Source organism: Amycolatopsis sp. NPDC031561 (assembly GCF_055580625.1).
In genome coordinates this window covers 1-56,800 of sequence record NZ_JBVILA010000004.1, presented here as the reverse complement: position 1 = coordinate 56,800, position 56,800 = coordinate 1, and the positions used below count along the sequence as shown (strand labels likewise).

At 69.2% G+C, this 56,800-nt stretch carries 48 protein-coding genes and 5 pseudogenes (1 of these 53 cut by a window edge); 17 read left to right on the top strand and 36 right to left on the bottom strand.

Going from position 1 to position 56,800, the window contains the following annotated elements:
- The 12 genes from ACZ5IK_RS11830 to ACZ5IK_RS11775 all read right to left on the bottom strand — a co-directional run.
- Positions 1-24: the 5' portion of a hypothetical protein gene (locus ACZ5IK_RS11830; RefSeq protein ID WP_465487697.1), read on the bottom strand. Its footprint begins 465 nt before the window's first position; only the first 24 of its 489 coding nucleotides appear in the window; the start codon lies at positions 22-24; its stop codon lies beyond the left edge, outside the window.
- Entirely contained in the window at positions 24-1,259 is a 1,236-nt protein-coding gene (locus ACZ5IK_RS11825) for an MCE family protein (protein ID WP_168214265.1), read from the bottom strand. Before ACZ5IK_RS11825 ends, ACZ5IK_RS11830 begins: the two co-directional genes overlap by 1 nt.
- Positions 1,256-2,467 (bottom strand): MCE family protein, encoded by a 1,212-nt coding sequence (locus ACZ5IK_RS11820; protein ID WP_465487696.1) that lies wholly within the window; start codon positions 2,465-2,467, stop codon positions 1,256-1,258. The genes ACZ5IK_RS11825 and ACZ5IK_RS11820 overlap by 4 nt, the downstream gene beginning before the upstream one ends.
- The gene (locus ACZ5IK_RS11815) at positions 2,464-3,654 is read right to left on the bottom strand and encodes an MCE family protein (protein WP_465487695.1); all 1,191 of its coding nucleotides are present in this window, start codon (positions 3,652-3,654) and stop codon (positions 2,464-2,466) included. The genes ACZ5IK_RS11820 and ACZ5IK_RS11815 overlap by 4 nt, the downstream gene beginning before the upstream one ends.
- A complete protein-coding gene (locus ACZ5IK_RS11810; protein WP_465487694.1) occupies positions 3,651-4,682 on the bottom strand; it encodes an MCE family protein in 1,032 nt (343 codons plus the stop codon). The genes ACZ5IK_RS11815 and ACZ5IK_RS11810 overlap by 4 nt, the downstream gene beginning before the upstream one ends.
- Positions 4,679-5,716 (bottom strand): MCE family protein, encoded by a 1,038-nt coding sequence (locus ACZ5IK_RS11805; protein ID WP_465487693.1) that lies wholly within the window; start codon positions 5,714-5,716, stop codon positions 4,679-4,681. Before ACZ5IK_RS11805 ends, ACZ5IK_RS11810 begins: the two co-directional genes overlap by 4 nt.
- Positions 5,713-7,029, bottom strand: coding sequence for an MCE family protein (locus ACZ5IK_RS11800; protein ID WP_465487692.1), 1,317 nt, complete (start codon positions 7,027-7,029; stop codon positions 5,713-5,715). The genes ACZ5IK_RS11805 and ACZ5IK_RS11800 overlap by 4 nt, the downstream gene beginning before the upstream one ends.
- A complete protein-coding gene (locus tag ACZ5IK_RS11795; RefSeq protein WP_101606439.1) occupies positions 7,026-7,874 on the bottom strand; it encodes an MlaE family ABC transporter permease in 849 nt (282 codons plus the stop codon). The genes ACZ5IK_RS11800 and ACZ5IK_RS11795 overlap by 4 nt, the downstream gene beginning before the upstream one ends.
- A gap of 1 nt (position 7,875) precedes the next feature.
- Positions 7,876-8,634 carry an MlaE family ABC transporter permease gene (locus ACZ5IK_RS11790; RefSeq protein ID WP_101606438.1) on the bottom strand — a complete coding sequence of 253 codons (759 nt, stop codon included), beginning with the start codon at positions 8,632-8,634 and terminating at the stop codon, positions 7,876-7,878.
- 118 nt (positions 8,635-8,752) lie between these two features.
- A complete protein-coding gene (locus tag ACZ5IK_RS11785; protein WP_465487691.1) occupies positions 8,753-9,514 on the bottom strand; it encodes a glucose 1-dehydrogenase in 762 nt (253 codons plus the stop codon).
- A gap of 16 nt (positions 9,515-9,530) precedes the next feature.
- Complete coding sequence (locus ACZ5IK_RS11780) at positions 9,531-10,415, bottom strand: 3-oxoacyl-ACP reductase (RefSeq protein ID WP_465487690.1); 885 nt, start codon at positions 10,413-10,415, stop codon at positions 9,531-9,533.
- 71 nt (positions 10,416-10,486) lie between these two features.
- A complete protein-coding gene (locus ACZ5IK_RS11775) occupies positions 10,487-10,678 on the bottom strand; it encodes a ferredoxin (protein ID WP_410602207.1) in 192 nt (63 codons plus the stop codon).
- A gap of 102 nt (positions 10,679-10,780) precedes the next feature.
- On the opposite strand from ACZ5IK_RS11775, the gene ACZ5IK_RS11770 reads away from it, so the two are divergent.
- From ACZ5IK_RS11770 to ACZ5IK_RS11750, 5 genes are all read left to right on the top strand, one after another.
- Positions 10,781-11,962: an acyl-CoA dehydrogenase family protein gene (locus ACZ5IK_RS11770; protein WP_465487689.1), complete on the top strand. Its 1,182-nt coding sequence runs from the start codon at positions 10,781-10,783 to the stop codon at positions 11,960-11,962.
- Positions 11,963-11,971: 9 nt separating this feature from the next.
- A complete protein-coding gene (locus ACZ5IK_RS11765) occupies positions 11,972-13,045 on the top strand; it encodes an acyl-CoA dehydrogenase family protein (protein ID WP_465487688.1) in 1,074 nt (357 codons plus the stop codon).
- Positions 13,042-14,553: a long-chain-fatty-acid--CoA ligase gene (locus ACZ5IK_RS11760; protein WP_465487687.1), complete on the top strand. Its 1,512-nt coding sequence runs from the start codon at positions 13,042-13,044 to the stop codon at positions 14,551-14,553. Before ACZ5IK_RS11765 ends, ACZ5IK_RS11760 begins: the two co-directional genes overlap by 4 nt.
- Positions 14,554-14,701: 148 nt before the next feature.
- Positions 14,702-15,880 carry an alpha/beta hydrolase family protein gene (locus tag ACZ5IK_RS11755; RefSeq protein ID WP_465487686.1) on the top strand — a complete coding sequence of 393 codons (1,179 nt, stop codon included), beginning with the start codon at positions 14,702-14,704 and terminating at the stop codon, positions 15,878-15,880.
- The gene (locus ACZ5IK_RS11750) at positions 15,822-16,247 is read left to right on the top strand and encodes an SgcJ/EcaC family oxidoreductase (RefSeq protein WP_465487685.1); all 426 of its coding nucleotides are present in this window, start codon (positions 15,822-15,824) and stop codon (positions 16,245-16,247) included. The genes ACZ5IK_RS11755 and ACZ5IK_RS11750 overlap by 59 nt, the downstream gene beginning before the upstream one ends.
- 28 nt (positions 16,248-16,275) lie before the next feature.
- Here ACZ5IK_RS11750 and ACZ5IK_RS11745 read toward each other — a convergent pair whose 3' ends face one another.
- From ACZ5IK_RS11745 to ACZ5IK_RS11735, 3 genes are read right to left on the bottom strand one after another with little or no spacing between them, the layout of a single operon-like run.
- Positions 16,276-18,981: a bifunctional acetate--CoA ligase family protein/GNAT family N-acetyltransferase gene (locus tag ACZ5IK_RS11745; RefSeq protein WP_465487684.1), complete on the bottom strand. Its 2,706-nt coding sequence runs from the start codon at positions 18,979-18,981 to the stop codon at positions 16,276-16,278.
- 1 nt (position 18,982) lies between these two features.
- On the bottom strand, positions 18,983-20,155 hold the full coding sequence (locus ACZ5IK_RS11740; protein WP_465487683.1) for an acetoin utilization protein AcuC: 1,173 nt from the start codon (positions 20,153-20,155) through the stop codon (positions 18,983-18,985).
- A gap of 57 nt (positions 20,156-20,212) precedes the next feature.
- Positions 20,213-21,061: a sulfurtransferase gene (locus ACZ5IK_RS11735; protein WP_465487682.1), complete on the bottom strand. Its 849-nt coding sequence runs from the start codon at positions 21,059-21,061 to the stop codon at positions 20,213-20,215.
- 108 nt (positions 21,062-21,169) lie between these two features.
- Between ACZ5IK_RS11735 and ACZ5IK_RS11730 the strand changes: the two genes are divergently transcribed.
- From ACZ5IK_RS11730 to galE, 3 genes are all read left to right on the top strand, one after another.
- Complete coding sequence (locus ACZ5IK_RS11730) at positions 21,170-21,889, top strand: metal-dependent transcriptional regulator (protein WP_101606427.1); 720 nt, start codon at positions 21,170-21,172, stop codon at positions 21,887-21,889.
- Positions 21,886-23,076, top strand: coding sequence for a galactokinase (gene galK / locus ACZ5IK_RS11725; RefSeq protein ID WP_465487681.1), 1,191 nt, complete (start codon positions 21,886-21,888; stop codon positions 23,074-23,076). Before ACZ5IK_RS11730 ends, galK begins: the two co-directional genes overlap by 4 nt.
- 139 nt (positions 23,077-23,215) lie before the next feature.
- On the top strand, positions 23,216-24,175 hold the full coding sequence (gene galE, locus ACZ5IK_RS11720) for a UDP-glucose 4-epimerase GalE (protein ID WP_101613042.1): 960 nt from the start codon (positions 23,216-23,218) through the stop codon (positions 24,173-24,175).
- On the opposite strand, the gene ACZ5IK_RS11715 is transcribed toward galE, so the two are convergent.
- The 3 genes from ACZ5IK_RS11715 to ACZ5IK_RS11705 all read right to left on the bottom strand — a co-directional run bounded on the left by ACZ5IK_RS11715 (position 24,144) and on the right by ACZ5IK_RS11705 (position 28,180).
- Positions 24,144-25,208 (bottom strand): DUF4192 domain-containing protein, encoded by a 1,065-nt coding sequence (locus tag ACZ5IK_RS11715; RefSeq protein ID WP_465487680.1) that lies wholly within the window; start codon positions 25,206-25,208, stop codon positions 24,144-24,146. The two genes, galE and ACZ5IK_RS11715, sit on opposite strands and share 32 nt — an antisense overlap.
- Before the next feature lie 148 nt (positions 25,209-25,356).
- Entirely contained in the window at positions 25,357-26,211 is an 855-nt protein-coding gene (locus tag ACZ5IK_RS11710; protein ID WP_465487679.1) for a M23 family metallopeptidase, read from the bottom strand.
- Between the two features lie 157 nt (positions 26,212-26,368).
- Positions 26,369-28,180 carry a Xaa-Pro dipeptidyl-peptidase gene (locus ACZ5IK_RS11705; protein WP_465487678.1) on the bottom strand — a complete coding sequence of 604 codons (1,812 nt, stop codon included), beginning with the start codon at positions 28,178-28,180 and terminating at the stop codon, positions 26,369-26,371.
- 82 nt (positions 28,181-28,262) lie between these two features.
- Here ACZ5IK_RS11705 and ACZ5IK_RS11700 point away from each other — a divergent pair, with 82 nt between their 5' ends.
- Entirely contained in the window at positions 28,263-29,834 is a 1,572-nt protein-coding gene (locus tag ACZ5IK_RS11700) for a DUF4139 domain-containing protein (protein WP_465487677.1), read from the top strand.
- Positions 29,835-29,869: 35 nt separating this feature from the next.
- On the opposite strand, the gene ACZ5IK_RS11695 is transcribed toward ACZ5IK_RS11700, so the two are convergent.
- Positions 29,870-32,530 (bottom strand): winged helix-turn-helix domain-containing protein, encoded by a 2,661-nt coding sequence (locus ACZ5IK_RS11695; RefSeq protein WP_465487676.1) that lies wholly within the window; start codon positions 32,528-32,530, stop codon positions 29,870-29,872.
- A gap of 543 nt (positions 32,531-33,073) precedes the next feature.
- On the opposite strand from ACZ5IK_RS11695, the pseudogene ACZ5IK_RS11690 reads away from it, so the two are divergent.
- Positions 33,074-33,640, top strand: a pseudogene (locus tag ACZ5IK_RS11690) (GAP family protein); the annotation flags it as partial.
- Here ACZ5IK_RS11690 and ACZ5IK_RS11685 read toward each other — a convergent pair.
- The 3 genes from ACZ5IK_RS11685 to ACZ5IK_RS11675 are packed head-to-tail and all read right to left on the bottom strand — an operon-like array spanning position 33,583 to position 35,731.
- Positions 33,583-34,758, bottom strand: a complete 1,176-nt coding sequence (locus ACZ5IK_RS11685) for an AI-2E family transporter (protein ID WP_465487675.1) — start codon at positions 34,756-34,758, stop codon at positions 33,583-33,585. The pseudogene ACZ5IK_RS11690 and the gene ACZ5IK_RS11685 sit on opposite strands and share 58 nt — an antisense overlap.
- Positions 34,755-35,201, bottom strand: a complete 447-nt coding sequence (locus ACZ5IK_RS11680) for a DUF7144 family membrane protein (RefSeq protein ID WP_465487674.1) — start codon at positions 35,199-35,201, stop codon at positions 34,755-34,757. The genes ACZ5IK_RS11685 and ACZ5IK_RS11680 overlap by 4 nt, the downstream gene beginning before the upstream one ends.
- Entirely contained in the window at positions 35,198-35,731 is a 534-nt protein-coding gene (locus tag ACZ5IK_RS11675; RefSeq protein ID WP_465487673.1) for a DUF1269 domain-containing protein, read from the bottom strand. The genes ACZ5IK_RS11680 and ACZ5IK_RS11675 overlap by 4 nt, the downstream gene beginning before the upstream one ends.
- 185 nt (positions 35,732-35,916) lie before the next feature.
- Here ACZ5IK_RS11675 and ACZ5IK_RS11670 point away from each other — a divergent pair, with 185 nt between their 5' ends.
- A complete protein-coding gene (locus ACZ5IK_RS11670) occupies positions 35,917-37,725 on the top strand; it encodes a glycoside hydrolase family 15 protein (protein WP_465487672.1) in 1,809 nt (602 codons plus the stop codon).
- A 54-nt stretch (positions 37,726-37,779) separates the two neighbouring features.
- Here ACZ5IK_RS11670 and ACZ5IK_RS11665 read toward each other — a convergent pair whose 3' ends face one another.
- From ACZ5IK_RS11665 to ACZ5IK_RS11655, 3 genes are read right to left on the bottom strand one after another with little or no spacing between them, the layout of a single operon-like run.
- Positions 37,780-38,211 (bottom strand): CBS domain-containing protein, encoded by a 432-nt coding sequence (locus ACZ5IK_RS11665; protein ID WP_465487671.1) that lies wholly within the window; start codon positions 38,209-38,211, stop codon positions 37,780-37,782.
- A 47-nt stretch (positions 38,212-38,258) separates the two neighbouring features.
- A complete protein-coding gene (locus ACZ5IK_RS11660) occupies positions 38,259-38,741 on the bottom strand; it encodes a hypothetical protein (protein ID WP_465487670.1) in 483 nt (160 codons plus the stop codon).
- The gene (locus ACZ5IK_RS11655) at positions 38,738-39,670 is read right to left on the bottom strand and encodes a neutral zinc metallopeptidase (protein ID WP_465487669.1); all 933 of its coding nucleotides are present in this window, start codon (positions 39,668-39,670) and stop codon (positions 38,738-38,740) included. The genes ACZ5IK_RS11660 and ACZ5IK_RS11655 overlap by 4 nt, the downstream gene beginning before the upstream one ends.
- Before the next feature lie 117 nt (positions 39,671-39,787).
- Here ACZ5IK_RS11655 and ACZ5IK_RS11650 point away from each other — a divergent pair, with 117 nt between their 5' ends.
- Positions 39,788-41,794: a prolyl oligopeptidase family serine peptidase gene (locus ACZ5IK_RS11650; protein ID WP_465487668.1), complete on the top strand. Its 2,007-nt coding sequence runs from the start codon at positions 39,788-39,790 to the stop codon at positions 41,792-41,794.
- Between the two features lie 63 nt (positions 41,795-41,857).
- Here the strand turns inward: ACZ5IK_RS11650 and ACZ5IK_RS11645 are convergent, their stop codons facing one another.
- Together ACZ5IK_RS11645 and ACZ5IK_RS11640 are read right to left on the bottom strand one after the other, a co-directional pair.
- The gene (locus ACZ5IK_RS11645; protein ID WP_465487667.1) at positions 41,858-42,172 is read right to left on the bottom strand and encodes a DMT family transporter; all 315 of its coding nucleotides are present in this window, start codon (positions 42,170-42,172) and stop codon (positions 41,858-41,860) included.
- Positions 42,172-42,828, bottom strand: a complete 657-nt coding sequence (locus ACZ5IK_RS11640; protein WP_465487666.1) for an FMN-dependent NADH-azoreductase — start codon at positions 42,826-42,828, stop codon at positions 42,172-42,174. Before ACZ5IK_RS11640 ends, ACZ5IK_RS11645 begins: the two co-directional genes overlap by 1 nt.
- Positions 42,829-42,920: 92 nt before the next feature.
- Here ACZ5IK_RS11640 and ACZ5IK_RS11635 point away from each other — a divergent pair, with 92 nt between their 5' ends.
- Entirely contained in the window at positions 42,921-43,508 is a 588-nt protein-coding gene (locus tag ACZ5IK_RS11635; protein ID WP_465487665.1) for a TetR/AcrR family transcriptional regulator, read from the top strand.
- Here ACZ5IK_RS11635 and ACZ5IK_RS11630 read toward each other — a convergent pair whose 3' ends face one another.
- The gene (locus ACZ5IK_RS11630) at positions 43,509-43,904 is read right to left on the bottom strand and encodes an SRPBCC domain-containing protein (protein WP_465487664.1); all 396 of its coding nucleotides are present in this window, start codon (positions 43,902-43,904) and stop codon (positions 43,509-43,511) included.
- Between the two features lie 55 nt (positions 43,905-43,959).
- Between ACZ5IK_RS11630 and ACZ5IK_RS11625 the strand changes: the two genes are divergently transcribed.
- The 3 genes from ACZ5IK_RS11625 to ACZ5IK_RS11615 are packed head-to-tail and all read left to right on the top strand — an operon-like array spanning position 43,960 to position 46,014.
- Positions 43,960-44,559, top strand: a complete 600-nt coding sequence (locus ACZ5IK_RS11625; protein WP_465487663.1) for a CGNR zinc finger domain-containing protein — start codon at positions 43,960-43,962, stop codon at positions 44,557-44,559.
- A gap of 18 nt (positions 44,560-44,577) precedes the next feature.
- Entirely contained in the window at positions 44,578-45,618 is a 1,041-nt protein-coding gene (locus tag ACZ5IK_RS11620) for a DUF2293 domain-containing protein (protein ID WP_465487662.1), read from the top strand.
- A gap of 39 nt (positions 45,619-45,657) precedes the next feature.
- A complete protein-coding gene (locus ACZ5IK_RS11615; protein ID WP_101606405.1) occupies positions 45,658-46,014 on the top strand; it encodes a DoxX family protein in 357 nt (118 codons plus the stop codon).
- Here the strand turns inward: ACZ5IK_RS11615 and ACZ5IK_RS11610 are convergent.
- From ACZ5IK_RS11610 to ACZ5IK_RS11585, 6 genes and pseudogenes are all read right to left on the bottom strand, one after another.
- Complete coding sequence (locus ACZ5IK_RS11610; RefSeq protein ID WP_465487661.1) at positions 46,002-46,532, bottom strand: hypothetical protein; 531 nt, start codon at positions 46,530-46,532, stop codon at positions 46,002-46,004. The genes ACZ5IK_RS11615 and ACZ5IK_RS11610 overlap by 13 nt on opposite strands.
- Before the next feature lie 80 nt (positions 46,533-46,612).
- A pseudogene (locus ACZ5IK_RS11605) lies at positions 46,613-47,770 on the bottom strand (TSCPD domain-containing protein); the annotation flags it as partial.
- Between the two features lie 3 nt (positions 47,771-47,773).
- Positions 47,774-48,211, bottom strand: a pseudogene (locus tag ACZ5IK_RS11600) (LAGLIDADG family homing endonuclease); the annotation flags it as partial.
- A gap of 729 nt (positions 48,212-48,940) precedes the next feature.
- Positions 48,941-52,858 (bottom strand): annotated as a pseudogene (locus tag ACZ5IK_RS11595) (LAGLIDADG family homing endonuclease); the annotation flags it as partial.
- A 33-nt stretch (positions 52,859-52,891) separates the two neighbouring features.
- A complete protein-coding gene (nrdR, locus tag ACZ5IK_RS11590) occupies positions 52,892-53,380 on the bottom strand; it encodes a transcriptional regulator NrdR (protein ID WP_414937321.1) in 489 nt (162 codons plus the stop codon).
- Positions 53,381-53,679: 299 nt separating this feature from the next.
- Positions 53,680-54,174: a LysM peptidoglycan-binding domain-containing protein gene (locus ACZ5IK_RS11585; RefSeq protein ID WP_465487660.1), complete on the bottom strand. Its 495-nt coding sequence runs from the start codon at positions 54,172-54,174 to the stop codon at positions 53,680-53,682.
- A gap of 322 nt (positions 54,175-54,496) precedes the next feature.
- On the opposite strand from ACZ5IK_RS11585, the gene lexA reads away from it, so the two are divergent.
- The gene (lexA, locus tag ACZ5IK_RS11580; protein ID WP_101606403.1) at positions 54,497-55,213 is read left to right on the top strand and encodes a transcriptional repressor LexA; all 717 of its coding nucleotides are present in this window, start codon (positions 54,497-54,499) and stop codon (positions 55,211-55,213) included.
- Between the two features lie 117 nt (positions 55,214-55,330).
- Here lexA and ACZ5IK_RS11575 read toward each other — a convergent pair whose 3' ends face one another.
- Positions 55,331-56,344 carry a hypothetical protein gene (locus ACZ5IK_RS11575; protein ID WP_465487659.1) on the bottom strand — a complete coding sequence of 338 codons (1,014 nt, stop codon included), beginning with the start codon at positions 56,342-56,344 and terminating at the stop codon, positions 55,331-55,333.
- Between the two features lie 190 nt (positions 56,345-56,534).
- Positions 56,535-56,800: pseudogene (locus ACZ5IK_RS11570) on the bottom strand (IS481 family transposase); the annotation flags it as partial.

Sequence of the window (56,800 nt, the reverse complement as noted above, 5' to 3'; positions counted from 1 at the left end):
GACGGTGAGGGCACGGGTGGGCATCACTTGCCGCCCAGCAGCGCGCCCAGTCCGCCCGGACCGGAGCCGCTGAGCAGGCTCAGCACGCCGGGCAGCTGCGCGGATTCCGCCGCCTGAGGGGTCTGTTTCGGCCGCTCCGGTACCGCGGGCGGCTTCCCGGCATAGGGGGCGTTCTGTGAGCCTCGCACGCCTGTGGGGCTCCCCGGCGGCTCGGCGCAGTACGCCTGGGTGTTCACCGGCGCTTCGGTGGTGTCGTTGGCAGGACGCTGTTTCGTGCCCTCGTAGCCCTTCGTGCACGAGACCGGGTCGAAGAAGTTGAACACGACGCCGAGGTGACCCGTGCCGTCCGGCGACGTCGACCGCGAGAACGCCGAGATGATCGGGTACGCGACGAGGAGTTCCTCGATCGCGTCGGTGCGGGCGGAGGTGATCTGGGCGGTGGTGAGCGTGTTCGCGAACAGCACCCCGAGGTCGGTCCCCGAAACCGCCAGCACGTCGCTGATCTGGCGGCTCAGCTTGGGCGCTTCGTCGATCACGCGCCGCAGATCCGGGTCGGACGTCTTGAGCTGCGCGGCGATCGTCTTGAGCCCGCTGGAGAACTTCGTGATGTTGTCGCCCTGGCGCCGCTGGGTGTCCAGCACCGTCCGCGAGTTGGCCAGCAGGCCCTGGGTGTCGGGCAGGTATTGCGTCGCCGTCGCGGTGAGGGAACCGGTGCTGTCCAGCAGTTGCCGCAGATCCGGGCCGGCGTCGGCGAACGCCTCGTAGGTCTCGTCGACGACGGTCTTGAGCGATTCGGGCTTCACGCTCGACACCAGTTTGTCCAAATTGGACAACACGGTGTCCGGCGCGAGCGGGATCGACGTCTTGTCCCGCTTGATGACCGACCCCTGCGCGAGGTACGGCCCGTTTTCGTGCATGGGCAGCAGATCGACGTACTGCTCCCCCACCGCCGACCGGTTCGCGACCGCGGCCTTCGTGTCCGCGGGGATCTTCGGCGCCCCCGAATCGATGTCGAGGCCGAGGTCGATGCCGTGCTCGGTGAGGGTCATCGAGGCGACCTTGCCGACCGCGACGCCGCGATAGGAGACCTCGGCGTTGACGAAGATCCCGCCGGAGTCCACGAGCTGCGCGGTGACGAGATAGCCGCGGGTGCCGAACAGCCGGTCCAGCCCGGCGTACTTGCCGCCCGCGTAGACGACCGACACCACCGCGATGACGACGAACACCGCGAGCTGGATCTTGGTCTTGCGCGTGATCACCGGCCACCTCCCAGGATCGGCCCGAGGAGCCCGCCGAGCACGCCGCCCAGCACGTCCCCTTGCGGTGCCTGAGGAGCTTGCGGCAGATCGCCGGTGGGCAGCGGCAGCACGGGCGGCGCGGCGCCGTTGTTGAACGGGATCGCGCCGGGGGTTCCGGTGCCCTGGGTCCCCGGCAGCTGGATGATCGGCTGCGACGAGTTGTTCATGTTCTCGAGGAAGGTGTCCAGGTTCAGGTCGATCTTGGCTTCCACGTTTGCGTAGTCGCCCTTGATCACGTTGCCCGCGTAGTCCGGGAACGGGTACGTGAGCAGGATCCGCAGCGCGGTCGGGAGGTCCTGGCCCGCCTCGGTCAGCTTCTTCAGCGTCGGCTGCAACGCGCGGAGGTTCGCCACCAGCTGATCACCGCTGGCCTTGATCGTGTCGGTCGCGACCCCGGACAGCGTGTTCAGCGACCGCAGCATGCCGACGAGCTGATCCCGTTGTTCGGTCACGACCTTGAGCCCCGGCGAAAGATTGTCGAGCGCGTTCGTGAGGTTCTGCGTCTGGCCGACCAGGGTCTTGGACAGCTTGTCGAGGCCGTCGATGGCCCGCAGGATCTCGCCCTTGTGCCCGTCGAGTTCGGTGGCCAGCGTGTCCACCCGGGACAGCAGCGCGCGGACCTCGGCCTCGTTGCCGGTGAGCGCTTCGTTGAGCTCGTGGCTGATCTTCTGGATCTGCTCGACCCCGCCGCCGTTGAGCAGCAGGGAAAGCGCGCCGAGGACCTCTTCGACCTCGGGGTTGCGGTTCGTGCGGTCCAGCGGGATCTTCGCGCCCTCGGCGAGGGCGCCTTCGGGTTTGACACCGGACGCCGCGTGCAGATCGACGAACTTCTCCCCCAGCAGGCTCGACTGCCGGAGTTCGGCACGCGCGTTCGCGGGGAGCGCGATGTCGCCGTTGACGACCATGCTCACCCACGCCGAGCGGGTGTCCGGCGCGAGATCGATCTTCTCGACCCTGCCGACCGGGACGTCGTTGACCTTCACGCTCGCCTGCGGAACGAGGTCGAGGACGTCGGAGAACTGCGCGGAGAGCCGGTACGGATGGTCACCGAGGTCGGCGCCACCCGGCAGCGGGGTGTTGTACAGCCCCGAGAAACCGCCGTCACCGCAGCCGGCCAGCACCAGGACGCCCGCCATCACCCCCGCGATCTTCTGCCGTTGCCGCCTCATTTCGGGAGCCCCTTGCTCATGACGTCGATCAGCGGGAGCGGCAGCGGCGGCAGTTCACCGCTCTGCAGCGAGGCCAAGACCTGCGGGACGGACGGGAGTTTCAGCGTGCCGTCGAGGATCGGCGCGAGCTGCTTGCAGATGCCGCCGAGCGCGTCCGGGATCGGCTTGGGCGTGCTCGCGCTGATCAGGCGGCAGACGGTCAGGATCGGCGGATGCGTCAGTTCGTTCAGGTTGTCCCGCACCGCGATCGTGCCGGACGCCGCGTCGTAGGAGTTGATGAAGTTGGTCGCCCCGGTCGGCGCGATGTCGATCACCTCGGCGAGCGAGGCCCGCTGGTCCACGAGCACCTTCGTCAGCCCGGCCAGTTTGTCCACATTGGACGAGAGCAGGTCCTTGTTCTCCGCGACGAACTTCTCGACGTCGCCCATCGCCGTCGCCAGTGAGTTCAGCGCGGCGCCGACGTCGGCGGAGTCCGCGGCCAGGAACCCGCTCACGTCGGCGGCCCGGCGGTAGAACTCGTCGAGCTGCTTGTCGCTGTCGGCGAGCGCGCCGGTGAAGGAGTTCAAGTTCTGCACCGTGGTGAACAGATCGCCCTTGGACCCGTCCAGCGTCTTGGCCAGTTCGGACAGCCTCGTCACCGTCGTGTTGAGGTTCTTCCCGTTGCCGTCGAGGTTCGCCGCGGCGGTGTCGAGCACGTCGGACAGCGCGCCGTTCTTGTTGGCGCCGTTGGGTCCCAGGCTCGTCGAGAGTTTGTCGAGGCTCGTGTAGAGGTCGTCGAGTTCGGCCGGTGTCGCCGTCTTCTCCTTGGCGATCACCGTGTCCGTGGCCATTTCGGGGCCGCTCTCGTACGCCGGGGTCAGCTGGACGTACCGGTCGCTCACCAGGCTCGGCGAGACGACGACGGCTCCCGCGTCGGCCGGGATCGGGGTGCCGTCGTCGATCCGCATGTCGACCCGGACCGCTTCGCCCTGCGGCGTCACACCGGTGATCTCGCCGACCTTCACCCCGAGCACCCGGACCGACGATCCCGCGTAGAGCCCGACGGTCTTCCCGAAGTAGGCGCTGATCCTGGTCCCGCCGGGCTCCTTGAACACCAGCCACAGACCGGCCGTCACGATCAGGACGAGGACACAGACGAACGCGACCCAGGTGTAGAGCGTGCGCCCGGTGCGGGTGTGGATGGTCATCGTCCGCCCACCCCCTGGTTCGGCGCCGCGATCGGCGGGGTGCAGCCCTCCGGGTTGACCTGGAACGCGCCCGCGATGATCGTCGGCGGCAACAGCCCGCACAGATAGCCCTCGAACCAGCGCCCGTTTCCGGTCGCGTTGGCGCCGACGCGCGCGAACGGCGCCATCAGCGCGAGGCTGCGGTTGAGGTTGTCCTGGTTGCGCTGCAGGATGTCGGTGACCTTCCCGAGTTTCTCCAGCGTCGGCTTCAACTGCTGCCGGTTGTCGGCGACGAGACCGGACAGCTGGGCGGAAACCTGTTGCGTGCCCTTGAGCAACGTACTGATCGCGTCCTTCCGGTTCTGCAGTTCGGCGAGCAGGAGGTTGCCGTCGTCGAGGATCCGCTTCAGCTGGGCGTTGCGATCGGACAGCGTCTTGGACACCTTGCTCGTGTTGGCCAGCAACGTCTTCAGGTCACCGTCGCGGGAGGAAACCGTCTTGGACAGGGAGGAAAGCCCGCCCAGCGCGTCTTTCAGGTACTGCGGGCTGTCCTTGAGCGCGTCGGAGAGGACGGTGAAACTCGATGCCAGCTGGGCGGTGTCGATCTCGCCGACCGTGCCCGAGAGCTGCTGAAACGCGTCCTGGAGCTCGAACGGCGTCCGCGTGCGGTCGAGCCCGATGGTGGCGTTCGGATCCTGGCTCGCCTTGCCCTTCGGTGTCAGCGCGAGGAACTTTTCGCCCAGCAGTGTCTTGATCTCGATCGACGCCGACGTCGCGTCGCCGACCCTGGCGTCCTTGACCCGGAACTTCACCAGCACCTTCTTGCCCGCCAGTTCCACCGAGCTGACCTGGCCGACCTTGACCCCGGCGATCTGGACCTCGTTGTCCGGCGCCAATCCGGCCGATTCGCCGAAGTACGCCGAGTACGTCGTCCCGCTGCCGAACAACGGGATCCGGTCGGAGAAGTACGTCGTCGCCGTGATCAGCACGATCAGGATGAGCGTCACCGCCCCGACCGCTGCCTGGTTTCGTTGCTTCAGCGGCTTCACGGCCCGCACCTCTCCGGTCGCTGCGTGCCGGGCAGCGGCGTGATCGGCAGTTCGATGTTGAGCGACTTGATGCCGATGCTGCCGGAGATCCCGCACAGGTAGTAGTTGAACCAGCTGCCGTAGCTCAGCGTCCTGGTGAACTTCTGCAGGTTGCCCGGCAGCACCTGGAGCAGATGGTCGAGCAGTTGTTCTGAGTCGCCGAGGTTCTGTGACAGGGCCCCGAGCTGGACGACGTCGTCCTTGAGCGCGGGCCGGGCGTCGGCGAGCAGGCCCGTCGTGGCGACGGTGAGGTCGCCCAGTGCGGTGACCGCGTCCCCGATCGGCTGCCGCTGTTCGGCGAGCCCGGTGACCAGCCGCTGGGTCTGGTCGATCAGCTCGCCCAGCTGGGGCGAGCGCTTCTCGACCGTGCCGAGCACCGTGTTGAGGTTCGCGATGACGTCACCGATGATCTTGTCCTTGCCCGCGATGGCCGACGTGACCGACGCGGTGTGCGCGAGCAGGCTGGTGATCGTGCCACCCTCGCCCTGGAAGACCTGGATGATCTCGTAGGAGAGCTTGTTGACGTCCTCGGGGTTCAGCGCGCGGAAGAGCGGTTTGAACCCGTTGAAGAGCACGGTCAGGTTCAGTGCCGGTTTGGTGCGCTCGGGCGGGATGATCCCGCCGCGCGGCAACGACTTCTCGTCCCCGATGTCCGTCCCGAGCGAGAGGTATCGCTGCCCGACCAGGTTGCGGTACTTGATGGTCGCGGTCACCGAGGCGGGCAGCCGGTGCGTGGTCTGGACGTCGAAGTGGACCTGGGCGAAGTTCCGGTCGCCCTCCTCGACCTCGATCGCGCCGACCTGCCCGACCTTCACGCCGACGATGCGGACGTCGTCGCCTTCCTTGAGCCCGGACGCGTCGGTGAACTTGGCCGTGTAGCCCGAGGTCTCGCCGAAGTTGGTGTTCGCGATGGTGGCGCCGAGGATCGCGGTGAGCAGCACGGTGACCACGGCGAAGACGAGGATCTTGACCAGATCCGGCACGAAGGACCTCATCGCAGTTCCACCTCCGCGCCCCGGTACAGCGGCCCCACCAGCAGGCTGCCCCAGTTCGGCACCTGGTCCGGTGTCGTCCCCATCGCCGGCGACACGAGCAGGTCGATCAACCGCTGTTCGTCCGGCGTGTTCACCACCGAACCGCCCGCGCTCCCACCGGCGGGCAGCCTGCCGTCGGGGTCGCGCGGCGGCGCGGGTTTCGAGGACCCGTCGTCGATCGCGCCGTCCGGCGGATACTGCGGCCAGCGTCCCGGCGGCGGGACCTCCGGATAACACCGAGGACCGCGTTTGTCGTTGTACTTCGGCTCGTCGACGCCGGGCAGGTACTTGCCGCGGCTCGGCGTGAACTCGATCGTCACCCGGCTGACCTCGGGATGCGCGGTGCCCTTGCCGAACGCGAGTTCCGCGCGGGGCACCGATCCGGCCAGCTGCTTGAGCAGGCAGGGGTACTCCGGCGCGTACTTCGCGAGGACGTCCAAAGTGGGCTGGAGGCTGGTGGTGAGGCGGATCAGGTTGTCCTGGTTCACTTTCAGGAAGCTCGTCAGGTCGAGCGACGCCGCGGTCACCGTCGAATAGACGTCGGCGAGACCGCGTTGGCTCTCGACCAGGGTCTTGCTCGTGGTGGTCAGATCCGACAGCGCGGCCAGCAGATCCGGCGCGGCCTTGTCGTAGATCGCGGCGGCGTCAGCCAGGCCGGTGACGTCGGCCTTGAGATCGGGCAGCGACGGGTTGATCTTGCCGAGATAGTCCGAAAGTCCCGCCAGCGTCGAGCCGAGTTGCTTGCCCTGACCGTCCAAAGCGGACGCGACGGCGTTGAGCGTACTGGCCATCTTCTCCGGCTGGACGGCCTGCAGCAGCGGCATCACGTTGCCGAGCACGGTTTCCAGCTCGATCGCACTGCTGCTGCGGTCCTGCGGGATGACGTCGCCCTCACCGATGTGCCGCTCCGGCCGTTCCGGAATCTGCAAAGCGACATACCGCTCACCGAACAACGTCTTCGGCAGCAGCCGCGCGGACACGTTCGACGGGATGACCGACGTCTTGTCCGGCTGCAGCGCCAGGTCCATCGTCGCGCGATCGCCGTGGGCCTGGATCGTCCGCACCTCGCCGACGACCATCCCGCGCACCTTGACGTCCGCGCCCTCGCGCATCTGGTTGCCGATGCGGTCGGTCTCCAGTTTCACCAGGGTCACCGTGGTGAAGGCCTTCTGGTAGAAGGCGATGGTGGTGACGAAGAACAGCACGACCACCACGAGGAAGATCAGCCCGAGCACCTGGTGCCGGAGCCGCTGCAGCAGTGTCCCCCTGTTCACCCGGAAATCCTCACCGTCGTCGTGGCGCCCCAGATCGCGAGGCTCAGGAAGAAGTCGAGCACCGAGATCAGCACGATCGCCGTCCGCACCGCGCGGCCGACCGCGACCCCGACCCCGGCGGGCCCACCGCTGGCGGTGTAGCCGTAGTAGCAATGGGACAGAATGACGAGCACGCTGAAGATGATCACCTTGAGGAACGACCACAGGACGTCCTCGGGCGGCAGGAACAGCGTGAAGTAGTGGTCGTAGGTGCCCGCGGACTGGCCGTAGAGCCAGATGGTGATCTGCCGCGAGGCGAGGTAGGACGAGAGCAGCCCGACGGCGTAGAGCGGGATGACCGCGGTGACGCCGGCGATCACCCGTGTCGTCACGAGATAGGGCATGCTCGGCACGCCCATCACCTCGAGGGCGTCGATCTCCTCGGAGATCCGCATCGCGCCGAGTTGCGCGGTGAAGCCGCATCCGACGGTGGCCGAAAGCGCGAGCCCGGCCGAAAGCGGGGCGACCTCGCGGGTGTTGAAGTAGGCCGAGATGAAGCCGGTCAGCGCGGCGGTGCCGAGCTGGTTCAGCGCGGAATAGCCCTGCAGGCCGACGATGAGACCGGTGAACAGCGTCATCCCGATCATCACGCCGAGCGTCCCGCCGATCACCGCGAGCGCGCCGGTGCCGAAACTGACTTCGGTCAGCAGGCGGAAGACCTCCCGGCCGTAGCGCCGGATCGTGCGCGGCGTCCACGCCAGCGCCCGGAAGTAGAAGGACAGTTGCCCCCCGAAGCCCTCCAGCATCGCGCCGGGGCGCGCGATGATCTCCAGGGTCCGGTCCGAAACAGCGGGTTCGGCTGCCATGTCACATCGCCTTCGGCGGCACGATCCGCAGGTAGATCGCCGTCAGCACGACGTTGATCAGGAACAGCAGCAGGAAGGTGATGACCACGGCCTGGTTCACCGCGTCGCCGACGCCCTTCGGCCCGCCCGCCGGGTTCAGCCCGCGGAAGGCCGCGACCACCCCGGCGACGAAGCCGTAGAGCAGCGCCTTGATCTCGCTGATCCACAGGTCCGGCACCTGCGCGAGCGCGTTGAAGCTGGCGAGGTACGCGCCCGGGGTACCGCCCTGCATGACGACGTTGAAGAAGTAGCCGCCGAGCACCCCGACGACACTGACCAAACCGTTCAGCAGCACCGAAACCACGATCGCCGCCAGGACGCGGGGCACGATCAGGCGCTGGATCGGGTTGACCCCGAGCACCTCCATCGCGTCGATCTCTTCGCGGATCTTGCGGGCGCCGATGTCGGCGCAGACCGCGCTGCCACCCGCGCCCGCCACCAGCAGCGCGGTGATCAGCGGGCTGGCCTGCTGCACGATCGCGAGCGCGCTCGCCGCGCCGGTGAACGACTGCGCGCCGATCTGCTGCGTCAGCGATCCGAGTTGCAACGCGATGACCGCGCCGAACGGGATCGCCACCAGCGCCGTCGGCAGGATGGTGACGCTGGCGAAGAACCAGCACTGCTGGATCCATTCGCGGAACTGGAACGGGCGTTTGAAGATCGCGCGCAGGACCTCCCACGACAGGGTCGCGAGCCTGCCGACCTGTGTGAGCGCACCCATACCCGGGACGGACACCGACGCTCCCACAGAACCTCCCAGTAGCCTGCCCCGAGTCTTACTCCACCTGTCAACGCCCCAGTGCGTTAGCGGTGTTCACTCTGCTCTCGGCACCTCCCCGCTAGAACTTGAGGGCGTGCGTCGCCGTGGCACCGCCGTCGGCGACGAACTCCGAGCCCGTGCTGTACGAACTTTCGTCACTGGCCAGGAACAACACGAGTTTCGCGATGTCCTCCGGCTGCCCGACGCGGCCCAAGGCGACCTTCTTGCCGACCCACGACATGTCGATCTTCTGCCCGCCCGCCGCCGCGGCGACCATCGGCGTGTCGATCGCGCCGGGATGGACCGAATTGACCCGGATGTTCTTCGCGCCGAGTTCGAGCGCCGCCACCTTGGTCATCCCGCGGATCGCGAACTTGCTCGCGGTGTAGGCGACGAGGAACGGCATCCCGGCGAGTCCTTCCACAGAGGACACGTTGACGATGGAGCCGCCTCCGGCCCCGGTCATCGGTTCAACGACCGAACGCATCCCGAGAAACGCCCCGATCTGGTTGACCCGGATGACGCGTTCGTAGTCGGCCAGCGTGGTCTTGCCGAGTTCCGAGAAATGCAGGATGCCCGCGTTGTTGACCAGCACCGTCGGCGGGCCGAACTCGGCGACCGTGCGCTCGATCGTGGCGTCCCACTCGGCCTCGTCGCCGACGTCGAGATGCTGGTAGACGGCCGATTCGCCGAGCTCGGCGGCGAGTTTCCCGCCGTCGAGGTCGTTGATGTCGGCGATCACCACCCGTGCGCCCTCGGCGACGAACAGCCGCGCGGCCGCCTCACCCTGGCCACGGGCACCGCCGGTGATCAGGGCCACCTTGCCGTCGAGCCTGCCCATCGTCATCTCCTCCGATTCACGGCAGCGACATGATTTCGGACGCGGAGAACATGCGTTCCGGGTCTCGGTCGGCGAAGTAGCCGCCCACGCTCGTGGCGAGTTCTTCGGTGGTCCAGGTGCCGTTGACGGTGTCGAACCGCTGCTCCACCGACGGCGGCCGCATGAGCGCGACCATCCCGCCGTAGACGAGGAAGACCTGGCCGTTGACCCGGTCGGACTCGGGCGAGCAGAGGAAGGACACGAACGGGGCCACGTGGTCGACCGAAAGCGGGTCGATCCCTTCCGGCGCGTCGGCCCCGAAGACCGCTTCGGTCATCGCGGTGCGGGCGCGCGGGCAGATCGCGTTGGCGCGGACGCCGTAGCGGGAGAGGCCGCGCGCGGTGGAGACGGTGAGCGCGGCGATGCCTGCCTTGGCCGCGCCGTAGTTCGGCTGGCCCGGGGCGCCGAGCAGGAAGGACTCCGACGCGGTGTTGACCACCCTGCCGTATACCGGGGCGCCGTCCACTTTGGACTTGTCGCGCCAGTACGCCCCCGCGTTGCGGGAAAGCAGGAAGTGCCCGCGCAGGTGGACGCCGAGCACAATGTCCCATTCCTCGTCGGACATCGAGAACAGCATCCGGTCGCGCAGGACGCCCGCGTTGTTGACCAGGACGTGGAGTCCGCCGAAATGGTCGACGGCGGCGGTGAGCAGCGCGTCCGCGGTCGAGGACTCCGACACGTCGCCGGTGACCGCGACGGCCTTGCCGCCCTCGGCCTCGATCTCGTCGGCCACCACCTGCGCCGCCGTCGAGACGTCGTTGACCACCACCGAGGCGCCCGCCGCGGCCAGCGCCAGCGCCTCGGCCCGGCCGAGTCCCGCGCCGGCTCCGGTGACGATGGCCGTCTTGCCGTCCAAACTCACTCCGGGCCTCCTTGCCTCTCCGCACACACTAGAATCTGTTCTTGTTCCGTGCAAGACCTAAATAAACGGTGCTAACCACGTATGAGCAGCGCGTTCTTCGGACAGCTCGCCACAGCTTGAGTAACACGTTCTACTTGGTTCGCCGGAACTTCGCCGGACGCGAGGACCAGCTCCTCCTCGTCGTCGAGATCGAAGACCTCGGGCGCGAAGCCGACACAGATCGCGTTCGCCTCGCAGAGCGAGCGATCGACGTCGATCTCCATATTCCCTCCTCGCCGCCGCACTGGTACAACTAGAACAGGTTCTACCCTACCGCCGCGGGCGGTCATGGCACCAGTAACGAGCACCGACGGCAGAGGTGACGGATGCGGATCGACTACACGCCGGAGCAGCGCGCACTGGCGGGGGAACTGCGGGAGTACTTCGCCGGACTGATGACCCCCGAACGCCGCGAAGCACTGGCCGGTGACGGCGGCGAGTACGGCGACAGTGTGGTGTACAAGGAAATCGTGCGCGAACTCGGCAGTTCGGGCTGGCTCGCGATCGGCTGGCCCCGCGAGTACGGCGGACAGGACCGGCCGATGCTCGACCAGCTCATCTTCACCGACGAGGCGGCCGCCGCCGGGGTGCCCGTCCCGTTCCTCACGGTGAACACCGTCGGGCCGACCATCATGCGTTACGGCACCGAAGAGCAGAAGGCGTTCTACCTGCCGAAGATCGCCGCCGGCGAGCTGCATTTCGCGATCGGCTACTCCGAGCCCGGCGCGGGGACCGACCTGGCGGCGCTGCGCACCCGCGCGGTCCGCGACGGCGACGACTACGTGATCAACGGCCAGAAGATGTGGACGAGCCTGATCGAGTACGCCGACTACATCTGGCTGGCCGCCCGCACCGACCCCGACGCCCGCAGGCACAAGGGCTTGAGCATGCTGATCGTGCCGACGTCCGCGCCCGGCTTCTCCTGGACGAAGGTGCGCACGGTCGCCGGACCGGGCACCAGCGCCACCTACTACGACGACGTGCGCGTACCGGTGACCTCCCGGGTCGCGGGCGAGAACGAGGGCTGGCCGCTCATCACGAACCAGCTCAACCACGAACGTGTCGCGCTGACCTCGGCCGCCCCGATCCAGACCTCGTTGCGTGAGGTGCGAACCTGGGCGCAGACGACCAAACTGCCCGACGGCTCCCGCGTCATCGACGCGCCGTGGGTGCGGCTGCACCTGGCGCGGATCCACACCCACGCGGAGTACCTGAAACTGCGGAACTGGCGGATCGCCTGGGCGGCCGCGAGCAGCGACCTCGGCCCCGCCGAGGCTTCGGCGACCAAGGTGTTCGGCACGGAGTTCGCGACCGAGGCCTACCGGCTGATGATGGAGATCCTCGGCGCGGGCGCCGTGGTCCGCGAGGGCTCCCCCGGCGCGCTGCTGCGCGGCCGGGTCGAACGGCTGCACCGGTCGTCGCTGATCCTCACCTTCGGCGGCGGCGCCAACGAGATCCAGCGGGACATGATCGCCGCGACCGCCCTCGGCCTGCCCATCACGCGCTAGGAGGCACAGATGGACTTCACGCTCACCGAAGCGCAACAGGACCTCGCGTCGCTCACACGCCGGATCCTCACGGACAAGGTCACCCCCGACGTGCTGGGGCCGCACGGTTCCGGCGGGTTCGACGCTCCACTGTGGACCGCCCTGGCCCAGGCGGGAGTGGTCGACGCAGCCCTGCCGCAGTCGGTGGGCGGTGGCGGTTTCGGGCTGCTGGAACAGTGTTCCGTCCTCGCCGAGATCGGCCGCGCGGTCGCGCCGGTGCCCTACCTGACTTCGGCCGTCATGGCCGCGGCCGCGATCGCCGAATTCGGGGACGGCCGGCTGGCCGAGCGATGGGTCGTCCCGGTGCTGCGTGGCGACCACGTTCTCGCGGTGGCGCTGCCGGACTACGGCGTGCCCTGCGGCTTCACCGCCGAGGCCGACGGCGACGGCTGGCGGCTGACCGGCGCGCAGACCGCGGTGCCTTCGGGCGCTTTCGCGCACGGCTTCCTCGTCGAAGCCGCCCTCGACGGCGGCCGTCAGGTGTTCCTGCTCGACCGGGACTCGGTGACCGTCTCGCCGCAACGGACCGTCGACCACGCCGACGCGGCGCTGGTCGAACTGTCCGGCGCGAAGTCCGCGGTCTCGCTGGGCGACGTCGGCGAATGGCTGCGGCTGCGCGGCACGATCGGGGTCTGCGCGCAGCAGCTCGGCGTCGTCGAACGGGCACTGGAACTGACCGCGGCGTACGCGCGGGAACGCAAGCAGTTCGGCCACCTCATCGGGAGCTTCCAGGCGGTGCGGCAGCGGCTCGCCGACGCCTACGTCGATGTCGAAGCCGTCCGGCTGACGTTGTGGCAGGCCGCCTGGCGGCTGAGCGAAGGACTTCCGGCGGCCGAAGAGGTCGCGACGGCGAAGTTCTGGGCGGCCGAGGCCGGGCACCGTGTCGCGCACACGGCCGTGCACATCCACGGCGGGGTCGGCATCGACGTCGACCACACGCTGCACCGGTACTTCGTCGCGGCGAAGCGGCTCGAGTTCACCCTCGGCGGGGCGACCGCGCAGACGCGGGGCCTCGGCGATCTCCTGGCCGCGGACCCGGCATGACGCCCACGGTCACGGAACTCCTGCTCGCCCGGGCAGAAGACCCGTCGACCGGGCTGCTGTTCGGAGACCGGCGCTGGTCCTGGGCCGAGCACGTCCGGGCCTGCGCCGGTCACGCGGCCGCGCTCACCCGGATGCTGCGTCCCGGCGGGCATTTCGGGCTGCTGGCGGACAACGTCCCCGAGTTCTCGTTCCTGCTCGGCGGCGCGGCGCTGTCGGGGCACGTGCTGGTCGGCCTGAACCCGACGCGCCGGGGCGCGGCGCTGGCCCGCGACGTCGCGCTGGCCGACTGCGAGCTGGTGTTCGCGGAGGAGAAGTACCTTCCGCTGCTGTCCGAAGCGGCCGTCCCGGTGCTGCCGTTGAGCGAGCTCGAACCGCTGCGGGAGGCTGTCGTTCCCGTGGCGGCGAAGCCCGAAGACCTGCTCATGCTGATCTTCACCTCGGGAACCAGCGGCGACCCGAAGGCCGTCCGGTGCACACACGGCAAGATCGCGTATCCCGGCGAGATGCTGGCCAGCCGATTTGGTCTGTCCACACGGGACACGGTGTACGTGTCGATGCCGATGTTCCACTCCAACGCCATCATGGCCGGCTGGTCGGTCGGGCTCGCCGCGGGCGCGGGGATCGCGTTGCGGCGCCGGTTCTCCGCCTCCGGTTTCCTGCCGGACGTCCGGGAGTTCGGCGCGACCTACGCCAACTACGTCGGCAAACCACTGTCCTATGTGGTCGCCACTCCCGAGCGGGACGACGACGCCGACAACCCGCTGAAACTGGTGTACGGCAACGAAGGCACTGAGGCCGACCTCGCCGCTTTCGGCAAGCGGTTCGGCTGCCACGTGGTCGACGCGTTCGGTTCGACCGAGGGCGGCGTGAACTTCGGCCGGGACGCCACCACCCCGGCCGGTTCGCTCGGCCGCCTGCTCGACGGTGTCGCCATCCTCGATCCGGAGACCGGGAAACCCTGTCCCCCGGCGGAATTCGACGCGGGCGGGAAGCTGCTCAACGCCGCCGAGGCGGTCGGTGAACTGGTCAACACCGGCGGAGCGGGCTTCTTCGCCGGGTACTACGGCGATCCGGCCGCCGAGGCCGAGCGGATGCGTGACGGGATGTACCACACCGGCGACCTGGCCTATCTCGACGCGGACGGCTACTGCTACTTCGCCGGGCGGCTCGGCGACTGGCTGCGAGTCGACGGCGAGAACCTCGGCACCGCCCCGATCGAACGCGCGCTCCTCCGGCATCCGGCGGTCCGGGAGGCGGCCGTGTACGGCGTGCCGGATCCGCGGGTGGGCGACCAGGTGATGGCCGCGCTCGTCTGCCGGGCGCCGGTCGACGCGGGCGAGTTCGCGGCTTTCGTGGTGGCACAAGGCGATCTCGGGCCGAAGCAGCGGCCCCGGTTCGTGCGGGTGGTCGAGGAACTGCCGCGGACGGCGACGCACAAGATACTCAAGCGGGAGCTCGCGGCCGAAGGTGTCGCCGACGCCCGGGAGATCCGCTACCCCCGCCCCTGATCCCCCGCAATTCGTCCTCTAGTTGCGGTAGTTGGTAACGCGAACTACCGCAACTAGAGGACGAATTGCGGGGTGGGTGGGATCCCAGGGTCGGGACCGGTGATCTTCCTGATGCCCCGGCACCGGCGCGCTCCCTAAGTTCGGTGCCATGACACGAACACTGCGCCGGATCGGCGTCCTCGCCACCGCGCTCGCGCTGCCCGCCGTCCTCCTCACGCCGTCCGCGTCGGCGGCGCCCGTCCGCTTGAGCCTGACCGCGCCGACCGGGCCGTACGCGGTCGGCAGCACCGATCTCCACCTGGTCGACCACTCCCGCCAGGACCCGTGGGTTCCCGGCGTCACGCGGGAACTGATGGTCACCGTGCGGTACCCGGCCTTGCGGAGCGGGAAGCCGAAAGCGCCTTACATGGCAGCAGGAGTCGCGAAGGTGGTGGCCGAAGGCGACGCCGCCAAACTGGGCATGGACGCGAGCCTGATCGACTACCGCTTCCCCACCCACTCGCGGCTCGGGGCGCCGGCGCTGGGTGGCAAGCGACCTGTCGTGCTGTATTCGCCCGGCGGCACCTTGTCCCGTTCGCACGGCACCACTCTGCAGGAGCAGCTCGCGAGCGAGGGTTACGTCGTCGTGGCGATCGACCACACCCACGAAGCGGAAGCGGTCGAGTTCCCCGGTGGCCGCGTCGAGAAGAAGGCCCTGCCGCCGTCGAGCATCGAGGTGTCGAAGCGGGTGATCGAGACCCGTGTCCAGGACACCCGGTTCGTCCTCGACTCGCTCCACCTGAACCGGGCCGGCATGTTCGGCCACTCCGCGGGCGGGTTCACCGCTGGCGAGACGATGGTGACCGACAGGCGCATCGTCGCCGGGGCGGACCTCGACGGCAGCATGGCCCACTCGCAGTCGCAGCGGATCTTCGGCCGTGTCGCCGACGAGGGCCTGGACCGGCCGTTCCTGCTGATGAGCGCGGGCAATCACAGCGCCGCCTCGGACGCGTCCTGGCAGGAGTTCCAGCGCAACCAGCGCGGCTGGACCCGCGAAACGCGCCTACCGGACGGCGAGCACTTCAGCTTCACCGACTACCAGACCCTGTTGCCGCAGCTGGGCAACGCCCCGGCCGCGTTCATCGGCACCATCGACCCGGCGCGGAGCGTCGCGGCCCAGCGAGCCGAACTGAGCGCGTTCTTCGACAGGGACCTGCGTCACCGGAGCAGCGACACGAGCATCCGCTTCCTGCTAAACAGGGGACAGACGTTGCAAAAGGAGGACAGCGATGACCACCGAGGAGATCATCACTTCGCTGGAACGCGCCTGGAACACCGGCGACGGTGAGGCGTGGGCCGCGAACTTCGCCGAAGACGTGGACTTCGTCGACGTCATCGGCCGCATCCAGCGCGGCCGCGCGACGATCGCCCGCGAAAGTCAGAAGATCTTCGACACCATCTACCGGGGCAGCAGGCTGGAGCTCCGCCAGGTGTCGAGCCGCCCGCTCGGCGGCGGGCTCGACCTCGTGCACACCGAAACGGTGATGTCCATCCCGGCGGGCCCCCTCGCCTGGGAGCAACGCGCGGTGCAGACGATGGTCGTCCAGGACGGGCGGGTCACCGCGTTCCACAACACGATCCGGGGCGATATCGCGGAGTTCACCGGCCACGACGCGGATTTCGCCGCACGCTCGCCCCAGGATTGGGATTCCTGATCGGCGAGGGCGCGCGTACTCCCCGGGCTCAAGTAAGGGCGTTGATCGGCCGCAGCCGCCGCGGCCCGGTGTCGGGGCGGGACGGCGGCGGGCCCAGCACGATCCGGGCGTTGGCGACGAAAGCGCCGTCCGGTGAGGCCAGGATCGGGTCGAGCGTCATCGAGCGGACCTCGGGGTTGTCCTCGGCGAGCGCCGCGACGCGCAGCACGATGTCCTGGAGCGCGGCCAGATCCGCGGGTTCGTCGCCGCGGTACCCGGTGAGCAGCGGCGATGTCCGCGGCTCGCGCAGCAACGTGGCGGCGTCGACGTCGGTGAGCGGGACGGCGCGGTAGGCGCGGTCGCCCAGCAGCGTGCTGACCAGCCCGGAGAGACCGAACGACACGAGCGTGCCGAACGACGGGTCGTCCTGCAGCCCGATCACGCACGAGATGCCCTTGGGCGCCATCCGCTGGACGTAGACGTCGTCGTCGCCGGAAATCTCCCTCAGGTCGAGGTACGCCCGGCGCACTCCGTCCACAGAGGACAGATCGAGCCGCACCCCGGCGAGGTCCGGCCTGCCGCGCAGCCGCTCGTCGACGGCCTTGAGGGTGACCGGGAATCCCAGGTCCTCGGCCTCCTTCACCGCTTCGTCCGCGGAAGTCACGACCCGGAACGGGACGACGTCGATGCCGTAGCAGCCCAGGAGCCGGACCACGTCGTCGTCGGAGAGCAGCGTCGTCTTGCCGTCCTCGCCCGTCAGCAGTTCGTTGACGATCGCCTGAGCCTGCTCGGCGTGCAGTCCCGCGGGCCGCACCAGATTGCCCTGCGGCCGCTGTCGCCAGGCCGCGTAACGCACGACCCGCGCGAGCGCGTTCACCGCGCGTTCGGGGCTGGGGTACGACGGGACCGAACCCCGCGTCGGCACGCCGTCCTCGGACAGCACGGCCAGTTCGTCCGGCACGCCCTCGACGGCCAGGAAGGTCGACACGATCGGCTTGTTCTTGTCCATCTCGACGACGGCCTCCCGCAGCGCGCGGGCGTAGGCGGTCCCCGGGATGGCGAGCGGGGGCACGAAGACCACGACGAGCGCGTCGGTCTCCGGTGAGTTGAGTGCTTCGCGCACGGCCGCGGCGAACTCCTCCGGACCCGCCTGCGGCCCGACGTCGACCGGATCCGAGGCCAGCCGGAGGCCCTGCGCCCGCGCGGTGTCGGCGGCGAGCAGCCCGATGGCGCTGGAGTTGCCCACGATGGCGATCCGCGGCCCGGCGGGCAACGGCTGATGGGCGAAGACCAGCGCGGTGTCGAAGAGTTGCGCGAGCGTGTCGACGCGGACGACGCCCGCCTGCTCGAACAGCGCCTGGACGCTGGACTCGTCGACCTCCGCCGAGGTCGCGGCGAGCTGCGGTCGGACGGCGTGCCTGCCGGATTTCACCGCCACCACCGGCTTCGTCCGCGCCAGCCGCCGGGCGAGACGCGCGAACTTGCGCGGGTTGCCGAACGATTCCAGGTACAGCAGGACGAGATCGGTCGCCGGATCGGTCTCCCAGTACTGGAGCAGGTCGTTGCCGGAGACGTCGGCCCGGTTCCCCGCCGAGACGAACGTCGAAAGCCCGAGGCCGCGCGCTTCGGCGTCGGCGAGGATCGCGGTGCCCAGCGCGCCGGACTGGCAGAAGAACCCGGTGCGGCCGCGGGCGGGCAGCCGGGGCGCGAGGGTGGCGTTGAGCCGGACCGCGGAGTCGGTGTTGAGCACGCCCAGCGCGTTCGGGCCGACCACGCGCATGCCGTGCGCCCTGGCCTCCCCGACCAGCCTCAGTTCGGCGTGCAGCCCGTGCGGACCTGCCTCGGCGAACCCGCCCGAGACGATCAGAAGAGTCTTGACCCCCTTGGCCAGTGCACCGTCCAAAACGGACTCGACGGCCTCGGCGGGGACGGCGACCAGCGCGAGGTCGACGTCCTCGGGAATGTCCACGACGGACGGATAGGCGTGGACGCCGCGGACGGACTTGTGCTCCGGGTTGACCGGGTAGACGGTGCCCGCGAAATCGGCGCTCAGCAGGTTGGTGAGGGCGACGTAGCCGATCTTCGTCGGATCGGTGGACGCGCCGATCACCGCGACCGACTTGGGGTGCAGCAGGTTGTGCACGCTGCGCGCCTCGGCGGCCTGTTCCCGGGAGCGGGCGACAGCGAGGGATTCCTCGGTCGGGTCGATGTCGAACTCCAGGTGCAGCACGCCTTCTTCGATCTCGCGGCTGACCTGGTAGCCCGCGTCGCGGAACACGCGAACCATCGCCGCGTTCTCGGCGAGCACCTCGGCGACGAAGCGGCGGAGCCCGGATTCCGAAGCGGCCGCGGCCAGGTGCTCCAGCAGGATCGACCCGAGCCCTCGGCCCTGGTGGGCGTCGTCGACGACGAACGCGACCTCGGCCGACGGCCCGTGTTCGAGCCGTTCGTAGCGGCCGACGGCCACGATGTCGTCGCCCAGCAGCGCGACGAAGGCGACCCTGTCGTGGTGGTCGACGACGGAGAACCGTTCGAGGTCCCGCTGCGGGATCCGTGGATAGGCGCCGAAGTACCGGAAGTACCGGGTTCGTTCGGACAACCGGCCGTGGAAGGCGACGAGCCCGTCGGCGTCGCTGGGGATCACCGGGCGAAGGTGCACCGTGCCGCCGTCGGAGAGCAGGACGTCGGCCTCCCACTCGCGCGGGAAGTCGAAGGGGTCGCGGTTCCCGGTGGGCCCGGGGTCCTCACTGGTCATGTCAGTCCCTCGGATCGTCCGGATCGAGACCGTGCAGCGGGAAGATCGCGCGGCGGGTGTCGCGGATGGCGATGTCGACCGGCTCGTCCGCCCCGTCTCCCCACGGGACGAAGGCGGTTTCGCGGTCGTCGGACATGCTGGGCGGGATCTCGGCGTTCGGCGCCGCCCTGGAGATGGACGCGACCCAGTTCGGCGGCAGCGCCGTCGCCGGGTCGACGTCGCGGTCGAGCACGGTGGCGAGCAGATGGGTCCAGGACCGCGGCACCACCCGGATCAGCTGGTAGCCACCGCCGCCCACGGCGAGCCAGCGGCCGCCCGCGTGCGCTTCGGACAGTTCCCGCAGCCGCCGGTAGATGGCGCGATGGCCGTCCACCGAGAGCGAGAGATCCGCCAGCGGGTCTTCTTCGTGCGAATCGACGCCGCATTGGGTGACGAGGATCTGCGGCCGGAACTGCTCCAGCAGCGACGGCACCACGGCGTCGAACGCCCGCAGCCAGCCGCCGTCACGGGTGCCGGGCGGCAGCGGGAGGTTGACCGCGGTGCCCTCGGCGCCGCCCTTGCCGGTCTCCGCCGAGTAGCCCGTGCCCGGCCACAGCGTGAACGGGTGCTGGTGCAGGGAAACGGTCAGCACCCGGGGGTCGTCGTAGAACGCCGCCTGCACGCCGTCGCCGTGGTGGACGTCGGTGTCGACGTACGCGACGCGGTCGAAACCGTGGTCCAGCAACCACGAGATCGCCACCGAGCAGTCGTTGTAGACGCAGAAGCCCGACGCCCTGTCCGGCATCGCGTGGTGCAGCCCGCCGGCGATGTTCACCGCCCTGGTCGCCTCGCCCTCGGCGATCTTGCGCGCGGCCAGCAACGTCGAGCCGACCACGAGAGCCGAAGCCTCGTGCATCCCGGTGAACACCGGGTTGTCCTCGGTGCCGAGCCCGTGCGCGAAATCGGCACCGGTCATCGGCGCCTGCCGGACGGCCTCGATGTACTCGCCGATGTGGACGCGGCGCAGCTCGTCTTCGCCCGCGGGCCCGGGGACGAGCAGCTCGACCCCGTCGAGCACGCCGAGTTCGGTGGCGAGCCGGATCGTCAGTTCGAGCCGCACCGGATTGAACGGATGCTCGCCGCCGAGGTCGTAACCCAGCAGCGAGGAGTCCCATACGACGGCCGGTGCTCGCATGGCACGGACTCTAGTGCCCGGAAGCGGCTCGTGCCCCCGTCCCGGACCGACCGCGGGTCAGCCGGGCAGGTCTCCCGTGGCGACGGGCCGCTCCGGATCACGGGACCAGTGCGACCACGAACCGGCGTACAGCGCCGCGGGCTCCGGGTGACCGGCGACCTCGAGCGCGAGGACGACGGACGAAGCGGTGACGCCCGATCCACAGTAGACACCGACCGGGGTTCCCGGATCCACGCCGAGTCCTTCGAACCGCTCGGCCAGTTCCGAGGCGTCACGCCAGCGGCCGTCCTCCGCCAGATGCCCGGAGAAGGGCGCGTTGACCGCGCCGGGGATGTGCCCGGCGCGCGGGTCGATCGGCTCGGTCTCCCCCGCGTACCTCGGCTTGGCGCGGGCGTCGAAGAGCAGCCCTTCCCTGGCCAGCGTGGCGGCCCCGGCCGCGTCCAGCACCGGCATGCCACCGGGCTTCACCACGATGTCGCCCTCCTCGGGCGAGGGGATCTCACCGGTGAGCGGGCGCTCTTCCTCGGCCCAGGCGGCGAATCCGCCGTCCAGCACGGCGACCTCGGTGTGCCCGGCCCAGCGCAGCAGCCACCACGCCCGTGCCGCGACCGAACCGTCGGAGTCGTCGTACACCACGACCGGGTGACCGGCGCGGATCCCGGCCGCCCGCAGGTACCGCTGCAGCGTCTCCGGCTCGGGCAGCGGGTGACGGCCGCCGTCGCCCGGTTCCCCCGCGAGCGCCGTGTCGAGGTCGACGTACACCGCGCCCGGGAGATGTGCCTCACGGTAGGAATCGGCGCCCGGCGGGCCCGCGAGCCGCCAGCGGACATCGAGGACTACGGAGCGTGCCGATTCCGGCCCGGAGAGCTGCGCGGCGAGTTCGCTGGTGGTGATCATGGGGCGCATGGGCCCATCTTCCCGTGCCTCGCGGCTCCACGCCCAGCTTGGGGGACTTTTCCCGCCTCGGAGCTTGTTGTCCCCACGCGTGCGTCGCTGTCAGTGCCAGCGACTACGATGAGCAACGCGGACGAAGGGGACAGCGTGAACGATCTCATCGACACCACAGAGATGTACTTGCGTACGATTTACGAACTCGAAGAAGAGGGTGTCGTCCCGCTGCGGGCCCGGATCGCGGAGCGGCTGCAGCAGAGCGGCCCGACCGTGAGCCAGACCGTCGCCAGGATGGAACGCGACGGGCTGGTCGTGGTCGCGGACGACAGGCACCTGCAACTGACGGAACACGGCCGCGAGCTGGCCATCGCGGTCATGCGCAAGCACCGGCTCGCCGAGCGCCTCCTGGTCGATGTGATCGGGCTGGAGTGGGAACACGTCCACAACGAGGCCTGCCGCTGGGAACACGTGATGAGCGAGGCCGTCGAGCGCAAGCTGGTCAAGCTGCTCGACCACCCCACCACGTCGCCCTACGGCAACCCGATCCCGGGACTGGACAAGCTCGGCGACGGCGATCCCGCCCCGCCGGCCGAAGCCGACCTGGTGCGGCTCGACGAGTTCGCCCGCATGGGTGGCGGCGAAGTCGAGATCCGCCGGATCGCCGAGCACGTGCAGCTCGACGAGACGCTGATGACGGAGCTCAAGTCGGTCGGCATCGTGCCCGGCAGCCGGGTCAAGGTCGGCAAGACGGCGCCCGGCGGGACCATCGAGGTCACCGGCGGGAACAACACCGCCCAGGTGCCCGTCTCGGCGCTGCACGCCGTGCTGGCGCAGGCCAGGTGAGCGCCGCGTCCGACGCTGCGGGGACCTTCCGGACCCTGCACGGCCGAGCTCCGGCGGGCGTCTGGTCCGCACCCGGCCGGGTGAACCTGATCGGTGAGCACACCGACTACAACGACGGTTTCGTGCTGCCCTTCGCCCTCCCGCACCGGCTCGCCGCGGCGGCGTCCCCGCGGGAGGACGGCGTGCTGACCGTGGCCACCCTCGGCTCGGACGGCCGGGTCCAGGAATCCGGCCCGCTCACCATCGCCGACCTGTGGCCCGGCTCGGTCGACGGGTGGGCCGCGTACCCGGCGGGGGTCGCCTGGGTGCTGCGTGACCAGGGACTCGGCGCCGGCGCGGACGTGGCGATCGCGGGGGACGTGCCCTCGGGGGCGGGCCTGTCCTCCTCCCACGCGCTCGAATGCGCCGTCGCGCTCGCCCTCCTGGGGCTGGCGGGCCGCACTCCGGGTACCGGCGCGGGTTCGCCCGCCCTGCACGAGGTGGCGCGCTGGGTGCAGCGTTCGGAGAACGACTTCGTCGGCGCGCCGACCGGTCTGCTCGACCAGACAGCTTCCTTGTGCTGCACGGAATCGAACGTGCTGTTCCTCGACGTCCGGTCCGGCGAGATGGAGCAGGTGCCGTTCCCGCTGGAGGAATCCGGCGTCCGGATCCTGATCATGGACAGCCGCACGAAACACTCGCACGCCGAGGGCGGCTACGGCGAACGCCGCCGGGGCTGCGAACGCGCCGCGGAACTGCTCGAAGTGAAGGCGCTGAGGGACATCGGCGTCGACGGGCTGAACGCCGCGCTCGCCAGGCTTCCGGAGGACCTGGTGCCGCTGGTGCGCCACGTCGTGACGGAGAACCAGCGGGTCCTCGACACCGTGGAGCTGCTGCGTGCCGGGCGGATCACCGAGATCGGCCCGCTGCTGGACGCCTCGCATGTCAGCATGCGCGACGACTACCGGATCTCCACCCGTGAACTCGACCTCGCCGTCGATTCGGCCCGCGAAGCCGGGGCGCTCGGCGCGCGGATGACCGGCGGCGGTTTCGGCGGTTCGGCCATCGCACTGGTCCGCGAGTCCGATGTGGACACCGTGGGGCGGGCGGTGAAGGCCGCGTACGAGGCGGCGGATCTGCGCCACCCCAGGCTGTTCACCGCGGTGCCGTCGCGCGGCGCGGGCCGCGACGAGCTTAGTGAGGGTTAGAGCGGACCGGTCTCGGAGCTTGATCGACCCCCACCCCCGGGCGCGACGGGTGCCCGGGGGCGAGGACACTGGGCCGCGACCGCATCCGCAGCAGAAAGGCGCGAACGTGACCGACGAACCGACCAAGACCCTGAAGCTGATGGTGACGGGCGGAGCCGGTTATGTGGGCAGCGTTTGCGCGGCCCGCCTCATCGAGGCCGGGCACGACGTCACCGTGGTCGACGACCTCTCCACCGGGCACGCCGACGCGGTGCACCCGGACGCCACCTTCGTCGAGGGCGACGCCGCCGAGGTCGCGCGGCGCCTTCTCGGCGACGGCTTCGACGGTGTCCTCCACTTCGCCGCCAAGTCGCTGGTCGGCGAGTCGATGACGGATCCGGCGAAGTACTGGGAGGGCAACGTCCTGACCTCGCTTCGCCTGCTCGAGGCGATGCGCGACCACGGCACGAAGCGGCTGGTGTTCTCCTCCACCGCGGCCACCTACGGCGAGCCCGAGTCCTCTCCCATCCCGGAGACGGCGCCGACGCAGCCGACGAACACCTACGGCGCGACGAAGCTGGCCATCGACCACGCGATCACGTCGTTCTCGCGTGCCCACGGCATCGCCGCCGTCAGCCTGCGCTACTTCAACGTCGCCGGCGCCTACGGCACCTTCGGCGAGCGGCACACCACCGAAACCCACCTGATCCCCCTCGTGCTCCAGGTCGCCACCGGGGACCGCGAGCGGATCCAGATCTTCGGTGACGACTACCCGACCGCGGACGGCACCGCCATCCGCGACTACATCCACGTGGTCGACCTCGCCGACGCGCACCAGCTGGCCCTGCGCCACGCGGTGGACGGCGAACACCGCGTCTACAACCTCGGCAGCGGCACCGGTTTCTCCGTGCTGGAAGTGATCGAGGCGTGCCGCCGCACCACCGGTCACGAGATCCCCGCCGCGGTCGCGCCGCGCCGGGCGGGCGACCCGTCGGTGCTGGTGGCCTCCAGCGAGCGGGCGAACGGCGAACTCGGCTGGAAGCCCGAGCGCACCGACCTCGACGGCATCGTGGCCGACGCGTGGGCGTTCACTCAGTCCCGCCAAGCGGCTCGAGGCTGAGCGCGGGCGGCGCTTCCTCTCGCTGTTGAAGGACGATTCCGGCCACTTCGGACGGCGCCAGCATCGTGTCCAACGCGGCGGTCAGCAGCCTGGCCAGGTTGTGGTCCGGATCGACTTCGCAGGCCCTCGCCAGTGCTATCCCGGCGGAGGCGAGATCGCCGCGGGCGTAGGCGGCGTGCGCTTTCAGGCACAGCGCCTCGGCGGATTCCGGCTCCGGTAGCTCCCTGGCGAGCCGGAGCCAGAGATCTTCCGCGACCCGCGCCAAAGGCGAGTCGGCGGGAGCCGCGGTGAGCAGGCAGGCGCCCCGGACCTCGACCAGGGAAAGCGCCCAGGCCAGCCGGACGGCCTGATCGTCGGTGAGCGTCAGGTCACCCCGCTGGTAACGGGCGAGGGCCGCGTTGACCTCGGCGAGCCCTCCTTCGACGACGGCGTCGTCTCCCCACGGCGGGTCGGCCAGCCGGTTCAGGAGATCGGCACGCCGCGCGAGCGTCTCCGCCGGACCGGCTTCGAAGAGTCGCTCCAGCTCTTCCCTGCTCTCGCGGATGACGCGGCCGTCGCCGATGGCGACCGCGGCGATCACCGACTCGCGAGGGTCGGGGAGGATGCCGCCACAGGTCTTCTCGCGGTAGCACCCCCATCTGACGCCTGCGGTGAAAGACGGCACCCAGAGCGAGTGCAGCAACGGGATGTCGTACTCGGCGAGCGAGGATTCCAGGCGCCGGACGAAGCGGCGGCGAGGCGGCCGCCCGGCCGGGTTCGGGGCGCCTCCGCCGACGACGGCCACCGTGGCGCCGGTGTGCGCGGTCGCGGCGAGCCGCGCCGCGAGGTCGAGCGCCTGGTCTTTCTCCAGGCCGGGCGGCGGGAGGTCCACGCGCAGGGTGAGGCCCTGCTGCTTGCGGTCCGGGCCTCGCTGCCCGAAGACGACGACGGAGTTCTCGGGGTGGAACCCGAGGATGTACGGGATCGCGGCGAGCAGGTCCGCCGGATCCTTCAGGTCGACCTTGGTCCTGCCGGTCGGGGTGGATGTGGTCATGCCCCCACCCTGCGGCGGGAATGGGCCGCTGGGTGGGGGCAGGACAGATCTGTGGACGGCCGGGACCGTTGTGGACAACCGCCGCCGGGCCCGGTCCGGGGCGCCGGTCCTGTCGGTGGGGTGGTCTACCGTGCCCGGCTCCTCGGGATCAGCCGCAGTGTTCGAACGGGCTCTCGTAGGCGTTCGTCCCGACCGAGCCGCCCCACTTGACGCAGGTCGAAGCGGCCGTCTTCTTCACCGGCCCGGCGTAGTAGGTGAAGCTGCCGGAATCGGTGGTGCGCGCCGAACCCTGGACTTCGAGGAACGCCGACACCGGCGACGCGGTGCCGAGCGAAACCGCCTTCAGCGTGGTCGCGCAGTTGGCCTTGGTCGAAGCGTTGTAGAGCAGGTACGCCGTGCCGGAACCGCCGGCGAGCGCCTGCGAGTCGACCACGGAGAAGCCGCTGCCGCACACCTCGGTGGCCTCGTACGGGTTGCCGCCGCACGAGTTCTTGCTGGTGAAGTTGGTGTGGCCGTAGTACGGCACCGCGACCCCGTTCAGCTTCGCCTTCTGCGCCGTTCCGTTGAGCCGCTCCTCGAAGTGCAGGTGAGGACCGCTCACGCCGCCGGTCGCCCCGGCCGTGCCGATCTGCTTGCCGAGGCTGACGGCCTGGCCGACCGAGACCGACTGGGTCGACAGGTGGGCGTAGCGCGTGGTCCAGCCGCCACCGTGGTCGATCTCGACCCAGCGCCCGTAGCTCGTGCTGCCTTCGTTGGCGACCCGGGTGACCTTGCCGCCCGCCGAGGCCAGCACCGGCATCCCGGTGATCCCCGACTTCTGGAAGTCGACCGAGTTCGCCGGGCTGTGCCCGCTGAACGTCGCGGCCGTGACCGTCACCCCGCATTTGAACGGGACCTGGAAGTTCGGAGCGGCCGACGCCTGCGTCGTACCGGCCAGAGTCAGGCCGAGCGCGGGGAGAGCGGCGGCCGCGGCGAGCACTGCGAAGCGGCGCAACCTGGACATGGAGACCTCCATCTGGTGGGGAAGCCGGACGCGGCGAAGCAAAGCCGGAGGAAATACATTTTCCATACAAGCCCGAGGTCGGGTCGGCGTTTTCCACCCGGAAACGCCGAATGCCACGTCCGGGTGGACGTGGCATTCGGGGCGGACCGGCCGGGACTCAGCCGAAGGCGGCGCGCAGCGCGGGCTTCCCGCCCGCCACCGGCAGCACCACGGTGGTGCGGTTCAGCTCGAGCGAGATCCCCGCGCCGGCCTTCGGCCGGAGCGTGTAGTCGTGATCGCTGGAGGCCAGCAGGAACTCGATCTTGTGCCCGGTCGCGAGCAGGTAGTCCTTCGCCACCAGTTCGACCTCGATCTGGTACTTCTCACCGGGGGTGATCGGGTCGGTGCGGGCGGGGTCGCGGCGGTTCTGCGGGTCGGTCCAGCCGCGGCTGATCACCTTGGCCGTGCCGTTCGGGGCGCGGTCGACGAGCACCGCCGTCACGTTCGCGGCGGGCTTGTCGAAGGACACCGACAGTCCGGCCTTCGCGGTACCGGAAAGGCGTACGGGCTGCTTCGCCGCGGTGGTCGAGTACAGCAGCCGGTTACCCGACGAAGCCGCGTTGGCGAGCTGCTCGACGGTCTTGCTCGCGTCGTCGGCCAGCTTCTCGACGGCGGGCTTGCCCGGAACGGCGTTGCCCGTGTCGAGCTTGCCCTTCGAGGAGCCACCGGGCCACGGGTAGAGCTTCACGTCCTGGGTGCCGGGCAGCGGCCATTCGGCCTCGTCCACCCACGAATTGTCCTCGCGCTGGATGGTGGCCTTCGGCTCGCGCTCGATGCCGTTGTCCAGGTCGTAGAGGTAGTGCGACATCCACTTGTTGAGCGTGGCGAGCCAGACGTCGCGGCGGAGGCTGTACGGGTCGGCGTGGCCGGACTGGTGCAGCCAGATCTTGTGCTCGACGCCGTGCTGCTTGAGCGCCTCGTACCAGCGGGTGCCCTGGTCGGTCTTGACGTTCCAGTCGTTGAGGCCGTGCACCACGAGCACCGAGGCCCGCACCTTGCGCACGTCGTTGCGGTAGTTCCGCACGTCCCAGAAGGGGCTGTAGTCGCCGCTCACCCGGTCCTGGTCGACCGCGATGCCGTCGATCAGCGGACGGCAGACGGCGCGGTCCTGGCGCGTGTAGACGTAGTCGGCGAGCACGTCCGCGTCCTCGCCCTGGTAACCGCCTGCCGCGACGACGGCGCCGTCGTTGCGGTAGTAGTCGTACCAGCTGGAGATCGCCGCGATCGGGACGATCGTCTCCAGCCCTTCGACACCGGTGCTGGCCACCGCGTTGGGCAGCGTCCCGTTGTAGGAAACGCCGGTCATGCCGGTCTTGCCGGTGCTCCAGTCCGCGACGGCGGCCTTGCCCGACGCGTCACGCGCCGCCGCCCTGCCGTTCAACCAGTCCACAATGGACTTCGCGCCGATGGTCTCGTTGACGTCGCCGGTGCTCGGGCAGCCGGTGGACTGGCCGCTGCCGAGCGACTCCCCGTACACCACGGCGAAGCCGCGGGCGGTGAAGTAGTCCTGGTAGCGCCAGCTGATCGGCGCCGCGTTCGGGCCGACGGTGCTGGTCGCGATCCGCGGGCCCGCGGGGGCGCGCTTGGCGCCGGGCACGTACAGCTCGACGTCGACGTTGTGGTTCGCGACGTCGTTGCCGCCCGCGTAGTACGGGCTGGCCTGGTAGACGACCGGGACCTTCATGCCCTGCAGGGTCGCGCGCGGCCGCACCACCTCCGCGTGCACGAGGTCGTCCTTGCCGTCGCCGTCGCTGTCGACCGGCGCGGTGACCCAGACGTTCTCCCGGATGACGTCCGCCGGGTTGAACACCGGTTGCGCCTGACCGTCCTTGAAGACCGGCGTTGGTGGCGCGTCGGCTTGGGCGGGCAATGCCGTCGCCGGCAGAACCAAGACGGCGGTGAACAGGGCGGCGAGCCTGGCGACTCTCACGTGACCCCCAAGGGCGGGTGGGCAAGACGCAGCTGAGGTTTCCGGCCCCCTGAACGGGTGTCAAGAGACTAACGTCGGGGGCATGCCGAGCACCGTGGAAGCACCGATCGTCGCCGTCACCGTCTACCCCCACCATGCCCGGATCACGAGACGGGCGTCGGCACGCCTTGACAACGAGACGCGGTTCAGCTTCGCCGGGCTGCCGTGGAATCTGGACAGCGATTCGGTCCGTGTCACCGGGTCCGGTCCGGCGGTCATCGCCGGGGTCGACGTCGCCGTCGAGCGCCACCCCGCGCCCGCGGACGCTTCCCTGCGCGCGCTGACCGAGCGGAGGCGGGCTGACCAGGCGATGGTCGACGAGGTCGCCGACGCCGTCGACGCGGAGAGCGCGAAGGTCGACCTGCTGACAGGCGTGGCGAAGCGGAGTGGCGGCAGTTTCGCGAAGGCGCTCGCGGCGGGCACGGCGGAGCCGCCCCGGGTCGCCGAAGTCACCGACGCGCTGGGCACGCAGCTGGCCGAGGCGCTGGGCAAACGCCGCGAACTCGGCATCCGGCTGGCCGCGCTCCGCGACGACCTCGGCGCGCTGGACCGGGAGATCCAGGCGAAACAGGGCCAGTCCGAAGTGGACAGCGCGACGGTCACGGTCGAGCTGGAAAGCCAGGAGGACGGCGCGGAAATCGGGCTCGAACTGTCCTATGTGGTCGCGAACGCGAGCTGGGAGCCCGGCTACGACGTGCGCGTCCGCGGCGAGGACGTCTCGGTGACCTGGTACGGGCGGATCACCCAGCACACCGGCGAAGACTGGCCCGAATGCGAGCTGGCGCTCTCGACCGCGCGGCCGGCGAACACCGTGGAGGTCCCGGAACTCGAACCGTGGTTCCTCGACCGCGTGCGCCCGGTCGAACCGGCGATGGCGCGGGCCGCGTACGGCAGCGCGTCACCGGCGGGCGGCGGGATGCCGGAAGCGGCGGGTTTCCGGAACCTGGCGGCACCCGCCCCGGCGATGGCGGTGCGGACCGCGACCGCCGAGGAGGGCGCCACCGCGGTCACCTACCGGCCGGGACGCCCGGTGGCGGTGCCTTCGGGAGCGCAGGGCCACCGCACGACGCTGGCGCAGCTCGAACTGACGGCGAAACTGGGCTACATCACCGCCCCGGCACGGTCACCGGAGGCGTTCCTGCGGGCGACCGTGGTCAACACGTCGGAGCACACGCTGCGGCCGGGCAAGGCGTCCGTGTTCCACGAGACGGAGTTCGTCGGCACCACACGGCTCGAAGTCTGGGCGCCGGGTGAGGAGCTCGAACTCGCCCTCGGCGTGGACGACCGGATCCGGGTCGACCGGGAACTCTCGCACCGCACGGCGAGCAAGGCGACCTTGTCCGGTGTCCGCAAGCGGGAGGCCGCCTACACCACGACGATCGTCAACCACAGCCCGCGCGAAGCCGTCGTGACCGTGCTGGACCAGGCGCCGGTCTCTCGCGACGAGGCGATCACGGTTCGCGACGTCCGTGCCGTCCCGGATCCGGTGGAGCGGACCGAGCTGGGCGAGATCACCTGGAGGCTGACGCTCGCTCCGGGCGCGAAGGGCGTCGTGACGCTCGGGTACCGGGTGGACGTCGCCAAGGGTGTCGAGCTGTCGGGGTGGCGCGAGTAGCCGAGAAGGCCCGACGACGCTGTCGGGCTGCGGAACTACAACAGGCCACGCCGTCGTGCGGCGACGACGGCGTCCCGGCGGTGGTTGACGCCGAGCTTCCGGTAGATACCGCGAAGGTGGGTCTTGACCGTGTTCACCGACACGAAGAGCGAATCGGCGATCTGCTCGGTGGTGCGCATCGACGGCAGCTCGGTGAGGAGTTCGAGCTCGCGTGAGGTGAGCGGATCGACCGGGCCCCCGGGGTGGGCGGGCAAGGACTGCAGAACGGCGCTCGCGAACTCTTCCGTGCGCCCAAACCTCCCGGCCCCGCTCACCAGGAGTTCCCGGACGTGCCTGCCCGCGTCGTGGAACGGCCGCAGCGCCTGCTGGGGTGCCGCGAGGTCGAGCGCGCGGCCGACGGCGTGGTGCGCCTGGTTCTGTTCACCGGCCTGATCGGCCAGGACCGCTTCGAGGAGCCAGCTCTCGATCAGGGTGTGCGCCACCAGCGGCCTGGTCTGCCGCTCGATGACCGGCCGCAGACGGCGGCGCGCGGCACCGGTCCTGCCGCGGTGCAGGTGCACGAGGGTGCTCAGCAGCGCGTGCTCCGCGTAGGGCGCGAGCAGGTGCCGATGCCGTTCGGTCACGTCCATCGCCCAGGTGGGTTCCCCGACGCGCAGGGCCAGTCGCTGCTCGATCGGCGCCGTGCAGGCGACGAGCCAGGGTGCGACCGGTTCGGCCGCGAGCCGTTTCCGGTGTCCCCGCAGTGTTTCGACGACGGCGTGCGGATCGGCCGCGAGACCGAATTCGACGGCGGCGCTGAGGGTCACCGTCAGCAGTTCCACGGCCGGGTCCACGACCGCGGGCGAGAGCCGGGTCGCCAGCGCGGAGAACCGGCGGGCGCTTTCCTGGTCCAGCCGTTGGTAGGCCGCCATCCCGAGCACGGCGTACAGGAACGCGGTCCGCGAAGTCTCGGTCCAGCCTCGGGACCGGGCCAGTTCGAGCGCGGCGCTGGTGTGCACGGCCAGCCCGGCGAGGTCGCCCTGGACCCGGGCGATCCCCGCGAGGTGGATCTCGCAATGCAGCCGGACGGCGTCGCGCCGCTCCAGCGTGGCCATGCGCAGCGCGCGTTCCAGGTCACCGGTGGCGCCCGGGAGGTCGCCCAGCCACAAGGACGCGGTCCCCTGGGTGGCCAGCGCCAGCAGGTCGAGATCGACGTCGCCGGTGTCACCCGCGCTCGTGGCCCGGAGTTCCGCGAGCGCCTTGTCCAGGTGCCCGCCGTACCTCGCCCGGTAGAGGACGGCCACGGCGTTCAGCGCGCGCAGCCGCCCGGAACGCAGCGACTGGGCGGAATTGTCGCCCCTGCCGAGGTACCGGTCCGCCGCGACGAGGTCGTGGACGTCGAGGGCGGCGACGGCGGCGATGAGCGCCACCTGCGGCCGGGCCAGGATGTGCTCCGGCATCGCGCCGAGCAGCGTGTGCAACCGGGTCCCGTGTCCGTCGAGGACGGTCCGCAGCCCGAACCGCTGGATGTACCGCGTGATCAGTTCGTCGTCCTGCGCGGCGATACCGTGCTCCAACGCCGCGAGCACGTCGCCGGAGTCCGTGAACCATTCGGCCGCCGACCGGTGGAGCCTGCGGTGAGCCCGGGGGTGACGCCGGTTCAGCTCCGCGCGCAGGTAGCCGCGCAGCAGCGGGTGGCAACGGTAGCGAGGGCCGTGCCGGGTGACCAGCGCGTTGGTACGGGTGAGCGTGTACAGGATCTGCCCGGAGTTCTCCTGCCCGGTCAGGCGGGTGGCCAGTTCGTCGCTGATGTCGGGGCACACCGACGTGCTCAGCAGGAACTCGCGGACGTGCGCGGGCTGCGGGCCGACGATCTCCCCGCCCAGGTATTCGGCCAGCAGCCGGTCTTCACCGGTGAAGGCCCGGATCGCCGCACCGGTGTCCGGCGTGGCGGCCAGCGCGAGGGTGAGGAACCGCAGCCCCGCGGCCCAGCCCTCCGTCCGGGTGGAGATCTCGTCCAGATCCGCCTGTGTCAGCGCGAGGTTCTGTCCGGCGAGCAGCTTTCCGGTCTCCTCCTCGGTGAAGTTCAGCTGGTGCGCGGTGATCTCCCGCAGCCGCCCTTCGAGCCGGATCCGGGGCAGGATCAGCGGGGGCGGGAACCGGGTCGCGATGACGACCCGCACTCCCGGCGGCAGATAGCGCAACAGCAGGTTCACGTTCCGCACCGCGTCCGGTGCGGACAATTCGTGGGCGTTGTCCAGCACCAAGATCACCGGGCACGGAAGCCGGGCGCACGCGTCGATGAACGCGCCGACGCATTCGTGCGCGGAGGCGTTCCGAGGGGGCATCGTCTCCGGGAACGAGTCTTTCCCCGCGCTCCGGTGCAGCGCGCGGAGGATCGACGACCACAGGGTGTGCACCTTGTTGTCGTTGGCGTCCAAGGAAATCCAGGCCAGATGGTCACCGGTCGCGTGCCGCCGCGCCCGCCGCCGGAACCAGCTGCCGAGCAGCACGGTCTTGCCGGATCCCGCCGGCGCGTTGAGCAGCGTGACGCTGGGGACTTCGCCGGAGGTGGCCTGATCGAGGGCGTCCAGGAGACGGTCCCGTTCGAGAACGTCGGAGGCGGGCGGCGGCGGGGCGAGTTTCGGCGACGGCACCACGACGGGTTCTCCGCCGTGGGTCGCGGTGCCTTCGACGCGGGTCACCGGCCGGCGCATGACATCGCCGCACTGGAAAGGACATGCCAGACGAAGGCGAAAACGCGGGAGGTCCCGCTGATGGCGAAGGCGAGACCGGAAAGGACGACGTCCGTCTTTCCCGATGCCCCGCTTTCCCCCGGTTGCGCCGAAAGGACCAGCACGAAAGTCAGTGCTGTCAGGACGAGTTTGGCTCTGGACCGACGACGCGGCTCAGTGCTCACCGATTGTCTCCCTTCGATTCCCCAGACGAGTGAGGGGACCGATCTTGCTCACCCCGCGCGGCGGTCACCTCCTCCCTGGCGGGTGAGTCGGGGTGACACTCGTAGCGAAGAGTGGTTGAAACAAAGGATTTCTCGCCGTGGGTGACGAAACCCGGCACTCGTTTTCACCCGCCACGAAGGAAGAACTCCTTGTCGCGGCGGCGCATTCTGGAGATCGCGGATCACGAAGCCCCGGGCTCTGGCGGTACGACCGCCGCGCGAGCGTTGCCCGTCGCCGTCGGGACACCGGTGGCGGGCAACGCGATTCGCTGTCGAACAGCCTCGGACGGGAGTCACGGACATGACGGACGGCTCACTCACGGTGCTTCCGCTCGCGATCACCATGATGGCCGGACCGCAGTTCGTGTCCGCGCTGATCCTGATCACGACGAAACGCGCGGTCCCGACCTCGCTCGCGTTCGTGGCGGGGGTCGCCACGGCCGCGACGGCGGGGACCGCGCTCACCACCTGGCTGGCGGGGCTTCTCCCGCCCGATCCCCTCGCTTCCGGTTCGGACGGTTCCCTCTACGCGATCGTCCAATTCGGGCTGGTGGCGCTCCTGCTGGGTATCGCGATCCGGAACTGGGCACACCGCGAAACCGCGGAACCGCCGAAATGGCTGGGATCGCTCATGTCGGCGGGTCCGCGCCGAGGATTCCGTACCGGATTCCTGCTCATCGCGTTCTTTCCGTCGGACATCGTCGTGATGTGCGCAGTCGGCCTCGACGCCGGCCGCGGCGGGGCGGGTTTCGGTGCGGCGGTCCCGTTCCTCGTCGCCACCACGCTGATCGCCGCCCTGCCGCTCCTGGCCTACCTTCTCTTCCGGCGGCGCGCGGCGCGGGTCATGCCCGCCATCCGCGACTGGACGAACGACCACGGCTGGTTGCTGAACATCGTGGCGTGCCTCTTCTTCGTCGTGCTCATCCTGTCCTGACCGCCCTCCGGTCCCCGCCGGGGAGAACCGACCAGCGCCGTGACCCAGCTGCGGCCGGGGTCGTCGACAAGGACGGCCAGCGCGAGCAGGGTCGCCGGTACCGAAAGCAGCGTCCCGAGCGGTCCGAGCACCCAGGCCCAGAACACCAGCGCGACGAACGTCGCCGTGGCCGACAGCCCGACGGCGTTGCCGACGTACCTCGGCTGGATCAGCGATTGCAGCACGAAGTTGAGCACGACGTAGACCGCCACCACCGCCAGCATCACCGGCAGCCCGCCGTCGAGGAGCGCGAGCGTGGCGGGCGGGGCGAGGCCGAGCAGGAAGCCGATCGTCGGGATGTAGTTGGTGACGAAGGAAAGCAGCCCCCACAGCAGCGCGAGCGGGACGCCCAGCACCACCAGTGCGAGGACGTCCAGCACGGCGACCACGAGGCCGAAGACCGTGGTCACCACCAAGTACACCCTGACGCGGCGGCCGAAGTCGCGCAGCGCCTCCGCCGTCCGCGCCCGCTCACCCGCGATCCCGGCGATGCGGCCGTCGATGTCCGCCGTTTCCGCGCTGAGGAACAACAACAGCCCCAGCAGGAAGACCAGGCTCGTGGTGACACCGGTCAGATCGGCGAGCAGGGCGCCGGCGTAGGAGACGAGCTTGCCGAGATCGAGAGACGCGAGGAGGTCACGCAACTGGGCGGGCCCGGCACCGAATTTCGCCAGCACACCGGCGATTTCGGCGTACAGGGCGGTGATCCGGTCGGCGTAGCGCGGCAGGAGCGACGCGAGTTGCGCCACCGACACGATCATCGCGACACAGAAGGAGATGAGGATCCCGTAGACGAACACCACGAGCGCCGCCGTCGCCGCCCAGCGGGGGAAACCGAGGCGCCGCAGCCTGCCGTGCGCGGGACTGAGCGTGATCACGATGACCAGCGCCAGCAAGGTCGGCGCCGCCAGCCAGGCGACCGCTTTGACGCCCGCGACTCCGACCACGAGCGCCGCCGCCCCGAGCAGGACGGCGAGCGCTCGTGGTGTTCGAGAGGTGGGTTGTTCCGTCACCACAACCCACGATCCGGTAGTTCGTCACCGTGGACGAGGACCGCCCAGATGACCGTCACGCACAGGACGATCACGATCATCGACCACACCGGATGCGCCGAGAGGAACACCAGGTGGGTCACCGCGTTCCCGGCCGCGAAGAGCACCGCGACCACTCGCGCCCAGATCGCGCCCGTGAGGAGGAAGCCGCCGGAGACCGCCACCAGCGCGCCGCCCACCACATGGGCCCACGCCCATCCGGTCACGTCCAGGACGAGGGTGTATTCCGGGCCCGAGATGTAGTAGCCGCCCTGGAACAGGGCCACGATCCCGGCGATGACGTCGAAGACGCCGAGGATGAGCATGACCACGCTGGCGAAGACGATCCATCCCGCCCAGGCCGGCCGGCGCTCTCCCCGCCGGGAGTCGGCGAGCTCGGCTTCGGCACCCCACTGCGCGCTCATTTCGGCCCCGTTCCCGGAGCCTCGGCGGTCTGCTGTTCCAGTTCCATCGAGAAGCTCTCGCGCAAGGCCTGCTCCTGTTCCGCGCTCAGGTTCGTGAAGATCAGCTCCGGCGCGTTTTCGCCGGTGAAGGCGTCCCGAACCTTGTCGACGACCGCGCCCGAACTGAGCAGGAACAAGGCCGACGTGCCTTCGGTGACCTCTCCCCTGACCCGCTTGATCAGGTCGTCGTCGATGCCGTAGTCCGACGTCAACCCGCCGAAAGCGCCCGCCGCGGCGCCGAGGGCGGCACCGAGCAGCGGCACGAGGAAGATCAGGCCGAAGAGCAGCCCCCAGAACGCGCCGCTCAGCGCGCCACGGCCCGCCAGGTTGCGCAACTGGCGGAGTTTCGGCTTGGACGCTCCCACCGGCCACGACACCGTCGCGGCGTCGTGTACCGAGATGAGCTGGTTCTTCGCCAAGCCCTTCACCGTCTCCGCCGCGTCGTCCGCGCCGTCGGCCGAGCGGAACAACCAGATGGTCAACGTGTCCACGGCTCACCGTCCCTTCTGAAATGGGTGATCTGACGGTGGCCATCGCACAGCGGCGACGGGGGTGGGCACATCACCTCGGACGGATGAGCGTCAGTGCGGCCGGGAACTCATCCGGCCGGGGTGACGCCCGCTCCCCGCCGTCGGGTCAGGCTGGTCGAAAAACCCCTTCCGGCAAGGAGTTCCGCGTGACCCACCACCAAGCACCGATCGCCGACCACGGGCTGATCGGCGATCTGCAGACCGCCGCGCTGGTGAGCACCGGCGGCGCGATCGACTGGTTCTGCTGTCCCCGCTTCGATTCCCCGAGCGTGTTCGGCGCGCTCCTGGATCCCGGCGGCGGCCACTGCCGGATCCGGCCCGTCGGCGAGCCGTATACGTCGCGCCAGTTCTATTTCCCCGGCACCGCCGTCCTGATCACGCGGTTCATGACCAGGCTGGGCACCGGCGAGGTCATCGACTTCATGCGCCCGGCGACCGGACCACACGCCGCCCAGGGCCACCGGCTGATCCGGATGATCCGCTGCGTGCGCGGGCACGTCGAGTTCGCCGTGGACGTCGTCCCGCGCTTCGACTACGCACGACGGCCGCACACCACCACCGTCACCGCGGACGGCGTGCTCTTCGACAGCGGCCCGTTCGCCCTGACCCTGCACGCGGTCCGGGAACCGGGGGATCCACGGCTCGCCCACGCCCACGTCATCGAAGGCGGCGTCTACGGCTCGGTCACCCTGGAGACCGGGCAGGTCCGCGGTTTCGTGCTCGAATCGGACGGCGGGGAACCCCGCGCGACCCGGGTCGCCGAGATCGAGAAGGCCTTCGAGGAGACCGTCGGCTTCTGGCGCGACTGGCTGAGCCACTCGACCTACCGAGGGCGCTGGCGCGAGATGGTCGACCGCTCCGCGATCACCCTCAAGCTGCTGACCTACGCCCCGACCGGCGCGATGGTCGCCGCGCCGACCACGAGCCTGCCGGAGCGGATCGGCGGCGAACGGAACTGGGACTACCGCTACACCTGGGTGCGGGACGCGTCGCTGTCGGTCTCTTCCTTGCTGGCCTTGGGTTTCACCGACGAAGCGGTCGCTTTCGCCGGCTGGCTCCGGGAACGCCACCTGCGCGGCGACGGCAGGCTGAAGATCATGTACCGCGTCGACGGTTCGCCGGATCTCCCGGAGGAATCGCTCGCGCACTGGACCGGGTACCGGGGCTCGGTGCCGGTCCGGATCGGCAACTCCGCGGCCGACCAGCTCCAGCTCGACGTCTACGGCGAACTGCTCGACACCGTGTACCAGGCCGATCGGCGGGGTGCCGAGATCGGGCACGACGGCTGGAAGGCGCTGGCGGGACTGCTCGATTGGCTGGCGGCGAACTGGGATCAGCCGGAAGAGGGGATCTGGGAGACACGCGAGGGCAAGGCCGACTTCACCTACGGCAGGCTCATGAGCTGGGTCGCCTTCGATCGCGGCATCCGCCTCGCGACGGCGCACGGCCAGCCTTGCGCGCTCGACTCCTGGCGCGGCGAACGGGATCGCGTGTACGACCAGATCTGGGAGCACGGCTGGAATCCGCTCAAGCAGGCCTTCGTCCAGCGCTACGGTTCCAGTTCCCTGGACGCGTCGCTCCTTCGCATGGCCGACGTCGGTTTCATCACCCCGCACGACCCGAGCTGGCTGGCGACCTTGGCCGGCATCGAGAAGGACCTGGTCACCGACAGCCTCGTCTACCGCTACGACCCGAGCGCCTCCCCCGACGGCCTGCGCGGCGACGAGGGGACGTTCTCGCTGTGCACGTTCGGCTATGTCACCGCCCTCGCCCGTGCCGGGTATCCGGAGAAGGCGCGGCTGGTGTTCGAGAAGATGCTGACCTACGCCAACCACGTCGGCCTGTACGCCGAGGAGATCGGCCCGACCGGGGAGCAGCTCGGCAACTTCCCGCAGGCGTTCACCCACCTCGGGCTCATCGACGCCGCGCTCACCCTCGACCGCGCCATCGGTTAGCCGGGTACGCGAAAGGGCCGTTCCCGGACGGCTGCCCGGGAACGGCCCTCCGGCTCAGCCTTGCGAGATGTACGCCTCGAGCTGTTCCTGGCTCTTCTCCAGCTGTTCCATCCGCGTCTTCACGACGTCACCGATGCTCACGATCCCCGAGAGCTTGCCGTCCACCAGGACCGGGACGTGCCGGATCCGGCGTTCGGTCATCAGGACCGACAGCTGATCCACCGAGTCCTCGGGGGTACAGCTGGCGACCAGCTTCGTCATGATCGCGGCCACCGATCCGTCGAGTAGCTGGGGTCCGCGCTCGTTGAGCCGGCGCACCACGTCCCGTTCGGAGACGATCCCGACGATCCCGCCGTCGTCATCGACGACCACGAGCGCCCCGACGTTGTGCTCCGCGAGTCTCTCGAGCAGTTCGGTGACGTTCGTCTCCGGCGAGACGGTCGCGACGGCCGCCCCCTTGTTCCGCAACAGATCGGAAATCCGCATACGCGCTCCTCCCGGATGGGTGACCTGAGTCACTCCAGGTTATGGCCTCACCGCCGTGCGCGAAAGTCCGGAGAGTCCGGTTCGATGCCGAGCCTGGTCGCGAGCGCGTCGTACGCCTCGATGATCCCGGTGCCGTAGGCGTCGTCGCCGAGCGCGCCGAGGGTCCCCCGTCCGAGCTCCCACTGGGCCTTCGCGGCCCCGTGATCACCCAGTTTGCGGTAATCCTCGGCGAGGTTGAGGTGCAGCGACGGGTAGAACCCGCGGACGGCCAGGGTCGCGTGGTACTCCTTGGCGCGTTCGTCGGTCAGTGAATCGGCCGCCGCGAGCGCGCGGAGATCCCAGGCGAGTTCGTCGGCCGGATCGTCGCAGACGTCGGCCATGTAGTGCGCGAGCGCGCACCGGTGCAGCGGATCGCCGTCCTCGCCGATCCGCTCCCACAGCGCCGCGAACTTCTCGCGGGCATCGGCCCGGTCACCGGAGATGTGCAGCTGGAGGCCGGTGTTGATCTCGGCCATCACGTCGTCGGTCACGCGACCTCCGAAGCGGGCGCCGCCCAGGTGTTGCACGACGCCGTCGTCTTCCCGGAGAACCCGGCCTTCGCCCACCTCAGCTGGTTGCGCCGGGTGCCGTGGGTGTCGCTGTCGTCGGTGTTGCCGTAGTCGTCGAGCGCGGCTTTGGCCAGCGAGGTGCTGATGGACCCGCGTCCGGCGGCCGCCGCGACGGCGAGCGCGCCGAAGCAGTTCGCCTGCAGCTCGATGCGGCGGACCAGTTCCTTGTCGGCCGGGGAGTCCTCTTCCGGCGAGGACATCTTCTCCGCGGCCGCCGACAGGATCCCGCTGGAGCGCTGGACGTGGTGCCCGTACTCGTGGGCCATCGTCGCGAGATGACGGGACCGTTCGAGGCCCGCGTCGCTCAGCATCCACTCGGTCGGCGCGTAGATCGTGGTGTCGCCGCCGCAGTAGTAGGCGACGGCCTCGGTCTCGCTGGGCACCTTCCCGCACGCGCTGGTCTCCGGCAGCGTCACCTGCACGGTCGCCGTCAGCGTGGGCTCGTTCGCCTGGTCCAACGCTGGTTTCCAGGCGTCGGCGAGACAGGAGGCGAAGGTCTTGTAGTACGTCTCCAGCTTCACGGGGTCGCGGCTGATCGCCGGCAGGCGGCAGGTGACCGCGCCGAGCGCGATCCCTTCGGCCAGCAGCGGGTTCGTTTCCAGTTCCCGCACCTCCTTGGGCGCGGGTTTCGCGGTCCCGGCGGGCGCCTTGGCCCCTTCCGAGGTGAACGCGCCGGACACCGGAAGGGCCTGGCCGTCGATCTTCCGCGGCCCGCCAGCCATCGCCATCCCGGCGGCGGTCAAGGCGGCCACGACGAGCAGGCCGACCACGGCCGCACCCGTGTTGCGGGGGTTTTCGGGGCGAGGCGGCGACGGCACGGGCGGTCCGGATACCTCGTCGATGCCGGTCATGGTCTCCCTCAGGCGTGCGAGTCTCCAGCATACGGAGGAGAAGCAGGTCAGCGAAGACACGCGCCGGAAACGGACACCTGGTGGCGCCGGGACGGAGGCCCCGGCGAGACTGTCAGCATGAGTGACGAGGACCCGTACCTGTGGTTGGAAGACGTGACCGGCGAAGACGCGCTGGACTGGGTGCGAGCCCGCAACGCCGAGGCTCTGGCGGAACTGTCCACCGGCGAGCGGTTCGCCGGGATCCGTGACGAGGTCCGCGAGGTCCTCGACGCCGACGACCGGATCCCGTACATCCGGCGCCGCGGCGAGTACCTGTACAACTTCTGGCAGGACTCGGCCAACCCCCGCGGCCTGTGGCGCCGCACCACCCTCGAGCAGTACCGGCTCGACACGCCGGAGTGGGAACTCCTGCTCGACATCGACGCGCTGGCCGAGGCCGACGGCGAGAACTGGGTGTGGCAGGGCGCGGCCGTCCTCCGGCCGGGCTATCAGCGCGCGCTGGTCGAACTGTCGCGCGGCGGCGCCGACGCGACCGTGGTCCGCGAGTTCGATCTCGACGAGCGCCGCTTCGTCGAGGACGGCTTCTCCGTGCCCGAGGCCAAGACCCGGATCGGCTGGATCGACCGCGACCGCGTCTACGTCGGCACCGATTTCGGCCCGGGGACGCTGACCAGTTCGGGCTACCCGCGGCTGGCGAAGGAATGGCGGCGCGGCACCCCGCTCGAAGAGGCGACGGTGATCTTCGAGGGCAAACCGGACGACGTCTCGGTGTCCGCCCACCACGACCCGACCGAGGGATACGAGCGCGATTTCGCCTACCGGTCGATCGACTTCTACCGCACGGAGCGGTACGTCCGGACGCCCGGCGGGCTCGAACGGATCGAGGTCCCCGAAGACGCGCAGACGTCCTCGCACCGCGAATGGCTGCTGATCCGGCTCCGCTCCGACTGGACCGTCGACGGCACCACCTATGCGTCCGGCACCCTGCTTGCCTCCGGGTTCGACGCCTTCATGGCGGGCGAGCGCACCTTCACGACGCTCTTCACCCCCGACGCCCACACGTCGCTGGAGTACTGGGCGTGGACGCACAACCACCTGCTGCTCTCGACGCTGTCCGACGTCCGGACCGAACTGCGCGTGCTCACGCCGTCGGACGGCTGGAGCTCCCGGCCCCTCGCCGGTGCCCCGGAACTGGGCACCGCGCAGATCACCGGGACCGATCCCGACGTCAGTGACGAGTACCTGCTCGACTCCAGCGGCTACACGCAGCCGTCGACGCTGAGCTACGGGCACGTCGGTGGCGACGTCGAAGCCCTCAAGCGCGCTCCCGCGTTCTTCGACAGCGAAGGCATGACGGTCTCGCAGTACTTCGCGACGTCCGAGGACGGCACGAAGATCCCGTACTTCGTCGTCCGTCCTTCGGGCGCGGAAGGCGGCCCGACGCTACTGACCGGGTACGGCGGCTTCGAGGTGTCGCTGACCCCCGGCTACAGCGGCGTGATCGGCCGCGGCTGGCTCTCGCGCGGCGGCACCTACGTCGTCGCGAACATCCGCGGCGGCGGCGAGTACGGGCCGGACTGGCACACCTCGGTGACCAAGGCCAAGCGATACAAGGTCTACGAGGACTTCGCGGCCGTCGCCGCCGACCTCGTCGAGCGTGGCATCAGCGAACCGTCCCGGCTCGGGATCCAGGGCGGCAGCAACGGCGGGCTGCTGATGGGCGTCATGCTCACGCGCTACCCACACCTGTTCGGCGCGATCGTGTGCCAGGTGCCGCTGCTGGACATGAAGCGGTACCACAAGCTCCTCGCCGGCGCGTCGTGGATGGCCGAGTACGGCGACCCCGACGACCCCGCGGAATGGGACTTCATCGGGAAGTATTCGCCGTACCAGAACGTCCACAGTGGACGCGAGTATCCGCCGATCCTGTTCGTCACCTCCACGAGGGACGACCGGGTACATCCCGCCCACGCGCGCAAGATGGTCGCGCGGATGCTGGAGCAGGGGCACGACGTGCGCTACCACGAGAACATCGAGGGCGGGCACGGCGCGGCGGCCGACAACGAGCAGCTGGCGTTCAAATGGGCGCTGATGCTCGAATTCCTGTGGGAGAAGCTCGCCTGACGTGTCAGGAAAGGGGCTTTCAGGACACTTTTCGTCCTGAAAGCCCCTTTCCTGACACCCGGCTCACGCCGTCACGCGCGCCAGCACGACACCGCCCACGATCAGCGCCATCGCCGCGAACCGCCCGAAACTGAGCGGGTCCTTGTGGATCACGATGCCGAAGACGATCGCGCCCACCGCGCCGATCCCGGTGAAGACGGCGTACGCGGTCCCCACCGGCAACGAGTCCATCGCCTTCGAAAGCAGGTAGACGGCCGAAACGCCGAGCACGAAACACAGCACCGTCGGCCAGAGCCGAGTGAAGTTCTCCGTGGGCTTGATGCTCTGCGACCAGGCGACCTCGACGACTCCAGCCAGCAGCAGGACCCCCCAGCCCATCAGGCGGCCGTTCCGGCCGAGGCGAGCGCTTCCGCAGCCCGCAGCGCCGCTTCCCGTGACGCGGCCCGGTCGGGATCGCGCGGTCCGAGTCGCGGGTCGACGAGCGCGTTCGTGAGCTCGGCGCGCAGGAACGTGACGTCGTGGACGTCGTAGTGCCCGGCGAAGAAGTCCCGCAGGTAGCGCTCGTGATGGTCGACCGGCTCCCGGGGCGTTCCCGGCAGGTAGGTGCCGCCACGGGCACCCGCGACCACGAAAGCCTTGCCCGCCAAGGACATCTTCGGGAACGTCACCTGGTCGATCCACAGCTTGAGCGTCGCGGGGATCGAGAAGTTGTACATCGGCGCCCCGATCAGCACGACGTCGGCGGCGAGCAGTTCGGCCAGCAGCGGCTCGATCACCGCCCAGGCCTCGCGCTGCTCCGGCGTCTTCACCACCGAGGCGTAACCCTCCGGATCGGTGATGCCCGCCATCAAGAGGGCGTCGCAGATCTCGGTCCAGGCCTGGCCGATCGGCGGGACCGGCCCGGCGGCGAGGTCACGGTAGGTGTAGCCCGCGCCGGGGTGGGCGGCCCGCCAGACCTCAGCGAAGCGAGCGCTCAGCTCGCGCGAGAACGACGCGGTGCGGGCACTGGAGTCGAGGTGGAGAAGGTGGCTCATCGGGCCTCCCTGACCAGGAAGTGGACACGGCGTCCACTTGCTTCGCCCGGTACAAGTGGACGTCACGTCCGGATATTCCCTAGGCTGCGGACATGCCGACAGAAGATCTCCTCGCGAACGGCCCGGGCCGGGAACGCTCGGACGCCGCCCGTAACCGCGCGAAGATCCTGAAGGCCGCCGAAGAGCTCTTCGCCGCACGTCCGGCCGCGGACGTCACCATGGAGGACATCGCCCAAGCCGCCGGGGTCGGCCGCGCCACGCTGTACCGCCGCTACCCGGACCGCTCCGCGATCGCCGTCGCCCTGCTGGACGAACACGAACGGGAACTGCAGGAACGGCTGCTCACCGGCCCTCCCCCACTGGGCCCCGGCGCGTCACCCGCCGAGCGGCTGGCCGCGTTCTACGCGGCGATGACCGGGCTGCTCACCCGGCACGCGCATCTCGTGCTCGGCACCGAGGTCGGGCATTCACGGTTCACCACCGGCCCGTACCGGCTGTGGCGGACCCACGTCCGCTTCCTCGCCGAGCAGGCGGGTGCCAAGGATCCGGACGCGCTCGCCGACATCCTGCTGGCACCACTCGCCCCGGAGGTGTTCCTCTACCAGACCGGCGAACTCGGCCTGAGCCCCGAACGGATCACCGGCGCCCTGAGCGAGCAGGCGCGGCGAGCACTGTCCTGATCAGCCGAGGCCGTCGACGACCGCCTTCATCACGGCCTGCCAGTGCTCACGTTGCGCGGCACGCTCTTCCGGCCCGGCGAGCCGCTCCTGATGGAAGACCACGACAGTCTTGTCCGGCCCGGCGTTCCGGAGCGCCACCTGGACCGTGCTCTCGTGGTCCCAGCCCTTCGGCCACCAGGTGAGACGGATCTTCTCGCGCTCGCGGTAGCCGCGGACCTCACCGACAGTGCCCTCGGCCGTCTCGTACGGCGCGCCCTTCACCGGGTCGAGCCGCACGTCGCCCAGCCAAGCCGTCAGACCCGGTCCCGAGAGGTACTCCCAAACGTGGTCCAGCGGATACGGCACCGTCTTGGACACGCCGATCTCCCAGCCCGCGTCCTTGGTCTTCCCGATCATGGTGCCTCCGCCGTAACCGTCTTACCTGGTTTCTGAAACCGACTATAGTGGTTACATGACTCCGGGAACAAGACTGCTCGTCAACGCCCAGGGCGAGCGGTACCGGTTCGATCCGGGCAGCCTCAGCCTCGAACTCATGCTGACCGGCGGCCCCGGCCCGTACAAGCGCTACGAGATCGCGCACACGCCGTCCGGCCTCGCCGAGTGGTTCACCGGCTCCCGGCTGGCGCTGACCGCGCCCTTGACCGACATCCAGATCCGGCCGTCCGAACTCGCCGCGCTCAAGGAACTCCGGGACGCGCTCTACCGCGTCGCACCCGCCCTCGCCCACGGCGAAGCACCGTCGGACGCCGACCTCACCCTGTTGAACGACGCGACCGGGGCGACCCCGCGGCCGGTGATCGACCCGGAAACGCGGCGGCTCGCCTGGGCGCCGCCCGTCACCGGGAAACAGCTGCTCGGCGCCGTCGCCCGCGACGCCATCGGCCTCGTCGCGGGCGACCGATCCGGCCGCGTACGCGAATGTTCCGCAGACGACTGCCACCTGCTCTTCTTCGACACCTCTCGCTCGGGCAACCGTCGCTGGTGCTCGATGGAGCGCTGCGGCAACCGCGCCAAGATCCGGGCCTACCGGGCGCGCACCGAAACCGCGTGATCGCTAGGATTTCCGGCGATGCAGGGTGAGGCGAAACTGGAGCAGCGCGTCGTCGAGACGGCGGAGAAGCTGCTGTCCACACGGAAATCGGTGACCGCGCTCGACGTCCTGACCGGGATCGGATGGCTACCGGACAACGTCCTCAAGGCCTGGCAACAGGGCAGGACTCCCGATCTGGCCACGGCACTGCCGGTGAGCACGGAGAAGCTGGGCTTCGCTCTCGGCGCGCTTCAGCGATGGGCGACGGCGAAAGACCTCGAAAGTTCGGCGATCGAGCACGTCGGGGCGACTCGCGACCGGGCCCCTCTCAAGGCGGCCTCGGGCGAACTCGAGCCCTTGTTCCGGACACAATGGATCATGCCGGGACTGTCGGCGGCCAAGCGGGCGCAAGTCGAAGCCCGGCAACGGAAAGCGCCTGATCTCATGGTCTCCGTTGCGTTGAAGGACTGGACGTGCGCCGACTGTGGTGGCACCGGCGACCTGCAGTTCTTGGAGAACGAAAAACCGCACTGCCTCGACTGCGCCGACCTCGGCCACCTGGTGTTCCTGCCCGCGGGCGACACCGCCCTGACCCGCCGGGCGAAGAAGGCGAGCCGGCTTTCCGCGGTGGTCACCCGCTTCAACCGGTCACGGAAACGCCATGATCGGCAAGGGATCCTGGTCGAGGACTCTGCGTTGCGCGAAGCCGAGGAGCAGTGCTTTGCCGACGAGGACGTCCGTGAGCGGCGCCGTGGACGCGATCGTGAACGGCGCGACCGGGAAGACGTCGAGTTCACCGCCCGGTTCTTCGCCGCGATCACCGAGATGTTCCCCGGCTGTCCGCCGGAGCGAGCACGCGCCATCGCCGAACACGCCGGCCTGCGCGGCAGCGGCCGGGTCGGCCGGTCGGCCGCCGGACGGGAACTGGCCGAGCGAGCGGTGTTCCTCGCCGTCGTCGCCTCGATCCGGCACCTGGACACCGACTACGACGACCTCCTCATGGCCGGGGTGGAACGGCAGGCTGCCCGGGACCGCATCCACTCGACCATCGAAGCCGTGCTCGACCGCTGGCGATCCTGACCGCTGTCACCTTTCGGGCGCGCGACTCGTCCAAGGGGCATGTACTCCGCTTACCTGACCCTGGCCATCGTGACGATCGTGATCAACGCCGGAATCGCCGCCGCCGACTTCGCGCGGGTCCCGTTCGTCCTCAAGAACTCCGCCGAAGTCGACGTTCCCCCGTCCTGGATCCCACCGCTGGCCTCACTGAAGGCCGCGGGCGCGGCCGGACTGCTGCTCGGCCTGCTCGGGGTGCCGTACCTCGGGACCGCGGCGGCGGCCGGGCTGGTGCTGTTCTACGTCGGCGCCGTCATCACCCATGTGCGCGCCCGCGTGCTGTACAACATCGCCTTCCCCGCCGGTTTCCTCGCGCTGGCGGTGGCGACCTTCGTCCTCGATCTCGCTCAAGCCAGGTAAGGACCGAAGTGCTCGGCAACGACGTACGCGACTGCTTCGGCGTCGCACGAGCCGTCGATCTCCAGCACCCGGATGCCGAGAGCCTTCGCGGCGCGGACCGCGTCCTCGGCCACCAGACGATCTCGCGCGATCCGGTTGCGCTGCGCCCGTTCGGGATCGCTGACGTGGTGCGCGATCGCGGCGGCTCGGGGCAGCGCGCGCAGATCGTCCAGCGCCCACCCGAACCGCACCGGGAATCCGGCGAGAGTGTCGGCCGCCATCCGTTCGGGAGTGGTGTCGACCCAGACGCCGTCCGGGTCGGGATCCGCGGCGGGCAACCCGTGCCGGACGCGGTGGGCCACGCGGCGATCCTGGTGGGCGCGGGCGTCGTGGAAGTCGTAGTGGTAGACGGTGATGCCGTGGCGGCGCGCCAGCAGCCGGGAGACGGTGGACTTTCCCGCCCACTGGCCGCCGCAGATCCACAGCGCCTGCCCAAAGGTGCCGAAGGGATCCACGACCGGACTGTTCTTCTTCGTCACTTACTCGCCTCCGATGTCATGAAAGGGGCTTTCAGGACACTATTCGTCCTGAAAGCCCCTTTCATGACACTCGCGGGAGGTCAGCTGCAGCCGGAGGTCGCTCCGCACCCTTCACAGGCGTAGCAAGAACCGGCGGGCCGCATCTTGGTGCCGCAGGTCATGCAGAGCGGCGCGTCGGAAGCGGTGCCGAGGTTCAGTTCCACCAGTTCCGCCGTCGAATGCGCGACCCGCTTGGCGGGGTCCGCCGACGACGAGTCCACAGTGGACCGAAGGGCGTCGATGTCGACGTTCTCCGGTTCGGCGGCGGGAGTGGCGCCGTAGGTCGCCTCGACCTGCGCGGAGCGCTCGTCGGCGGTGAAGATGCCGAGTTGCGTGCGCTTCTCGTACGGCAGATAGTCCAGCGCCAGCCTGCGGAACAGGTAATCCATGACACTGGTGGCGATCCGGATGTCCGGGTCGTCGGTCATACCGGCGGGCTCGAAGCGCAGGTTGGAGAACTTCGAAACGTAGAACTCCAGCGGGATCCCGTGCTGCAGGCCGACGGAGATCGACATCGAGAACGCGTCCATCACGCCCGACAGGGTCGAGCCCTGCTTGCCGAGCTTCACGAAGATCTCGCCGAGCCCGTCGTCCGGGTAGGAGCCGGCGTGCAGGTAGCCCTCGGCGCCGCCGACGGTGAACGACACCGTCTGGCTCGGACGCTTCTTCGGCAGGCGCTTGCGGACCGGCCGGTACTCGACGACCTTCTCGGCCTCGGGCTCCGCCTTCTCCTTCTTGCCTGTCGACAGCGGCTGGCCGACCTTGCAGTTGTCGCGGTAGATCGCGAGCGCCTTGAGGCCGTACTTCCAGCCCTGGAAGTAGATCTCCTCGACCTCTTCGACGGTCGCCGACTCCGGCATGTTGACCGTCTTGGAGATCGCGCCGGACAGGAACGGCTGCACCGCGGCCATCATCCGGACGTGGCCCATCGGCGCGATGGACCGCTCCCCCACCGCGCAGTCGAACACCTCGTAGTGCTCGGGACGCAGGCCGGGGGCGTCGACGACGTGCCCGTGTTCGGCGATGTACTCGACGATCGCTTCGACCTGTTCGGCCTGGTAGCCGAGTGCGGTCAGCGCGCGCGGGATGGTCTGGTTGACGATCTGCATCGAACCGCCGCCGACCAGCTTCTTGAACTTGACCAGCGAGAAGTCCGGCTCGATGCCGGTCGTGTCGCAGTCCATCATGAAGCCGATGGTGTTGTGGCTGACGAAGCCGTTGGCGACGTAGGTGACGTTGTCCGGCACTGACAGGTCGTAAGTGGGCTGGACGCCACCGTCCTCATTGGACTCAACGGGTTCGAAGAGGTACTCGAGCGCCCGGCCGGGCCGAGGCCGCGGAAGGTGCACTCGATCGCCCTTGGCCGATCCGTTCGGCTCCAGGCATACCAACGACCGCGCCTTGCGTTCGCTGATGAAACCGACGATCTCGTCGAAGATCATCGCGTGGTCGACGTTGCGCAGCCGGATCTGCAGAAACGACCCGCCGAACCCGCTGGTCGTCCGGCGGGTCGTGGTCACCATGCCCAGGGCCAGCAGCAGGCTCCGCAGGTCTTCGCCGAAAAGCTCCGAGGAAGTGGAGACGCTCGGAACTCCTTCGAGCACGGTCCCGTCCGCCTCGAAGACCCCGCGCAGGAACGCGGCGTACACCTCGGGATCGTTGGTCTCCCGGATGCTCGCGGGGACCCGCGGAGTCCATCCTTTGCCGGCGTGGTCGGGACCGGGGAGGTCCTTCGCGAATCCCGCCGCCTGCCACCAGCGGGCCAGCCGGACGGACTGGAGGGTGACCTCCTGGTAGCCCTGACACTGCCGGACCGCGGGTTCCAGACCGAAGAGATCCTTACTGAGAATTCGCAAGCGGTCGACGACATCCAGATCGGTGTCGGCCACGCAGAGCCGAACGCCCTTCGCGTGCAGGCTGCCGTCGCCTTCGAAGTACCCCACCAGTTCCGCGAGATCGGCGGTGACCTCGTCCGGCACCCGGATATCACGGTCACCCGCGTAGTACGCCTGGTCGAGCACCGGCAGCGGAACCCGGCGGGGATCGCCGACCAGACCGCCCAGTTGCAGGGGTACCAGGTCGCCGGACCGGATGTCGGCGAGTCGTTTCCAGACCCAGGATCCGGTCTCCGGCTCCACTACCTTGACCCGGTGGGCGAGCGTGCCCTGGATCCGATATCCGCCCTTGGTCTCGATCCGGCGAGTGGGCTCCTCGCCATTGACGAAGAATTTCGTGGCCTGGCGCGGGCCTTCGTCGGTCGCGACGGTGAACTCGACGTCCTGCCAGTGATCCCCGTACAGATCACCGAGTTCGGAGAGCCGGGCCAGTCCGCGGTCGGTGGTGACCAGGGTGTCCGCGGTCAGGCATCCGGTGGGCGCCAGCACACTCGCCTGCGCGTTGCGCCATCCGCTGATCTCGCCCAGTTCGATGCCGCGCTTCCATTCCTGGGTCGCGAGCGCGCGGACCGCGGCGTCGTTGGCGTGGTAGGTCCGCACCAGTTCGCTGGCCGCGGCGTGTTTGCGCATGACCCGCTGGTGCGCTTCGGCGTTGCGCGCGTAGCCCTCGTACGGCCCAACGACCGCGGCGAGTTCGGCGGAACGCCGGTACGAGACGCCGGTCATCAAGGACGTGATCGCGGCGGCGAGCGCGCGGCCGCCGTCGGAGTCGTAGGCGTGCCCGAGCGCCATCAGCAGCGCGCCGAGGTTCGCGTACCCGATGCCCAGCTGCCGGAACTTGCGCGTGGTGTCGCCGATCGCCTCGGTCGGGAAGTCGGCGAAGCAGATCGAGATGTCCATCGCGGTGATGACCAGCTCGACGGCCTTCGCGAACTGCTGCGCGTCGAAACCACCGTCGGCGGTGGCGAACTTGAGCAGGTTCAGCGAGGCGAGGTTGCAGCTGGAGTTGTCCAGGTGCATGTATTCGGAGCAGTTGGCGACCACAGTCCCGCCGACGATGTACGAATGATTGCGGGGCTCGGTCAGATTGAACGTAGTCTCGAAACCTCGAGAAACCCGGGAAACCAGCCGAACCGTCTCATCGACGGAGTAATGGCCGTGGCCGGCCGTGACATCAGCCAGTTTGACGGACTTCTCGCTGTGTTCGAATCCGATCAGCTCGGCGAATCCGGCCATATGCCTGCCCGTGATCCGGAGGTCGAAGCTCTCGCCGTCGCTACCGTAGACGCGTTCGTCGCCGTTCTTGGTGACATACCGGAACGACGCCGCCTTCGTACCCGTGCGATAGATACGCCCCCGGATACCGAGGCTGGCCAGCAGCTCCTGGACACCGATCAAGAGTTCCTCTGAACGACTGGCAAGGCCGACGTATCGGGTGCCGTTCTGCTCCTGGTTCACCACACAACCGTCAGCGTCGAAAAGGCCGCGCAGGAACGCGCACACGATGTCCTCAGGAGCGACGTAGATCGACTCCGGGACCACTTTGGCAGGAGAACGCCCTGTCGAAACCCCGAGCGCCTTGAGCATCAGGCCGAAACGACCCCGCCTAGCCCTGAGTTGCACCGTGCCATTGGACTGTCGGCTGGGCTTGCTTTCGAAGCCGGTGATCGAAGCCAGCAGGGCACGATGCCTCGACATGAGGACATCTCGCTCCCATTCACTCCCATAGACCGTCGTCGCGCCCACATCTGTCAGACAACCGTCTCCGACCAACCAGCCTAGATAATGAGCCAGCCCAGTGTCCCACTTCTCCGGTACCGCACGAAGAGCCTTGCCGCGCGCTTGATGCGCCACCTGCACCGCGAGCGGCGGCAATGCTGCGGAAGCGTACGGACTCGGAGCGTATTCGATCGATCGTACGACCCGGTCTTCCGCGGTGAGCCGGTCGGCGTGCACCCAGCCCTGGTTCGCGGTCCATACCCGATGGTTGGGTGTGCACCGCAATCGTGAGCCGTCGCTGAAACGAAGTTCGAAGATCTCATTGGTGCCGGTGACCATGTACCTCGTCGGTTCTGTCGCCACGATCCTGGCCACCGGGTCGTCAGCATGGGTCACGTCGTTGGTGTAGACGGCGAACCGTTCACCAGCGGCTGCCTGGCACACGAGGTCGCCGATCCGCACCAGACCAGCGTCGGTGACCACCCGCTGGTCACCGGGGAAACACGGGTTGGACGCGGTGATCCGGCCCGATTCGGGGCAGGTGTGCCAGTCGTTGATCGTGCCGTCGTACTGCAGGCCCGGATCCGCGCACTCCCAGGCTGCCTGCGAGATGGTGCGGAACAGCTTCTTGGCGTCGACCCGGTCGATGACCTCGCCGGTCATCCGGGCCCGCAGGCCGAAGTCGCCCTGGGTCTCGACGGCCTGCATGAACTCGTCGGAGACGCGGACCGAGTTGTTCGCGTTCTGGTACTGGACGGACGTGATGTCCGAGCCGGAGAGGTCCATGTCGAACCCGGCGTCGCGGAGGACCTTGATCTTCTCCTCTTCGCGCGCCTTGGTCTGCACGAACTCCTCGACGTCGGGGTGGTCGACGTCGAGGACGACCATCTTCGCCGCGCGCCGGGTGGCGCCACCGGACTTGATCGTGCCCGCGGATGCGTCGGCGCCGCGCATGAAGGAGACCGGGCCGGACGCGGTGCCACCGGAGGACAGCAGCTCACGCGAAGAACGGATACGCGAAAGGTTCAGGCCGGCCCCGGAGCCTCCCTTGAAGATCAAGCCTTCCTCGCGGTACCAGTTGAGGATCGACTCCATGGTGTCGTCAACCGAAAGGATGAAACAGTTGTGGACCCGGAGGTTTCCGGACAGGTACTCCCCGGACTCCGTCTGGATGTCGAAGACCGGCATCTCGCCACGGCTTTCGATACCGGCGATCTGCAGCCGTTTGGTCTCCAGAGCAGGCCGCCCCGGCTTCTCGAACGACGCCTCGAGCGTCGCCGCCTTGATCGGGTCGAGGAAACCGATGGCGTCGGCGAAGATCCGGCGGTCGCCCGCGTTCTGGATGCGGATTCCCCACAAGTCGTGCCGGTTGTCCCGCTTCTCGGCTTTGCGGCCGACCCTTGCGAAGATTCCGAACCTGGACAGAAGGTGCTGGATTCCGCGGATGAGCTCTTCGCTGATCATGTCGAGCCCGACCAGCGTCGACCACTCGCGTTCGGATACGTAGCCTTCGGCCTGGAAGATGCTGCGGAGGTAGGCGGCGACCACGGGCAGCGGCGCGGTGTTCAGATCCTCGGGGACCGTCATGTCACGACCGCGAGCACGCAGACCCCACTCGCTTACGAAGGTCTCCAGCTTGGTCCCGTAAAGACGGGTGCGACGGCAGTCCAGCGTCGGGTCCTGCGTCTCGACCTTCCGCTCGTGCCGATGGACATCGGGAAAGAGCCTGTCGAGAGCGCGCTGCACCCACGCGAGTTCGGCGTCGGTGACCGTCATGGCCCCGATCGTCAGCGAGCGGTTGGTCCCCTTGCACTGGCCGACGAAACCATCCGATTGCAGCCAGCCCGCGAGCGCGGCTTCGGCCACGTCCCGCTCGTTGATCTCGGTCTCGCCGAAGGCATCTCGCCGATGCCATTCGAGGGTGTCCCCGGCACGGAGTTCACCGGCGGGCACGAAGGAGCCACCGCTCCCCGTCGAGCGCCAGACGAGATGATCGGCGGTCACGTCGAGACGGTGACCGGACTTCGTCGTGAGGCGCAGGACTTCCTTGATCCCGTTCGCTTTCGTGGCGACGACCTTGGTCAGGCCGTGCGCGTCGTAGACCTTCGCGCCCACCGCGTCCAGCTCGACGATACGTCCGATGGGTACCGCGCCCCCGGGAGTGTTGACCAGCGCGTCATAGGGCTGGCAGGCGGACACCTGCTGCTTCGACGTCGTGCCCACGTTGAACCACACCGGCGAGTTGAAGCTGAACACCTGGTGCAGCAGCATCCAGGTCAGCTCGTGCTCGAAGACCTCGGCGTCGGCGGGGCTCGCGAAGTAGCCGTGTTCGCGCCCCGCGCCGACGTAGGAGTGGACGACGCGATCGATCAGCTGCTTGAGGCTCTGCTCGCGCCGGGCCGAGCCGACGGCGCCGCGGAAGTACTTGCTGGTGACGATGTTCGTCGCGTTGACCGACCAGAAGTCGGGGAACTCGACACCGCGTTGCTCGAAGTTGACCGTGCCGTCGCGCCAGTTCGTCATCACGACGTCCCGAGACTCCCAGGTGACCTGGTCGTACGGGTGGACGCCCTCGGCGGTGAAGACACGCCGCACGGTGAGCCCACCGGCCTGCTTCTTCTTTCCACTCGTCCGCGCTGTGGCCGGGCTGCCTGATCCCACGGTCTCGGTCATGGGTCTTCCCTCACTCCCACGCGGGAGGCGGCATCAGCCGTCTTTCGCGTCTTGATCGCTCTCGTCCGGTGCGGAAGCCATGGCCTCACGAAGGTCCGAGATCTCCTTCTCGAAGTCCTCGACCGAGGAGAAGGAGCGGTAGACACTGGCGAACCGGAGATAGGCGACGCCGTCGAGTTCGCGCAGGGGGCCCAGGATCGCCAGGCCGACCTCGTGACTCGGGATCTCCGCCAGCCCCGCCGATCGGATCGACTCCTCGACCCGCTGGGCGAGCTGCTGCAGCGCGTCGTCGTCGACCGGCCTGCCTTGACAGGCGCGGCGCACCCCCCGGACCACCTTGTCCCGGCTGAACTGCTCGGTGACCCCGGAACGCTTGACGACGGCGAGCACCATCGTCTCCGAAGTGGTGAAGCGCCGGCCGCAAGCGGCGCACGAGCGCCTCCGCCGGATCGCTTGACCCTCATCCACCTCTCGGGAGTCGACGACCCGAGAGTCCGCATGCCGGCAGAACGGGCACCTCATCCGCCGATCACCTTCCCCTCCGCGCCGGCCGGCCCCGAGTGGACGCCCGCCCCGTCGCCACGCAACGACGGAAAGATCGACATGTGGATCGATCTGTGGACATCCGGTGGGTGAACACCGGCCAGCTGTGGACAACTGGTACCGAGTCTACCCCAAGCTATGGACCAACTACAGCCATGTAACTACTACATATAGCGGTGGAGACTAGATCGCAGGTCGGACGCACGCAAGCGCAACGCCAGGGTCGATCAGACACGAACGGGGAGGTCACCCACGGCGGGTGAGAGCGGTCCCCCGGGTCACTTCCCTCCCCTCTCGACCTCGGCCGCGACCGGGACCGTGAGCGGCAGTCCGGGCACGAGAACGGCGTCTTCCAGGGAGTTGAGCTCCTTGATCTTGGCGATGACCGCGCCGGTGTCACTGCCTGGCGCGAATCGCGCCGCGAGATCCGACAGGGTCTCCCCCGCGGAAACGGACACCGTGGTGGTCCGTTCGGGTACCGCGGCGCCGGGAACACCGGCCAAGAACAGACCCAATCCGGTGACGAGTCCGGCGATCGACAAGGCCATCGCGACGAGCGACGGCCACCGGAGCGGGAGCCTCCGGGGCGCCGGGCACGCCGGGGAGGCGGTCGCGACACCGGGACGGCGGCCCGCCACGACCCGTGCCCTGGTCGGCGGGCGTAAGGGTTCGGCACGCTTGCCCCGCACCACCCGCACCGGCCGGGTCACCCCTGCCGGAACGGGCCCGGGGGAACTGGGTCGCACCAGTCCTCGGTCGGCCAGAATCGACATCGGAACCTCCTCGCAGTCCTGCTTCACTCAGGTCCAGCGCCGGGCGGACCCGGCGATCAAGGTCGAACAGGCGTTCTATCGAACGCCCGTGCGAATGTGTACCACCTTCCACCGACAAAAATCGAGCGACACGGCGTGTCCATCGAACAGATGTTTGAAATCGTCGTCCCGTCGGGCTAACGTCGTTGACCAGGGCGTCTGCTATGCGGACGCCGCCGGTGCCGTGGGCGGCAAGATCGTCCGCCACCGGCGAAGACACGCGAAGTCGGTCCGGGAAACCGGACGTACTGGGAGGCGGCGCAGGAGATGAAGGAGCACGACGGTGGCTAAGGAGAGCAAGGCGAAGAACGCGCCTAGGGGCTCGGGTAAGGTGCGCGCCTTGCCCGAGGTCTACGAGGTGGACGAGACCCTGACCGTGCGGCAGCAGCAGGTGCTCGACGTGATCAAGATGTGGGTGAGCCGGTTCGGTTACCCGCCGAGTGTGCGTGAGATCGGCGAGGCGGTCGGGCTGACCTCCACCTCATCGGTGTCGCACCAGTTGCAGGCCCTGCAGCGCAAGGGATATCTGCGACGCGACCCGAACCGCCCGCGCGCGGTCGGGGTGCTCGCCACGACGGACGACAACCCGATGGGCATCGACGTCGAGCAGCCGCAGTCGGCCGCGAAGGCCGCGTATGTGCCTCTCGTCGGCCGGATCGCCGCCGGTGGGCCGGTGCTGGCCGAGCAGGCGATCGAAGACGTCTTCCCGCTGCCGAGGGAAATCGTCGGTGAGGGTGAGCTCTTCCTGCTCAGCGTCACCGGTGACTCGATGATCGACGCCGCCATCACCGATGGCGACTGGGTCGTCGTGCGCCAGCAGCCCACGGCTGACCCGGGCGAGATCGTGGCGGCGATGATCGACGGCGAGGCCACGGTCAAGACCTTCAAGCGCAAGGACGGCCACATCTGGCTGATGCCGCACAACGAGGCGTACGACCCCATCCCGGGTGACAACGCCACGATCCTCGGCAAGGTCGTCGCCGTTCTCCGCAGGCTTTAGTCCGGAGCCTTTCAGGCCAGAGCCGTTCAGTCCAAAGCCGGAGCACGCCGGGATCCCGGGGTCGAACGAGACCACGGGTCAGACCCGGCAAGCTTCGGCAGGGCACGTCCTCCCCGGTCAGGCGCGCCGCTTGCGGAGTCTGCCGACCAGGAGGAGGCCGCCGATCACCACGATCGCGGCGATACCGACCTGCATGTACGGGAAACCGGAATCCTGGCCTTGCCCGGCGGCCGCGGACGTTCCGCCCGAGGTGCTCCCCTCGGATTTGGCCGCGTCCACGGCCAGTGCCGCCGCGCCCTTCACCGCGCGGATCTGCTCTCCGACGCCCTCCCCGCCGGACAGCAGGGTCCCGTCCGGGTCGAAGGCGAGCGCCTCCCCCTGTTTCTCGTTCGGCAGGGGCACGCGCACGGGTTCGCGCTGCAACGCGCTCTTCAGGTCTCCGTCGGTGACGGCGTAGAGATAGGCGTCGGTGTAGGTGCGCAACGCGACCACCGACCCGTCGGCCATCGACGCCGCCCCGGTCACCGTCATCGAACCGATCGACCCGCCGGGCCCGCCCGGCGTCGAGGTTTCCTTGATCTGCAGCGAACCCACGTTCTCCAACGGGGTCGGCCCGGGACTGGCGAGCGGCCCTGTCGGCCGGTACACCTTCGAGTTGCCGAAGAAATCCTTGGTGATCAGGTACGGCGTGCCCGAGCGATCCATGATCAGCGCTTCGACATCGTGTTGGCCGTCGGGATAGGTGAGCCGGTGCAGCGTCGCCTTGCCCTGCGGGGTCAGCGAGATCAGCGCGACCGTGTCCCGCCGCTTGCGATTGTCGCCGGTGTCGGAAAGCCAGAAGGTGCCGTCCGCGGTGCGGGCGAGGTCTTCGGGATCGTAAGGATCCGTCGCGGCCGAGATGACCTTCTGGACCTTGCAGTCGCGGCCGAGCACGAAGACCTGCGTCTTGGTGCCGCCGTCGTTGAGGGCGTACAGGTGATCGCCGTCCGAAACGAGGCCGGACAGCTCACTGAGCCGGGAGTCGCTGTTCTTGCACACCGGCTGCGGGGCCGGGACCTCCTGCGCCGCGGCGGGAGCGACCCCGCCGATGAACGCCGCCAGCACGACCGTCGCCGCGACAATCCCCCGCACATCCACCTCCGTACCGTGGAACCCCTGAAGCCCCACACTACGGAGACGTCCGGGACGGCGCGCAGTTCGGTGCGAACGCCGAGATGGGGCGGAATGTCGCGTAGGCCACGTTCAGCGAAGAACGACTCGTGAGTGGTAAGGACGGTTAGAACCGTCTGTCCTGTTTCAGGACTTCGTGAACAGATGTGTTTCAGGACTTCGTGAACGGTTTCTGGTTGGTGAGACGTTGGTAGCGTACTGAGCGGTCGAGTGTGAGCTGGTGGGTGACCGTGTCGCCGATCATGATGGTGACGCGGTCGCCTTGCCAGAACACGGTCGCGGTGTGGCCTGCCCAGCGTCGGCCGAGGATGATGGAGCAGCCGGAGAAGGCGATGACGCCGGTGGCAGATATCGGTCGCTGGGTGGTGCCGCTGGGGGCGTGGCGGTTGGTGGATGGCGCGGTTTTGGGGCTGGCGT

Bases quoted from the DNA above. Each gene is read 5' to 3' on its own strand.
- ACZ5IK_RS11820 (WP_465487696.1), bottom strand. From the start codon at position 2,467: ATGAGGCGGCAACGGCAGAAGATCGCGGGGGTGATGGCGGGCGTCCTG.
- nrdR (WP_414937321.1), bottom strand. From the start codon at position 53,380: ATGAGGTGCCCGTTCTGCCGGCATGCGGACTCTCGGGTCGTCGACTCC.
- ACZ5IK_RS11655 (WP_465487669.1), bottom strand. From the start codon at position 39,670: ATGACCGGCATCGACGAGGTATCCGGACCGCCCGTGCCGTCGCCGCCT.
- ACZ5IK_RS11645 (WP_465487667.1), bottom strand. From the start codon at position 42,172: ATGGGCTGGGGGGTCCTGCTGCTGGCTGGAGTCGTCGAGGTCGCCTGG.
- ACZ5IK_RS11730 (WP_101606427.1), top strand. From the start codon at position 21,170: ATGAGCAACGCGGACGAAGGGGACAGCGTGAACGATCTCATCGACACC.
- ACZ5IK_RS11620 (WP_465487662.1), top strand. From the start codon at position 44,578: ATGCAGGGTGAGGCGAAACTGGAGCAGCGCGTCGTCGAGACGGCGGAG.
- ACZ5IK_RS11785 (WP_465487691.1), bottom strand. From the start codon at position 9,514: ATGGGCAGGCTCGACGGCAAGGTGGCCCTGATCACCGGCGGTGCCCGT.
- ACZ5IK_RS11665 (WP_465487671.1), bottom strand. From the start codon at position 38,211: ATGCGGATTTCCGATCTGTTGCGGAACAAGGGGGCGGCCGTCGCGACC.
- ACZ5IK_RS11750 (WP_465487685.1), top strand. From the start codon at position 15,822: ATGACCACCGAGGAGATCATCACTTCGCTGGAACGCGCCTGGAACACC.
- ACZ5IK_RS11765 (WP_465487688.1), top strand. From the start codon at position 11,972: ATGGACTTCACGCTCACCGAAGCGCAACAGGACCTCGCGTCGCTCACA.
- ACZ5IK_RS11740 (WP_465487683.1), bottom strand. From the start codon at position 20,155: ATGCGAGCACCGGCCGTCGTATGGGACTCCTCGCTGCTGGGTTACGAC.
- ACZ5IK_RS11585 (WP_465487660.1), bottom strand. From the start codon at position 54,174: ATGTCGATTCTGGCCGACCGAGGACTGGTGCGACCCAGTTCCCCCGGG.
- ACZ5IK_RS11735 (WP_465487682.1), bottom strand. From the start codon at position 21,061: ATGCGCCCCATGATCACCACCAGCGAACTCGCCGCGCAGCTCTCCGGG.
- ACZ5IK_RS11630 (WP_465487664.1), bottom strand. From the start codon at position 43,904: ATGATCGGGAAGACCAAGGACGCGGGCTGGGAGATCGGCGTGTCCAAG.
- ACZ5IK_RS11805 (WP_465487693.1), bottom strand. From the start codon at position 5,716: ATGAGGTCCTTCGTGCCGGATCTGGTCAAGATCCTCGTCTTCGCCGTG.
- ACZ5IK_RS11815 (WP_465487695.1), bottom strand. From the start codon at position 3,654: ATGACCATCCACACCCGCACCGGGCGCACGCTCTACACCTGGGTCGCG.
- ACZ5IK_RS11625 (WP_465487663.1), top strand. From the start codon at position 43,960: ATGACTCCGGGAACAAGACTGCTCGTCAACGCCCAGGGCGAGCGGTAC.
- ACZ5IK_RS11790 (WP_101606438.1), bottom strand. From the start codon at position 8,634: ATGGGTGCGCTCACACAGGTCGGCAGGCTCGCGACCCTGTCGTGGGAG.
- ACZ5IK_RS11745 (WP_465487684.1), bottom strand. From the start codon at position 18,981: ATGACCAGTGAGGACCCCGGGCCCACCGGGAACCGCGACCCCTTCGAC.
- galE (WP_101613042.1), top strand. From the start codon at position 23,216: ATGGTGACGGGCGGAGCCGGTTATGTGGGCAGCGTTTGCGCGGCCCGC.
- ACZ5IK_RS11710 (WP_465487679.1), bottom strand. From the start codon at position 26,211: ATGTCCAGGTTGCGCCGCTTCGCAGTGCTCGCCGCGGCCGCCGCTCTC.
- ACZ5IK_RS11770 (WP_465487689.1), top strand. From the start codon at position 10,781: ATGCGGATCGACTACACGCCGGAGCAGCGCGCACTGGCGGGGGAACTG.
- ACZ5IK_RS11700 (WP_465487677.1), top strand. From the start codon at position 28,263: ATGCCGAGCACCGTGGAAGCACCGATCGTCGCCGTCACCGTCTACCCC.
- ACZ5IK_RS11775 (WP_410602207.1), bottom strand. From the start codon at position 10,678: ATGGAGATCGACGTCGATCGCTCGCTCTGCGAGGCGAACGCGATCTGT.
- ACZ5IK_RS11680 (WP_465487674.1), bottom strand. From the start codon at position 35,201: ATGAGCGCGCAGTGGGGTGCCGAAGCCGAGCTCGCCGACTCCCGGCGG.
- ACZ5IK_RS11650 (WP_465487668.1), top strand. From the start codon at position 39,788: ATGAGTGACGAGGACCCGTACCTGTGGTTGGAAGACGTGACCGGCGAA.
- ACZ5IK_RS11640 (WP_465487666.1), bottom strand. From the start codon at position 42,828: ATGAGCCACCTTCTCCACCTCGACTCCAGTGCCCGCACCGCGTCGTTC.
- ACZ5IK_RS11795 (WP_101606439.1), bottom strand. From the start codon at position 7,874: ATGGCAGCCGAACCCGCTGTTTCGGACCGGACCCTGGAGATCATCGCG.
- ACZ5IK_RS11755 (WP_465487686.1), top strand. From the start codon at position 14,702: ATGACACGAACACTGCGCCGGATCGGCGTCCTCGCCACCGCGCTCGCG.
- ACZ5IK_RS11760 (WP_465487687.1), top strand. From the start codon at position 13,042: ATGACGCCCACGGTCACGGAACTCCTGCTCGCCCGGGCAGAAGACCCG.
- ACZ5IK_RS11695 (WP_465487676.1), bottom strand. From the start codon at position 32,530: ATGCGCCGGCCGGTGACCCGCGTCGAAGGCACCGCGACCCACGGCGGA.
- ACZ5IK_RS11635 (WP_465487665.1), top strand. From the start codon at position 42,921: ATGCCGACAGAAGATCTCCTCGCGAACGGCCCGGGCCGGGAACGCTCG.
- ACZ5IK_RS11715 (WP_465487680.1), bottom strand. From the start codon at position 25,208: ATGACCACATCCACCCCGACCGGCAGGACCAAGGTCGACCTGAAGGAT.
- ACZ5IK_RS11615 (WP_101606405.1), top strand. From the start codon at position 45,658: ATGTACTCCGCTTACCTGACCCTGGCCATCGTGACGATCGTGATCAAC.